Source organism: Phenylobacterium sp., from assembly GCF_016793225.1.
GTDB lineage: Bacteria > Pseudomonadota > Alphaproteobacteria > Caulobacterales > Caulobacteraceae > Phenylobacterium.
The window spans coordinates 1-55,711 of record NZ_JAEUMN010000143.1; the positions used below are offsets into that span (position 1 = coordinate 1).

Consider the following 55,711-nt stretch of genomic DNA (forward strand, 5'->3'; position numbering starts at 1 on the left):
TGGGCCCGCGGTGGAGCCGAAGCCCATCAGGCAGCGCTCGGCCACCTGGCGTCCCTCGGGCCCGTCGAAGTTGGTGCGGATCCCGGTGACCGCCTCGGCGAACCGCTTCCGCCCCTCGGCGCTGTAGGGCAGCCGGCCGTCGGCGGGCTCCACGATCCACGACGAGCGCAGCGAGCCGCCGAGGTTGCCCACCTTCGTGCCCGGGTCGATCCAGAAGGCGTTGTAGCCGCCGGGATCCTCCCCCGCCTTGGGCGCGCCCTGTCCGGGATCCGTCGGGCGCGCGTCGGCGGCGCGGAAGCCCGCGAAGCTCGTCTCGAGCGCCCTGGCCTGTTCGGGCGTGATCTCCAGGGTCTTGAACTGCGCCGGCCGCTCAAGCTGCGTCACCGAGGCGTTCGTCCAGACGCCCGAAAGGTCGGGCTGACCGAGCGCGTTGCGCGGCGCCTTCCAGGTCTGGGCGCCGGCCGCGCCGGCGCAGATCGTGAGCGCCATGGCCGCCATGAGTGCGTCCGTGCGAGCCATCTCAGTCCTCCCCGTTGAACCTCGTTGCGGGAAGTATGCGCCCTTGCGGCGGAACGAGCCACCACAGGGCCGCGACATAGACGAGGACCGCGACATACGCCGCCGCAAACGCCGCCGGCGGCAGCGGCCAGAAGATCACGCCGTTGACCCACCTCATGATGAGGGGATCCCCGGCGCCGCCTCCGGTGAGCGCATCCTGCCAGTCGGTGAGGAAGCACGCGCGGCCCATCACCGCCTGCGCGGCGACCACCAGCAGCGATCCGAGGTGCAGCGCGCGCAGCCACCGGATGCGCACGAAGCGCCAGCCGAGCGCCGCGCCGGCGGGGATCGCCACGAGCCCGATCACGTTGAAGGCGATCACGGCCACGTGGATCGCCAGCGCGAGCTGTCCCAGCAGCAGGTTCACTCCCGGAGCCTACGCCGGTCCCGCCGGGTTGTCCGCCGGCGCGCGCGGCCGCGGAACAGGGACGGGCCGTTCCGCACCTGTCCGGCCTGCGCGCGGGCCTACTGGCCCGGCAGCCGCAGGCTTGACTATGGGCCCGCAGCAGGGGACTCCAGGCCATCCCGAGGAGGACCCCCATGCGCAAGCTCATCGTGCTCACCGCTGCGGCCGCCGCCCTGCTGGTCTCCGCCTGCAACACCGTCTCCGGCCTCGGCAAGGACGCCCAGGCGGCGGGGCGCGCCGTGACCGGCGCCGCGGAAGACGCCAAGCGGTAGGAACCGCCGGCCCTCCGCCGGGTTGAGGCCCGGCAAGGAGGCCCCATGTCCACGTCCAAGCACCCTGCGCCCGGCCAGGTCCGCCCGCCCCGGGACGACCTCGAGACCGATCCGGGCATCGGCGCGTCGCGCGGCACGACGATCGCCGGCGAGGATCCCCACATCCTGCGCGAAGACGGCGAGAACACCGAAGAGGGCGACGTCGCCAACGACGCCGACGCGACCGGCGCCATCGTCCCGAACGCGCGTCATCGCAGCCATCCCTGAAAGAATTCGCCCCGGCGTGAATTCTTGCGTCGAATCGTCGGACGGACCTTTCCCCGGCGCGCCGGAGGGCGCATATCCCGCCCATGACCGAGATCGCGCATCCCCTGTTCCGCTCCATCGGCCGAGGCTTGCGCCACCGGTGCCCGGCGTGCGGGAAGGGCAATCTCTTCGGCCGCTACCTGAAGGTCGAGCCGCGCTGCGCCGCCTGCGGGCATGAGACCGCCCGATATCCCGCGGATGATGGGCCCGCGTATCTGACCATCCTGCTCATCGGGCACCTGATCGTGGCCCCGCTGCTGTTCTTCCCCATCGTGTGGGAAACCTCGCCCCTGGTGTCGCTGCCGATCATCCTGGGGTCGCTGGCCGTCGTCACCCTGCTGACGCTGCCGCGGATCAAGGGCGGCTGGATCGGTCTGATGTACGCCCTGCAGGTGACCGACCGCGACCACCGCTTCCATACGGCCGACGCCGCGGACTGAACTGCGCTTTCGGTGACGGCGCCGTCAACTTGACACTGTTCAAACGCTGTTTGGCGCTGTTCACTGTCGGCCCTTCGACGGAGGAGCAGCAATGGCGGACGGCAACCTGACGAACATCGCGGCCGCGCGGGAAGAAGCCTACGCGCTGCCCCTCGCGAAGCTGAACCCGGCCCAGCCCGAGCTGTTCGAGGCCGACGCCCACTGGCCCTACTTCGAGCGCCTGCGCGCCGAGGACCCCGTGCACTACTGCGAGGAGCACGAGTTCGGGCCCTACTGGTCGATCACCAAGTACAACGACATCATGGCGATCGACACCGATCACCATCGCTTCTCGTCCGACTTCATGAAGGGCGGCATCACCATCGCCGGCGGCCAGCAGAACATGGACCCGCTGCCGATGTTCATCGCCATGGATCCGCCCAAGCACGACATCCAGCGCAAGGCCGTGAGCCCCGCGGTGGCGCCGCCGGCGCTGGCCGCCATGGCGCCGCAGATCCGCGAGCGCGCGGGTCAGATCCTCGACGGCCTGCCGATCGGCGAGGAGTTCGACTGGGTCGACCTCGTCTCCAAGGAACTGACGGCGATGACGCTGGCGACGCTGTTCGACGCGCCGCAGGCCGATCGCCGCAAGATCACCTACTGGTCCGACGTGGTGACCGCCGCGCCGCGGCCGGGCGGCCTGGTCGAGTCCCTCGAGCAGAAGATGGCGATCTTCTCCGAGTACCACGCCTACTTCACGGGGCTGTGGAACGAGAAGGTGAACGCCCCGCCGCACGGCGACCTGATCTCGATGCTGGCCCACCACCCGGCGACCCGGAACATGGAGCCGCGCGAGTACTTCGGGAACGTGGTCCTGCTGACGGTGGGCGGCAACGACACCACCCGCAACACCATCTCGGGCTCGATCTACGCGCTGAACAAGAACCCCGACCAGTACGCCAAGCTGCGGGCCAACCCCGACCTGATCCCCTCGATGGTGTCCGAGACCATCCGCTGGCAGACCCCGCTGGCCCACATGCGCCGCACCGCCGTCGAGGACGTGGACTTCCAGGGCAAGCGCATCAAGGCCGGCGACAAGGTCGTCATGTGGTACGTCAGCGGCAATCGCGACGACGAGGTGATCGAGAACCCGAACGCCTACATCATCGACCGCGAACGGCCCCGCCAGCACATCTCGTTCGGCTTCGGCATCCACCGCTGCGTGGGCAATCGCCTCGCCGAGCTGCAGCTCACCATCATCTGGGAAGAGATCCTCAAGCGCTTCCCCACCGTCGAACTGGTGGCCGAGCCGAAGCGCAGCTTCTCGACCTTCGTGAAGGGCTACGAGACGATGCCCGTGGTGATCCCCAGGCGGAACTAGGCGCTTCGATCCTGTCCAAAGGTTCACTGGCGGACGGCGTCGGGCGGCAGCATAGCTCGACCACACCCTGCCGCCAGAAGGACCCGAACCGTGACCGACCCCGCCGCCGACGCCATCGAGGGCGAGTTCCGGGTGCTGGCCACGCGCGACCACAGGCCCTCGCCCAACACCCGCCGGATCGTGGCGCGGATCCTGTGCTGGAACCTCATCTTCGTAGGCGTCCTGGCGGGCGCGCCGCAGCTCTTCGCCTGACAGGCGGCTGAGGCGGCCCGAGGGGTCAGCCCTGCGCCGGGCCCGACGCCTTGGGGGCCAGCGCCTCGACCGGGGCCCCGTCCTTCCGCCAGGCGGTGAAGCCGCCGGCCAGGTGGCAGACGTTCTCGAGGCCCATGTCCTGCACGGTCTTGGCGGCCAGGGCCGAGCGCCAGCCGCCGGCGCAGAAGAACAGGAAACGCTTGGGCTCGGCGAAGACAGGCTTCGCGTAGGGGCTCTCCGGATCGACCCAGAACTCCAGCATGCCCCTTGGGCAGGAGAACGCGCCCGGGATGACGCCTTCCCGCTCGCGCTCGCGGGGGTCGCGCAGGTCGACGAACACCACGTCCTCGCGGCCGTGCAGGTCGCGCGCCGCGCTGACGTCCAGCGCCAGAACCTCGGCGTCCGCCTCGGCCAGGAGCTGCTTGTATCCCTTCTTCATCGCGACCTCGTTGGATTGCCTCAGCAAGGCCACCCGAAAAGGCGCGTCGTGTCACGCGAACTTCGCATCGTGGCGCCGCACGCGGACGTCCACCCCCCGGCGGCGCCCGCGTGCAGCGCCGCGGGTCAGGCCGGGAGCAGCCTGCCCGCGCCGGGCCGACGTCGCAGAAGCACGCCCGCGCCGCCGAAACCCAGGATCATCATCGTCCAGGCCGCGGGCTCGGGAACGCCCGCCACGGGGCGGTCGAAGCTCACGCTGTCGTATCCCGTGGTCCTGGCGTCGAGGCGGCCCGTGAACAGCACCTCCCCGGCGGCGCCATGGATCGTGACGTCGTACAGGTCGCGGGTCTCGCAGCAGTCGCCACGCCCGTAGATCGCCACGCTCGCCAGCGTCGTCGCCGCCGAGAAGGTGATCGTCAGGAACTCGCTCGGGCCGGCCCCCGCCGAATGGTAGACCCCGGGCACGACCGGCGTGGCGCTGTAGTCGAAATCCGCCGGATAGACGCCGTCGTTCGCCTCGCCCGGCCCGCCCTCGGGCGCCTCGCCGATCGGATAGCGGCTGAGCGCGGTGGCGACCCCGCCGTTCGAGGCGAGGGCCACGTTCTGGCCGCCGAAGTCGAACGCGAGCAGCTCGGCCACCTGCAGGTAGTCCGGCAGGGCGTTCTTCACGGTGATGCTCTTGGCCCCCACCACCGTCACGGCCTGGGCCGCGCCCGCCGTCGCCAGGGCGGCCGCGGTCCCCACGGCCATGGCCTTGCAGAATGTCAGACGTCCCATCTTCATCGAAGCAACCCCACATCACAGGTGCGGCGTCCGTTCGATGACGGCGCGCGCAGGATTTGGGTGAAGCCGGCCTCTTCGGCGGCGTCACCGCCTGTGATGTTGCGGCGACGGGGGGCAAGGGCTCCATACCCGATTGTAGGGTGCTGTTTTGGGGCGCCCCTCGGCCTGCGATCGGGCGCGCGCCTCCTCTCGACAGGCCGCCACGTGTGCGAGACCATGGGCCCCTTGCGGTCGATCCCGCCGGCCAGACGTGGGACGCTCCGCGAAGGAGGAACCCATGCACCGCGCCGCCCGGCTCGCCCTTGCCCTGATCACCTGCGCCGCCCCGCTGGCGCTCTCCACCGCGGCATACGCCGCTGACGCCCCGGCCGCGAAGGCTGCCGTCTGGAAGGCGCCCCGCAACGCCTTCGGCCAGCCCGACCTGTCGGGGAACTGGAGCAACGCCACCCTCACCCCGGTCGTCCGCCCGGCGAAGTTCGGGACCCGGGCCGTCCTGACGCCGGAGGAGGTGAAGGCCATGGAGGCCGCCGCCGAGCTCGAGGTCGAGGAGGGCAACGCCTCGACCGACCCCAACGCCGACGCCGAGCACCGGGCCAAGGTCACGAACGTGAAGCCGGAATACGCCGCGGCCGGCGGCGACACGGGCGGCTACAACCGCGGCTGGCTGGATCCCGGCAGCTCGGTGATGCGCGTCGGCGGAGAGCCGCGCACCAGCCTCTTGACCACGCCCGACGGCCAGGTTCCCAAGCGCAAGGGGGGCGCGGCGCCGATGCCGCGTCGGCCCGGCATGGGCGCCTTCGACAGCTACGAGACCCGCTCGCTGGGAGAGCGCTGCATCATGGGGTTCGGGCGCAACGCCGGTCCCCCGATGCTGCCCAACGGCTTCTACAACAACAACTACCAGTTCCTGCAGACGGCGGACACGCTGGTGATCAACGTCGAGATGATCCACGACACCCGGATCATCCGGATCGGCGGCAAGCACCGGACCGACGGGATCCGCACCTATCTGGGCGACTCGATCGGCTGGTGGGAGGGCGACACCCTGGTGGTGCAGACCACCAACTTCCTGCCCAACCAGGCCTACAACGGCGCCTGGGAGAACCTGAAGGTCACCGAGCGGTTCACCCGCGTCGGGCCGCGCCGGCTGCGCTACCAGTTCCAGGCCGAGGACCCGGGCGTGTGGGACAAGCCGTGGGGCGGCGAGTACGAGTTCTACACCCTGAACGGCCGGGTCTTCGAATACGCCTGCCACGAGGGCAACTACGCCCTCCCCGGCATCCTCGCCGGCGCCCGCTACCAGGAAGAGGAAGCCCGCAAGGCCGCGGCGGCGGGTCCCGGCGAACCGAAGACGGGCGGCGCGAAGACGGGCGGCGCCCCGTAGCCTTCCCTACTCCGCCGCCTGGCGCAGCGGCGCCGGCTGGCGGCCCCGGATCAGGCGGCCGGGGAGCGGGCCCTGGGGGGCGCCGTCGCGGTAGATGACCTGGCCGGACTTGATGGTGGCCCGATAGCCCTCGGCGTCCTGCATCAGCCGGCGCGCGCCGGTGGGCAGGTCGTAGACCATGTAGGGGACCTTCAGCCGCAGGCGGTCGAAGTCGATCACGTTCAGGTCGGCCAGGTAGCCCGGCGCGATCACCCCGCGGTCGTTCAGCCCCACGGCTTCGGCCGTGTCCAGCGTCTGGCCGCGGATGGTGCGGGCGAGGTCCAGCTTCGGCCCGCGGGTCCGGTCGCGGCACCAGTGGGTGAGCATGAAGGTGGGCAGGCTGACGTCGCAGATCGCGCCCACGTGCGCCCCGCCGTCCGACAGGCCCGACAGGCAGTTCGGGTTGGTCAGCATCGCGTGCACGTTGTCCAGGCTGCCCTCGACGTAGTTGTGCATCGGGAAGAACAGGAACGCCCGGCCCTCGTCGGCGATCAGCGCGTCGTAGACCAGCTCGTCCGGGTTGATCCCGAGCGCCTTCGCCCTGGCGCCCAGGCTGGTGGACGGATGCGGCTCGTAGTCGAGATGGTCCCCCTCGATGGCGTACATCTTGTGGTGGGCGCCCGCGAGCGAGTTGATGAAGGGGTGCCCCTTGGCCGGGGCCTCGGCGATCAGCCGCGCGCGGAACGCGGGGTCCTTCATCCGGGCCACCTTCTCCGCCAGCGGCAGGTCGGCGATCTCGGCGTAGGAGGGGCGGCTGATGAAGGGGTGCGCCGAGCCCTGCAGGCCCAGCATCAGGCCCACCGGCCGGCCCGCCACCTGGGCCTTGATCGGGTAGCCCGCCTCGACGGCGTCGTCCATGCGGGCCATCAGCTCGCGCCAGCGGTCGGGGACCACGTCGGCCTGGACCAGCGAGAAGCTCAGCGGCTGCCCGGCGATCTTCGTGAGGTCGCGGATGAGCTGGAACTCCTGGTCGATGTCGGCGAAGTCGCTCACCCACTGCAGCACGCCCGAACCGGCGTCGGCGAGGCCCTGGGCGATCGCCTCCATCTCGGCCCGCGCCGCGCCGATGGTGGGGGTCAGGTCGCCGTCGGCCGTGCGGTGGACCATGGTGCGCGTCGTGGAGAAGCCCAGCGCGCCGGCGCGGATCGCCTCGGCGGTCAGCTCGCGCATCCGCTGGTTCTCGTCCGGGGTCGCCGGCTCGCGGTTCGCGCCGCGCTCGCCCATGACGTACACGCGCAGCGCCCCGTGCGGCACCTGGACCGCCACGTCGATGTCGTGCGGCAAGGCCTCCACGGCGTCCATGTACTCGGCGAAGCTTTCCCAGCGCCACGACAGGCCCTCGTGCAGGGCCGCGCCGGGGATGTCCTCCACCCCCTCCATCAGGCGGATCAGGGTGTCCTCGTCACCCTTACGGACGGGCGCGAAGCCGACGCCGCAGTTGCCGACCACCACGGTCGTGGCGCCCAGCGTCGAGGACGGCGTCATCCGGGAATCCCAGGTGACCTGGCCGTCGTAGTGCGTGTGGATGTCGACCCAGCCCGGGGTGACCAGCATCCCGGCGGCGTCGATCTCCTCGCGGCCACGGCCCGCGACGCGGCCCACCTGCACGACGCGATCGCCCGCGATCGCCACGTCGGCGACGACGCCCGGTCCGCCCGTCCCGTCGAAGACGGTCCCGCCGCGGATCACCAGATCGAATTCGGGCATCAGGGCCTCCTTGCGCGCGCCGCATCATGCGTGGCCCGGCCCGGACCGCAAGACTGACGCGAGGGCATGAGGCCCTGTCCCAACGACACGCTCCGCCGTCATCCCCGGCTTGCGCGGAGGATCCCTTGGGCTGTGAGCGGGCGCGCGCCTGCAGACCTACGCCTTGGCGAACCGCGCCGCGTTGCGCGCCCGCGCCTTGGCGGCCTCGGTTTCGCGGTCGCGGGGCGGCGCCTGGGTTTCCAGGTCGGCCAACAGGTGCTGGGCGATGTGGGTCACCTCGGCCACGGCCCGGTCGAACGCCGCCTTGTTGGCCTTCGATGGCGTGTTGAAGCCCGAGAGCTTGCGCACGAACTGCAGGGCGGCGGCCCGGACCTCCTCGTCGGTGGCGGGCGGGTCGAAGTTGAAGAGGGTCTTGATGTTGCGGCACATGGCGTCAGGCTCTCCTGCCGATGTGGCGGTTCTCAGGCGTCCTGCGTCTGCGGGGCCGCGCGGCCCAGGCCGCCCAGCTGCCAGCCCACGGCCTTGGCCATGCGCTCGTAGAAGCTGACCTCGTAGGCTTCCTCGGGCGTCTCGCGCACCATCCGGTCCATGATGATCGCGTCCTCGCCCACCAGGATGCGCCAGCGCTCGGCCTTCACGCCATCGAGGATGATGGTGGCCGCCTGGGCCGCCGTCGTCGGCGCATCCTCGCGGAAGCGGCGCGCCTGCTCGGCCATCATCGCCTGGATCGCGGCGTCCGGCACCTGCGAGGGGTCCATGCCCATCCGCGCCATCCGCTCGCGCGCCGAAGCGAGCTCGGCCGGGGTCAGCTCGTCGCTCCAGTCGCCGCGGAACACCTTGCGCGAGTTGCCGGCGATGTCGGTGCCGATGTGGCCGGGCATCACCACCGAGCACTTGATGTGCGGGGCGTTGACCCGGAGGTCGGTGATCAGCGCCTCGGTGAAGCCCTTCACGGCGAACTTCGCCGCGGCATAGGCCGAGTGCGAGACGCCGGGGCCGAGGCTGGCCCAGAAACCGTTCACCGAGGCGGTGTTGACGATGTGGGCTTCGTCCGCCGCCAGCAGCATCGGCATGAAGGTGCGGCAGCCGTAGTAGACGCCGTACCAGCAGACATTGAACGTCCGCTCCCAGGCCTCCCGCTCCTCGGGCTTCACCATCGAGCCGCCGCCGCCGATGCCGGCGTTGTTGAAGAGCAGGTGCAGCCGTTCGGCCTCGTGCGCCGCCGCGGCCTCGTCGCGGAAGCGGCGCAGGTCCTCCTCGCTGGCCACGTCGGCGTGGTGCGCCGTGATTCTGGCGCCCTGCGGGATCCCGTCCGCCTGGCAGAGGCGGATCGTCTCGGCCATGTTGGCGTCCGAGACGTCGCACATGGCGACGCTGCAGCCTTCGGCGATCAGCTGGCGGGCCAGCTCGCGGCCCATCCCCGTGCCGCCGCCCGTGACCACCGCGAACTTGCCGGCGAAATCCTTCATGACGCTGTCCTCGAAACGCGTTTTGCCCAGCCTACGCCGGATGCGGGCCGGCGTAAGCCGTCACGCAGCGTCAAGCGGCGGCGCCGGTCAGGGCTGGGTCGCGACGCTGCTGCCGGCGGTGGAGGCGACGCGGCCGGGGTCGGCGGCGCAGGTGCGGCCGGCGGCCTCGTCGGCCAGGCGCTGGAAACGGGCGTCGAACGCCGAGACCAGCTGCGGCTCGGCGCTCCGCGCGAGGATCTCCTGGTTCATCATCCGCGAGCCGAAGTTGTAGTTCAGGCTCCCGAACCAGGCGGTGCGGCGGTCCTCGTGGTCGACGATCACGAACTTGGCGTGCATCGGCAGCCCTTCGGGATCGCAGAAGCGCATCACCTCCACGCCCGAGCGGCGCAGCTCGGCCACCACGTCGCGCGGCACGCGGCGGCGGGTGTCGTGGACGACGAGCTCCACCCGGGCGCCACGCTGGGCGGCCGCCATCAGGCGGGCGGCGACCGGCCCCTTGTCCATGTGCGAGACCGCCGCGCGGACCTCGTCGCCCGGACCCAGGCGGGCGATCCGCCGCTCCACCACGTCGGGACGCAGGCGCGGGTAGAAGTAGAAGGCGATGTCGTCGCCGATCCGCTTGGCCTTGTTCGCGCGCTTGCCGAAGCGGAAGAAGGCGCGGCCTTCCCAGATCCGCCGCGCCTGGGCGCGCAGGGCGTCGACGGCCTCCGGGTCGCGGAAGTCCACCAGCAGGTTCTCGCCCCGGTCCTGGTCGCCGATGTCCTTCAGGAGCTTGGGATCGTCGAGGCCCCCGGACGGATTGTAGGAGCCGATGAAGGCGGCCGGCTCGGGACCCCCCGAGAAGGTGTAGATCTTGGCGTGCAGGTGCTGCCCGGGAAGCCACGACCGGTGCAGGCGCAGGCCGTCCCCCAGACCCGCCTTCAGATGCTCGATCGCAGGCCGGTTGACCGACGCGCGGCGAGGGTTGCCCTCGAGCACCAGCCGGACGCGGACGCCGCGCGCCTTGGCCGCGATGAGGGCGTCGGCCAGTTCCGGATCGCGGAAGTAGTAGGTCGCCCAGGTGATCTCGCTGCCCGCCGGCGCGGCCCGCACGCGTTCGAGCAGCAGGTCGCGCAGGGCTTGCGGCGGCTGGTCGACGCCCCCGTAGTGGAGCGTGGCGCTCACCGGCTCGTTCGGCGGAGGCAGGACGGCAGGGCTGTCGAGCACGGGGCGCGGGACTCGCGGTTGGGCGGGCGGAAAGAGCAACCCAGCTTAGGCCGAAGCGCAAGTCCCGGCGACACATTCCCGCCGCTGGCCCCCTGGCTCTCCCCTGGCGCGGGGCGGGCGGCGCGCCCGTCAGCGCGGGGCGCGGCAGGGCATGATGTCGGCGGGCTTGGGCCGTTCGTCGGGGGCCTCGAAGATGGCGATGTAGCCGACGCCGCCGTCCATCACGCGGCGGCCCAGCTGCCGGTAGCCCACCGCCTCGAACTCGCAGCGCAGCAGGCGCGGGGGCGTGCCGTGGCTCTGTGTGGGCCGGTCGAGGTCGATCACGCCCACCCGGCCGCCGGGCTTCATCTGCGCGGCCAGGTTCCACAGCAGGGCGTAGGGGCTCTCGATCTCGTGGTACATGTGGACGAGGACGGCTCGGTCGATCGAGCGCGGCGGAAGGCTGGGGTCGTCGCCCTTCCCCACGATGATCCTGACGTTCTTCAGGCCCCGGCGCTCGGCCTCGCGGCGCAGGCCCGAGATGTAGGACTCCACGATGTCCTCGGCATAGACGATCCCCTCGGGGCCGACCGCCGGCGACAGGCGAAGGGTGTGGTATCCGGACCCGGCCCCGATATCGGCCACCGTCATGCCGCGCTTGATGCCCAGCGCCCGGATCAGCTGGCCCGACTCGTCGGCGGCGTCGCGGTCGGGGCCGGACGACCAGGCCGGGGCGACGATGCCCGCCACGGGCCGGTCCGGCTTCGGGAAGCCGTCCGGAAACCGTTCGACGGCCGCGGGCGCCGGCGGCGCGGCGCCCTCGCTGGGCTTCGAGCAGGCGGCGGTGGCGAGCACCGCGAAAAGGGCCAGTCCAAGTCTCATGTGGACCATTCGGCTCGGGCGCGACGGCGTCAGGTGATGGGTTGGCCGGCCTCGTGCAGGCGCTTGGCTTCCCAGTAATCGAACAGCTTGGGGTAAGGCTCGTCGGGCGAACGCAGCATGCAGCGCGAACCCGGCGGCGGCGTCTCGCCGTGCTCGATATAGGTCATCGCCCACATGGTCCGGTAGTTGACCGTCGGCTTCGACACATGCGCCAGCACGGCGTTCGAGTTCTTGATGATCGCCCAGAGCACATAGTCGTCCACGATCGAGGCCCGCGGGTCCTTGAACGCCCACGCGCCGATGGCCGCGAAGGCGGCGCGCGTGATGAAGAAGCAGTTCATGTCGCAGAAATCGGCCCCGTTCGACTGCTTGCACACCGCCATGACGCTGCCGTCCGGGCGGATCAGGTTGCGGGTGGCCGTGACGATGTGCGCCCCCGTCTCCTGCTGGCGGCGGATCAGGGTCTCGATGTGGTCGGGCTCGTACCAGTTGTCCGCGTCGAGGAAGGTGATGGCGTCGTAGCCCTGGCTGCAGGCGCTCATGGCGGCCACGGCGCGCGGGGTGTCGCCGAAGTCCCCGTGGTTCCAGGGCAGCGGGAAGTGGCGGACCGGCCAGGCGTCGATCTCGGAGTTCGGGTGGCCGTCGGCGACCATGATGTGGGTCACGTCCGGGTGGGTCTGCGCCGCCACGCTCTCGTGGCAGCCCCGCAGCTGTTCCACGGATTCCTTGAAGTAGGGGGTAATGACGGCGACACGCATCCGAGCAGCCTTACCCCGCCCGGCGTCCCGGCGAAACCGGAGATGCGCGGGCGGATGAAACGGAACGGGAACGTGCTATAGCGGCGCGATGGCCGACGCCTCCGGTCCCACCGCCGACCTCCTGCCGCCGCGCTTCGCCGACTGGTTCGCCCGCCGCGGCTGGAGCCCGCGCGCGCACCAGCTCGAGATGGTGGCCCAGGGCCGCGGCGGGCGCGACGCCCTGCTGATCGCGCCTACGGGCGGGGGCAAGACGCTGGCGGGCTTCCTGCCCAGCCTGATCGAACTCGCCGAGCGGCCCCCGGCGAACGCGCCGCGCGGCCTGCACACGCTCTACATCTCGCCCCTCAAGGCGCTCGCGGTGGACGTCGAGCGGAACCTCGGCGCGCCGATCCTGGAGATGGGCCTGCCGGTGACGGCCGAGAGCCGGACCGGGGACACCGGCCTCTCCCGTCGGCAGCGCCAGCGCGTGAAGCCGCCGGACATCCTGCTCACCACGCCCGAGCAGCTGGCGCTGCTGTGCGCCTGGGAAGGCGCGCGGCTCTACTTCGAGGACCTGCGCTGCGTGATCCTCGACGAGATCCATACGCTCCATTCGTCGAAGCGCGGGGACCTCCTGGCCCTGGACCTCGCCCGGCTGCAGGCGCTCGCCCCGAACATGCGCCGCGTGGGCCTCTCGGCCACCATCGACGACCCCGAGGTGATCAAGGCCTGGATGGCTTCGCATCGTGCGGCGCCGGGCGCCGGCGCCGAGGCCATAACGCTCGTCCGCGGGCCGCCGGGGGCCGAGCCGGTCGTGGACGTCCTGCTCAGCGAGGGCCGCGTGCCGTGGAGCGGCCATACCGCCCAGCACGCCATGGCCGAGGTCTACGAGCAGATCCGCCGCGCCCGCACCGCCCTGGTGTTCGTCAACACGCGCTTCCAGGCCGAGTTCGCCTTCCAGGAGCTGTGGAAGCTGAACGAGGACGCGCTGCCGATCGCCCTGCACCACGGCAGCCTGGCGGCCGAGCAGCGGCGCAAGGTCGAGGCCGCGATGGCCCGCGGCGAACTGCGGGCGGTGGTCTGCACTTCGACCCTCGACCTCGGGATCGACTGGGGCGACGTGGACCTCGTCATCCAGCTCGCCAGCCCCAAGGGCGCCTCGCGCATGGTCCAGCGGATCGGCCGAGCGAACCACCGGCTGGACGAGCCCAGCCACGCGCTCTTCGTGCCCGCCAACCGGTTCGAGATGCTGGAGTGCCAGGCGGCCCGGGAGGCCATCGCCGAAAACCGGCTGGACGGCGATCCGCCGCGCGTGGGCGCCCTGGACGTGCTGGCCCAGCACGTGATGGGCTGCGCGGTCTCCGAGCCGTTCGACATGCTGGAGCTGTACGACGAGGTCCGCTCCGCCGGCCCCTACCGCGACCTGCCGTGGGAGGACTTCGAGCAGGTCGTCGATTTCGTCTCCACCGGCGGCTACGCGCTCAAGACCTACGACCGTTTCCGACGCATCGTGCGGTTACCCGACGGGCGCTGGAAGGTGAGGGACCTGAACGTGGCGCAGCGGCACAGGCTGAACGTGGGGGCGATCGTGAGCCCCGCGATGCTCTCGGTGCGCATCGCCACCCGCGGCGGCAAGGGCGGCCGCAAGGTGGGCGAGGTCGAGGAAGGCATGCTCGAGATGCTGGACCCCGGCGACACCTTCGTGTTCGCAGGCCAGGTCTGGGCGCTCGTCGGCGTCACCAACCTGGACGTTCTCGTCCGCCCCGCGCCGGATCGCGACGCCAAGATGCCCTCGTGGGGCGGCTCGAAGTTCGCGCTCTCCACCTATCTCGCCAAGCGCGTGCGCCAGCTGATGTTCGTTGAGGCGCACTGGACGGTGCTCCCGGCGGACGTGCGCGAGTGGCTCGAGGTGCAGAAGGACAAGTCGCTGATCGTGGGCGAGGACGAGCTGCTGCTGGAGACCTTCCCGCACCGCAAGCGCCAGTTCCTCGTCTGCTACCCCTTCGAGGGCCGCCTGGCGCACACCACCCTGGCGATGCTGCTCACGCGCCGGCTGGAACGGTTGGGCGTGGGGCCCCTGGGCTTCGTCTGCAACGACTATGCGCTGGCGGTCTGGGCCCTGAACCCGATGTCCGGTCTCGACTTCGACGAGCTGTTCGCCCAGGACATGCTGGGCGACGACCTCGAGTCGTGGCTCGCGGAGAGCTTCATGATGAAGCGCGCCTTCAAGAGCTGCGCGATCATCGCGGGTCTGGTCGAGAAGCGCTTCACGGGCGAGCAGCAGAAGACGGGGCGGCAGATCACCTTCTCGACCGACCTGATCTACGACGTGCTGCGCCGGCACGAGCCCGACCATCTGCTGCTGCGCTGCGCCCGCGCCGATGCGGCGAGCGGCCTCATCGACGTGGCGCGTCTCTCGGACATGCTGGCGCGCATCAAGGGCCGGATTCGCCACGCGCCCCTGGACCACCTTTCGCCCTTCTCCGTGCCGATCCTGCTCGAGATCGGCAAGGAGCGTTCGCCCGGCGGGGCCGGCGAGATGATCCTGGCCGAGGCGGAAGCCGAACTGATCGCCGAGGCCACCCAGTGAACGACGTCAGCGTGACCTTCTCCTACGCCTTCGCCGGCAGCCCCTGCGGCGGGCTGCGGACGCGGGTGCGGAGCGCCGAGGTGACGATGCGGCCGTCCGGGGCGCTGTGGGTGGAGGCCGAGCGCGCGCTGGTGGTGGCCGACCTGCACCTGGAGAAGGGCTCCAGCTACGCGGCCCGCGGCCAGATGCTGCCGCCCTACGACACCCGCGAGACCCTGCGGCGCCTGGAGGCGGAGACGGCGGCGCTGTCGCCGCAGGTCGTGGTGCTCCTGGGCGACACCTTCCACGACCGCCGGGCCGAGGCGCGGCTGGCCGAGGACGACGCCGCCCGCCTGCGGACCCTCGCCGTCGGCCGCACGCTGGTGTGGGTGATCGGCAATCACGACGCCGACGGCCCGAAGGCGCTCCCCGGCGAGGCGGCCGACGAACTCGACCTCTGCGGCCTGCGCTTCCGGCACGAGCCCCAGGCGGGCGCCCAGCCGGGCGAAGTGGCGGGCCACCTGCATCCGGCGGCCAAGGTGCGCGCCCCGCGCGGCGTGATCCGCCGGCGTTGCTTCGTGACCGACGGCGAGCGGGTGATCCTGCCGGCGTTCGGCGCGTATGCGGGCGGGCTGAACATCCGCGACGCCGCCTTCGCCGGCCTGTTCGTCCGCCCCCCGCTGGCCGGAGCGCTGGGCCCGCAGGCCGTGCGGGCGATCGGATGGCGGCAGCTCACCGACGACTGACCGGAGAAGGCGACGCTCCGCGACAACCGACCGGCGTTCGCGCGCCGGCGTTACGTTTCGCGGCCGACACCTGAAATTAACGTCGTTTTTCAAGGTCTCGTTAGGGTCTCGGCCTGACCCTCCAGGTTTATGAAACGTAAACAACCGTGGCTGGAGTGGCTGAGCCGGAGCGACGCCGACATCGCCGCGGCGTGGATGGAAGCCTGGTGGATCGACGGGCGCTCGCACGCCGAGACCGACCGGATCCCGCGGCGCCTGCGCATCGAGATCGAGCAGCTGCACCTGGCGCTCATCGACATCGTCGCCAACGACCCGGCGCGAGCGCTCGAGATCGCCTTCGTCGTCGCGCGCACCGCCGAGCATCCGGGGATGGTGACCGAGATCACGGCCAGCGTGGTACGCGACGTCACGACCGCAGACGCGACCCTCTGGGACTGCGTCGCGCTGGAGGCGGCGAGCAACGTGCGGCTGCTGCACGCGGTCGGGCTGGTCTGGGGCGCGGAGACGCCGCCACAGCTGCGCGACGCGTTCCGGCGGCTCGCCCGCGGCGACGCGCAGCCCCGGCCCGAGCCGCGGACGTTCACCGATGCGCCGCCCCGCCTGGGCGGCCCCGCCGGACCGCCGCGCTCCTGACGCGGCCGGTTCTTGACACGGCCGCGGGCGGCGGCTCGCATCGCTTCCGCGTAGCCGGTCGGGGACCCGCGTGATCAGACGACTTATCCTGCTGGCGGCCGCCGCGTTCGCCGCGCCCGCCCTGGCTGCGCCGGTGCTCTACCGCGACGCCACGCTGATCGACGGCGCGGGGGGCCCGGCGAGGCCCCACATGTCGGTGCTGGTGGAAGGCGAGCGTATCGTCCGTGTCGCGCCCGACGGCGAGGCGCCGCCGCCCGGCGCCCGCGTGGTGGACCTGGCCGGCAAGTTCATGGCGCCGGGCCTGATCGACAGCCACGAGCATCTGGCGACCCCGCCCAACCGGCGGCAGGCGGAAGGCAGCCTGCGCCGCGACCTCTACGGCGGCGTGACCGCCGTGCGCGACATGGCCGACGACCTGCGCAGCGTCGCCGAACTGGCGCGCGCCAGCCGCAACGGCGAGATCCCCGCCCCCGACATCTACTACGCCGCCCTCGTGGCCGGCCGGTCGTTCTTCGACGATCCCCGCACGCGCGCCGTGTCGCTGGGCTACACGCCCGGGAGCGCGCCGTGGATGCAGGCGGTCGACGCGTCCACCGACCTGCGGGAGGCGATGACGCTGGCCCGCGGCACGGGCGCCACCGCGATCAAGATCTACGCGAACCTGCCGCCGGACCTGGTGGCGAGGATCGCGGCCGAGGCCCGTCGCCAGGGCCTGAAGGTGTGGGCGCACACGGCGGTCTATCCCACGTCCCCGGGCGAGGTGGCCGCAGCCGGGCCGCACGTGATGAGCCACGCCTGCTCCCTGGCTCACGAGGCCGCCGGCACGCCCGCGACCTATCAGGCGCGCCAGCCCATCGACCCCGCCCCGTTCCTGGCCGGCGACAACGCCGCCGTCGCCCGCGTGGTCGGCCGGATGGCGGCCGACGGCATCCTGCTGGACGCGACGGCAGGCCTCTACGGCCGCCTCTCGGCCGAGGCCGCGAAGTCGCCCGGCGCGCGCCGGCCGCTGTGCGCCGGCGAGCTGTCCGCCGCGCTCACCCGGCAGGCCTGGAAGGCGGGCGTCGAGATCAGCGCCGGAACGGACTGGGTCGCGCCCTGGGACGACCCGTGGCCCACGCTGTTCCACGAGCTTGCGGCGCTGCAGGCGCTGGGCATGCCGGCGGCGCAGGTGATCCGGGTCGCCACGCTGAACGGCGCCCGCGCGGCCGGCCAGGAGGCGGACATGGGCTCGATCGCCCCGGGCAAGCTCGCGAACCTGATCGTGCTGTCGCGCGATCCGACCGCCGACGTCGCCAACCTGAAGAGCCTGGAACTGGTCGTGAAGCGCGGCCGCGAGCATCCCCGCCGCGACTTCCGGCCGCTGTCGCGGGAAGAGATGGAGGACCGGGAATGAGCCGCCGCACCGTCGCGCCGACGGCCGCCGCCTCCGCCGGAAGGCGAAAGCTATGCGTGCGCCGCCCGGGGCGATTAAGCTCGCGTTCGATGAAGCTCTTCGCCGCCACTGCGCTCTGCGCCGCCCTCGCCGCCGCCCCAACGCTGGCCCAGCCGGTCCCGAAGACGGCGGACGGACGGCCCGACCTTTCGGGGAACTGGTCGAACGTCTCGCTCACCAAGCTGGAGCGTCCGCCCAGCCTGAAGGATCTCACCCTGCCCGAGGCTCAGGCCAAGGCCCTGGCGGCCAACGACCCCATCCTGCGGATGAAGCTGGATCGCGGGCCGATCGACCCCGAGGCCGGCCCGCCGGCCCCCGGCGGCGCCACCGGCCACGACGCCATCTTCCTCGACAACGGCGACTCGTTCGCCAGGGTGCGCGGCGAGTACCGAACGTCCTGGATCGTCGAGCCGGAGGACGGGCGCCTGCCGCTCACGCCGCTGGGCCAGCAGCGTCGCCGCGAAGCCGCCGCCATGAGCAACCGGATGGATCCCGCCGGCCCCGAGGAGCTGGCGCCCAACGACCGCTGCCTGATCGGCTCGCGCGGTTCGGGCGGGCCCGGCATGCTCAACAACATCTACAACTCGAACTACCAGTTCCTGCTGACCCGCGACGCCTTCGTGGTGATCGTGGAGATGGGCTTCGGCGTCCGCGCCATCCCGATCCTGAAGGACAAGGCCACTGCCCAGGCCGCGCATCGTCCCGCGGCCCTGCACCCGTGGATGGGCGACTCCACCGCTTGGTGGGAGGGGGGAACCCTCGTCATCGAGACGGTCAACGTGCACCCCGAACAGGGGCGCTTCGGGCCGATCTTCCTGTCGGAACAGGGCCGCGTGACCGAGCGCCTCACGCGCACGGCCGGCAACGAGATCGCCTACGAGTTCGCCGTGGAGGACCCCGTCCACTACACGCGGCCCTGGCGCGCCGAGATGGTGCTGACGGCGCTCGACGGACAGATCTACGAATACGCCTGCCACGAGGGGAACTACGCGCTGCCCGGCATCCTGGGCGGCGCCCGCGCCTCGGAAGGCCGGAGCGCGCGCTGAACCCATGCGAAAAGGGCGGGAGTCGCCTCCCGCCCTTCCAAGTCAGGTGACGTCGCGGCTCAGGCGGCCGCGAGCTTCCGGCGGCTGCGGAGCGCCGAACCCGCCGCGCCGAAGCCCAGGATCATCAGGGCCCAGGTCGTGGGCTCGGGCACGCCGCCCGTGGCGTTGTAGCGGAACACCGCCTGGCCGCCGTCGCCGTCGTAGGTGAACTGGCTGGGCGACCCGCCGAACGCCGAGAACAGGATCCGGATCGAGCTTCCGGTGAAGGAGAGCTGCGGCGTCGGAATGGCGCCGTAACTCGAGGGCGAGCCGTAGAAGTCCGGGTCGAACAACCCCATGAAGCTCACAGTGCTGAGGCTCGTGATGACCACCTCGGTGATGCCGGTGATCTCGAGGAAGCCTTCCTCGTAGTTGCCGTGCTCGACGCCGGTCAGCGTGATCGTCTGGGCCACCGTGTCGATGTCGACGCTGAAGTTGCCCACGCAGTCGTTCGGGTTGTAGTCCCCGGCCGCGATGGCCGTGCCCGTGGCGAAGGCGGCGGTCGTGGTGGCGCCGTCGCACGAGGAGAAGCCGCCCCCGCTCCCGAAGCCGTTCTGGGCGTTGAAGGTCGCGGCCTGTGCGGCCCCGGCGAAGAGAAGCGCCGCTCCGGCGGCGGCGGCAAGCTTGAACATGGACATCGGAACTCCCCAGCCCGGCGTGTGTCACGGACATTAACCAACGTTCACCGAACCTCGCCAAGTGAATTCCCTCAGCGAGCGAGTGATCGCGGACTCGGCACGATTTACGAGCGCCCCCACCGCCGGCGGTGCTACGGTTCCCGGAGACGGCGCGGCGCAAGCGCCGCGGCTCGGGAGGCGCGAATGGGGCTGAGACTGGGATCCGCGATGTTCGCGGCGGCGATCCTGATGGCGACCGCGTCGCAGGCGGCCGAGGCGTGGAAGCCGCCGCGCACCGCCGACGGACGACCGGACCTCAACGGCGTCTGGACCAACGCCTCGGTGACCCAGCTCACCCGGCCCCCCGGCGTGCCGAAGCTGGTCGTGTCCAAGCCCGAGGCCGACGCGCTGGTGAAGGCCAACCCCTTCATGAAGCTGATCGAGGCCGAGGAGGGCGCGAGCGACCTCGACGACGACCTCCTCGCCGACGGCAACTCGGACCGCGGCTACAACACCTTCTGGATCGACCCGGGCCGCAGCCTCGCCAACGTGAAGGGCGAATGGCGCACGAGCTGGATCGTCGAGCCCGCCAGCGGCCAGATGCCCTTCACCGCCGAGGGCCGCCGTCTCGCCCAGGCCGACCGCGCCGCGCGGCGGCAGAAGCTCTGGCAGGATCCCGAGGCCCTGCCGCTCGAGGAGCGCTGCATGATCGGCTTCTCGGGCGCGGGCGGCCCGGGGATGCTGAACACCATCTACAACAACAACTATCAGCTGGTGCAGACCCGGGACGCCGTGGTGATCGTGGTCGAGATGGTCCACGACGCCCGGACCATCCCGCTGTTCGAGGACGCCGCGAAGGCGCGGGCCGCCCACGGGCCGATCCCCAGGTGGCTGGGCGACTCCGTCGGCTGGTGGGAGGGCGACACCCTGGTGATCGAGACGACCAACGTCCACCCGGCGCAGGGGCGCAAGGGCCCGATCTTCCTGTCGCCGCAGGGCCGGGTGACCGAGCGGCTCACGCGCACGTCCGCCGGCCAGATCACCTACGAATTCACGGTCGACGACCCGGTCTACTACAGCCAGCCCTGGCGGGCCGAGATGAGCCTCAACGCGCGCAAGGAGCAGGTCTACGAATACGCCTGCCACGAGGGCAACTACGCCATGCGCGGCATCCTCGCCGGCGCCCGGCTGCAGGAGGCGCAGGGGATCACGCCCACCGAGGGGCCGGGCATCTTCGGCACGCCGGTGCCGGCGAAGAAGAAGGGCGGGGACTGACCGCTGCCCCTCGCGCGTCGTGACCTGATCGGGCTTGGGCTGGCCCTCGGCTTCGGAAGCGCGGTCGCCGCCGGGGCGCGTTGGCTGACCGACGACGGCGAGCGGCTGACCCTCACGCCGGTTGTGCGCGACGTCCTGTTCGACCCGGGCTCGCCGGCGAGCGGCGCCGCCCGGCCGGACGTCACGATGGTGGTCTTCACCGACTACCAGTGCGGGATCTGCAAGCGGACGGACGGCGCGATCTACCGGCGGCTGGCCGAGGATGGCCGGCTGCGGGTGATCTGGAAGGACTGGCCGATCCGCGGGCCGCTCTCGGAACATGCGGCCCGTGTGGCCCTGGCCGCGGCGCGGCAGGGACGATACGACGAGATCCATGCCGCGCTGATGGCGGCGCGGGGGACGCTCACGCCGGAGCGCGTCGATGCGATCGCCGTGGAGGCCGGCTGCGACCCGGCGCGGCTGGCCGAGGACCTCGCCGACCCCGCCAGCGGCATCGACGCCCAGATCGGCCGCCACCAGCTGCAGGCGTTCGGCCTCGGGCTCCAGGGCACGCCGGCGTATCTGGTCGGGCCCTACCTGATCCAGGGCGGTCTGGACGACGATGCGCTGCGGCGGGCCGTGGACCGGGCGCGACGGGCGGGACCGCCGCGTTGAACGTCCCTTCCCACGCCAGTGGGAAGGGGGGACCGCTCGCCGAAGAGCGAGCGGTGGGAAGGGCAAGACGCCGGCAGGGCGGATCGGCTTGCTGATCCCTGAACGCGGCGGATGAGGCTTGCCCTCTCCACCCCCCGCTCCCGCTTCGTGGGAAAGGGAGGCTTGAAACTCTCGGCTGCCAGTTTGCCTGCGGAGTCAGGCGTCTCAAGGACGACGCCGCAAGCGTCGCCGCGGCGCGGCCGCGCGGGACGCGCGGTCCTTGACACGCCTGACCCCGCAGGCTCGCATCGACCATGAGGTTCCATTGCGGAGAATGCCTCTGGCGAGGCGGCTGACGACGGCGGAGAAACGGCAGAAAAGGGCGGCTGCCTTGCAGCGTGAAGAGGTATGCGCGCAAGGCCCAGCGCGGCTGTGACCCCAATGACCGCAGGTACGATCGCGACGTACAGCAGGCCGTCAAGCGGCTGCCACCCGATGAGCTAGACCGGCTGCTGCGGGACGGTGAAGACGACGAATAGAGGCGCGCCCTCCCCTTGCGCTTCCACCCCCTTTCCGCTACTAGCCCGCCCCTTCGGAGCCGCCTGGCCCAAGGCATGCCAGGGCGGTTCATCAACACGACCAGAGGACGGAGCCTTCGGGCCCCGAGTGAAATGCCGAAACTGAAGACGAAGTCGGGCGTGAAAAAGCGCTTCAAGATGACCGCGTCTGGCAAGCTGAAGGCCGGCGTCGCCGGCAAGCGCCACCGCCTCATCAGCCACAACGGCAAGTACATCCGTCAGAACCGCGGGACGAAGGTGATGTCCGACCAGGACGCCAAGATCATCAAGTCCTGGCTCCCCTACGGCCTCTAAGCGGAAGGACACTGACAGATGGCACGCGTGAAACGGGGCGTTGTCGCCCACGCCAAGCACAAGAAGGTCCTCGAGCAAGCCAAGGGCTTCTACGGGCGCCGCAAGAACACCATCCGCACGGCCAAGGCCGCTGTGGACAAGGCCGGCCAGTACGCCTACCGCGACCGCAAGGTCCGCAAGCGGAACTTCCGCTCGCTGTGGATCCAGCGCATCAACGCCGCGGCGCGCCTGGAAGGCTTTACCTACTCGCAGTTTATCCACGGCCTTGCGAAGGCCGGGATCGAGATGGACCGCAAGGTTCTTGCCGACGTCGCCGGCGCCGATCCCGCCGCTTTCAAGGCCATCGCCGACAAGGTTCGCGCCGCGCTGGCTTAAGGTCTGGGATCGTCTCGATCCGCTAGAGCTTGAAGAGCCCTCCGGCCGAACCGCCGGGGGGCTTTTTCGTGAGCGCTCCTCCCCTGCGAAGCGGGGGAGGTGGCCCGAAGGGTCGGAGGGGGCGTGCGAGCCGCCTGTTTGCCCCCTCCGTCTCGCCGCCTCCGGCGCCGATCCACCTCCCCCGCTTCGCAGGGGAGGAGCGGGTTTCCCTCCATCACAACGTCATCTAGGACACCACCGATGACCGACATCTCGCAACTGCAGACCGACCTCGAGGGCCGGATCGCCGCGGCCGCCGACCTCGGCGCCCTGGAGGCCATCCGCGTCGAGGCCCTGGGCAAGACCGGGACCGTGTCCGAGCTCCTCAAGACCCTGGGCCGGATGACCCCGGACGAGCGCAAGGTCGAAGGCCCCAGGATCAACGGCCTGCGCGACGCCGTGGCGGCCGCTGTCGCCGCCCGGAAGGGCGCGCTGGAGACCGCCGAGCTCGACGCCAAGCTGGCGTCCGAGCGCGTGGACCTGTCGCTGCCGCCGCCGCCCCAGCGCCGGGGCCGCGTGCACCCGACCATGCAGGTGCTGGACGAGATGATCGCCGTCTTCGCCGACATGGGCTTCGCCCTCGCCGAGGGGCCCGACATCGAGGACGACTTCCACAACTTCACGGCGCTGAACTTCCCGCCCAAGCATCCGGCGCGCGAGATGCACGACACCTTCTGGCTGCCCGAGGACGAGAAGGGCGAGCGCAAGGTGCTGCGCACCCACACCAGCCCGGTGCAGATCCGCACCATGCAGCGGCTCAACGAGAAGCTGCCGGCCTGGATCGCCAATGGGCAGGAGCCCCCGATCCGCGTGATCGTGCCGGGCCGCACCTACCGCTCGGACTCGGACGCCACCCACACCCCGATGTTCCACCAGATGGAGGGGCTGGTCATCGACCGGGCCATCCACATGGGGCACCTGAAGTGGACGCTGGACCAGTTCATCGCCCGCTTCTTCGAGACGCCGGCGGTGGAATCGCGCTTCCGGCCGCACCACTTCCCCTTCACCGAGCCCAGCGCCGAGATGGACGTGCGCTGCGACCGCTCGGGCGGCGACGTGAAGATCGGCCAGGGCGACGACTGGATGGAGGTCGTGGGCTGCGGGATGGTGCACCCCAACGTCCTGCGGAACTGCGGCCTGGACCCCGACGTCTGGCAGGGCTTCGCCTTCGGCTTCGGCATCGACCGCCTGGGGATGCTGAAGTACGGCATGCCCGACCTGCGCGACATGTTCGCCAGCGACGTGCGCTGGCTGGAGCACTACGGCTTCTCGGCCTTCCAGGCGCCGAATACCTCGACGGGGCTGTCATGACCGTCGTGACCGACGACTGGCGGTCGCTGGAGACGTTCGCGTTCGGCGACAATCCCGAGATGGCCGACCGGCTGCTGGGGTTCGTGCTGGCGGGCGCCAAGACCGCCACCTGCTGGTCCATCGCCGACGGCCAGCAGACGCACGTGGGCAAGCGCATGGTCGTCAACGACGGCGCGGGCCGGCCGCGCGCGGTGATCGAGACCGTCTGGCTCGAGCAGATGCGCTTCTGCGACGTGCCGTGGTCGTTCGCCGAGGCCGAGGGCGAGGGCGACACCTGCCTCGACGACTGGCGCGACGGCCACCAGGCCTATTTCACCCGCAACGGCGGGTTCGACCCCGAGATGATGCTCTGGTGCGAACGCTTCCGCCTTCTTGAAGTGCTCGGCGAAGGAGCCGACCGATGAAGTTCACCCTCTCCTGGCTGAAGGATCACCTGGATACGACCGCGACGGTCGAGCAGGTGGTCGAGGCCATGACCATGGCCGGGCTCGAAGTCGAGCACGTGGAGAACCCCGGCGAGAAGCTCGCCAAGTTCACCGTGGCGAAGATCGTCGAGGCGGTGCAGCACCCCAACGCCGACAAGCTGCGGGTCTGCCAGGTCGAGACCAAGGACGGCCGGCTCGAGATCGTCTGCGGCGCGCCCAACGCGCGGCCGGGCCTGACCACCATCTACGCCCCCATCGGCGCCTACGTGCCCGGCAGCGGGATCACGCTGGAGGCGCGGCCGGTGCGCGGCGTGGTGTCCAACGGCATGCTCTGCTCGGCGCGCGAGCTGGAGGTGGCCGAGGAGTCCGACGGCATCGTCGAGCTGCCGGACAGCCTGGCCGTCGGGACGAGCGCCGTGGAGGCGTTCGGCCTGGAGGCGGCGATCGACTTCGAGGTCACGCCGAACCGGCCCGACTGGCTGGGCGTGCGCGGCATCGCCCGCGACCTCGCCGCGGCGGGCCTCGGGACGCTGAAGCCGGATCCGGTCGCGCCGACGCCCGGCACGTTCCCGAACCCCGTCGAGATCAAGGTGGATGGGCAGGCCTGCCCGGTCTTCGCCGGCCGCCTGATCCGGGGCGTGAAGAACGGCCCCTCGCCCGCGTGGCTGCAGCAGCGGCTGACCAGCGTGGGGCTGCGCCCCATCAACGCCCTGGTCGATGTGACCAACCTGATCTCCTACGACAACTGCCGGCCGCTGCACGTCTATGACGCCAACAAGCTGACCGGCGGCTTCATCGAGGCCCGGCTGGGCCGCGAAGGCGAGCGCGTCGAGGCCCTGGACGGCCAGACCTACGACGTGGGCCCCGACATCTGCGTCATCGCCGACGGCTCTGGCGCCATCGGGATCGGCGGCGTCATGGGCGGCGAGTCCACCAAGGTGCTGGACGACACGACCGACGTCTTCGTCGAGGCGGCCTGGTTCGACCCGATCCGCACGGCGCAGACGGGCCGCACCCTCGGCATCACCTCGGACGCCCAGTACCGCTTCGCCCGCGGCGTGGACCCCGAGAGCCCGGTCCATGGGATCGAGCAGGCGACCCAGCTGATCCTGCAGCTCTGCGGCGGCGAGCCGTCGGAGGTGCGCGTGGCCGGCCAGGCTCCGGCCCCGCCCGCCCCCTTCGCCTTCGACCGTGGCTATGTGAGGAAGCTGTCGGGCCTGGACGTCCCCGCCGCGCGGATCGACGAGATCCTCACGAAGCTCGGGTTCAAGGTGGACGGGGACACCGTCACCCCGCCCAGCTGGCGGCGCGACGTGGAAGGCAAGGCCGACCTCGTGGAGGAGGTCGCGCGGATCCAGGGCTTCGACGCCCTGCCCGTGGAGCCGCTGCCCGAGATCGCCCGCCCGCCCGGCGGCGCGCTGACCCTGCGCCAGCGTCGCATGCGCGACGCGCGACGCACCATGGCCGCCCGCGGCTACGCCGAGGCGGTGACCTGGAGCTTCATGCGCCGCGATTGGGCCGGGCTGTTCGGCGGCGACCAGCCCGAACTGGTGCTGACCAACCCGATCGCCTCGGACCTGTCGACCATGCGCCCAAGCGCGCTGGGCAACCTGATCGAGGCGGCGGCCCGCAACGCCCGCAAGGGCTTCGCCGACGCCGCGCTCTTCGAGGTGGGTCCCAACTTCCGCGGCGACCAGCCGGCCGACCAGTGGACGGCGGTGACCGCCCTGCTCGCACCCCACCCGCCCAAGCACTGGGCGAAGGCCGCGGGTGACCCGCTGTTCGCGCTGAAGGGCGACCTCATGGCGCTGCTCGAGGAACTGGGCGCCCCGGCGCTGCAGGTGGTCCAGGGTCAGAACGCCGGATGGTGGCATCCCGGCCGCTCGGCGCGGCTTCAGCTGGGGCCCAAGGTGGTGGTGGCCGAGTTCGGCGAACTGCACCCGCGGGTGCTGAAGGCGCTCGACGCCGACGGGCCCATGCTGGCCTTCGAGCTGAACCTCGACGCCCTGCCCGAGCCCAAGCGCAAGGGCGTGAAGACCAAGCCGGCGCTGGAGCTTTCCGCCCTCATGCCGCTGCGCCGCGACTTCGCGTTCCTGGTGGACGCCGCGACCCCGGCGGGCGACCTCGTCCGCCCGATCCAGGGCGCCGACAAGGCGCTGATCGACGACGTGCGCGTGTTCGACGTCTACGCCGGCCAGGGCGTGCCCGAGGGGATGAAGTCGGTCGCCGTCGAGGTGGTCGTCCAGCCCCGCGACAAGACCCTCACCGACGCCGAGATCGAGGCCCTGTCCGGCCGCATCGTGTCGGCGGCCGAAAAGGCGGTGGGCGCGAAACTGCGCGGGTGATGGTCCGCACGTCCGAGTTGTATCTGCCGCAGGCTTGACATTCCGCGTGTTCGTTCGGAAGTTACAACCTGGGGACGCAGTTGAGTATGCGTCCTACGGGGCAGATCATGAATGTGAACTGGCTTCGCCGCGCGGGCGCGCGGCTGTTCCTCGCTGGCGCGCTGCCGCTGGCGGGATGTGCGAATCTCGTCGACTTCACGGGCAAGACTCAGCAGACGCGGATTCTGACGCCGGACACCGTCCAGGGGGAGCATCCCCCCTCGTTCCTCGAGGACGTCACACGCATCAGCGAACGAAACAGCCCCGCCGATCAGGGAGCGCGCCGTTTGCGCGGAGGGCAGCGCCAGGCCCCGCGCGACTACGCTCGACACCCCGTGGACTGTAACAGCACGGCTGACCAGTACACGTTCTTCTGCACTCAGAAGGCGTCCGAGAGCATTCCCACCGATGCCGAGAAAGCCAAAACCTACCTTGCGGCCGGCCTGACGCTCTCGAACGAGGTCTGCAACGGATGGTTCAACCATCTGCTGGCCACCCAGGTGGCTCTGCGCCAGAGCTCGGACATGATCAGCACGGTGGGGTCGGTGACCCAGGCGATCATGGGCTTCAGCCAGACGCCTTCCGAGCAGATCGGACTGACCGCATCGCTCTTCGGATCGGCCAAGTCGGCGGTCGATAACCTGCAGGCCAACTACATCGTATCGACGGACCTCACGACCGTGGCCGCCGCAGTCCGCGAGTATCGGGGCGCCTACGCGCGGGAGATCGACCAGGCGCAGACGACCTGGAACTACTACACCGCACGCCGCGTGATCATGGCCTACGACAACACCTGTTCGGCCCTGTTCGTGCGGAAGTTCGTGAGCGCCCGTGTATCCGGAGAGCGGGGAGACGCCGAGACCAACCCGCTGCTCGAGGCAGCGATCAATGCGTTCGCGGCGGAGTGGAGCAAGTACTTCACCGTCGAGGTCACGCCTGCCCAGCTGGTCGACATCTATGCCTATGCCGTTCTGAAGGACGTGCCGTCGCCGGTGCGGGAAAACCTCCGGACGAGTTTGGAGAAGGAAGGCCTGGCCGACCCGGCGACGGGGCTCAAGTTCAAGGCCGGCGTGACGGCGAACGATCTGGCCAACGGTCTTGTCCGCAGCAACATCGACGCCGCGCTCAAGGTCCGCGCCACCGCGCGCGTTGACTTGATCCGCGAGCAGCTGGCGGCCGACGCCAAGGCGAAGGCCGACGCCGCCGCCGGCAAGTCGGCCACGGAGTTGCAGGCGCGCAACGATCATGTCGCGAGCGTGAAGGCGCGGCAGGAGCGGGAGGCCCTCGACATCGACGCCCAGCAGAAGCTGCTGGAAGCCCGGCAAGACGAGGCGAGGAAGCAGGCCGACCTCGTCGAAGCCAAGAAGAAGCTGGCCAAGGCGGAGGCTGAGCTGAGCCAGGCGCGCTCCGACCTCGACAAGGCGCGGCAGGCGGATGCAGCGGGATCGACCGCGGAGACCGTGGCGGCCGCGGAAGCCGCCAAGAAGAACGTCGAGACGGCCGAGGTCTCCAAGGCCCAGGAAGAGGTCGCCGTCTCGTCCGCCGACCTCGCCTACAATCAGGCCGTAGGCCGCCGCCAGGCGGCCGTTGCGACCGCCGAGAAGACCAAGACGGAATTCAGCCAGGCAAAGGCCGCAGAGGACGCCGCGCAATTGAAGCTGACACAGGCCCAGGCTGCAGCCGGCGCTGCGAAGGCCGACTCCGATGCAGCCTCGCAGAGCGCGATTGCGGCAAAGGCGCCGTCGGCTCGGCTCAACGAGCTGAGCGCGGTCACGCCCATCGGCCCGACCGGTCGGCCGTTGGACGTGCCGCCGGCGCCTTAGCGGGCCGAGCCCAGCCACGGCGCGACCTGGACCGGGGTCGTAAGACTCGGTCGGAGACGTCGTAAGACTCTGGTCGAATTGACGAATTTCGGCCCGCGAACCTGAATGGCGCTCCACGACGCCAGTCAGAGGTCGCCATGCGCACCGCCCTTCTCGCCTTCACCGCCGCCCTGGCCCTCGCGGGCGCGCCGGCCAGCGCCGCCATCGTCTGGTCGGCCCCCGTCGACAGCACCGGCAAGAGCACCGACGTGATCAACACCGGCGCCTTCGTCGACGCGATCACCTTCGGCGCCGCCACCACCGTCAACGGCGTCAGCTTCACCAGCGTCGGCCTGGGCCTGCCGAATGCGCCGAACTATGGCGTGCTGACCGGCTTCGGCCAGTTCGGCCCCGGCTGGGACCCCGAGTACCGCACCCTCGTGGAGTCGACCTCGTACTTCGTGGCGCCGACCCAGCTGCAGCTCGGCTTCGGCGTCCTGCCCATGGGCTCGTACGTCATCCAGCTCTTCATGCCGCAGTGGGACGCGAACTGGGCGACCCGCTTCTCGCTCAACGGCGTCTCCTCGGCGCCGGTGCAGGCCGGAGGCGCCATCGCGGGCGGGCCCAGCTATCCCGGGCGCGCCATGCCGCAGTGGATCTCGGTCCAATTCGACGCCGACGGCGCGACCGACTTCACGCTGCTGACCGAGAGCGAGACCCGCTACCAGCTGCTGTCGGCCCTGCAGATCCGCACGGCGGCGCCCGACACCGGCGCCGTTCCCGAGCCGGGGACCTGGCTGCTCATGATCCTGGGCTTCGGCCTGGCGGGCGCGGCCCTGCGCCGGGCTGCGCCCGCGGCGGGCCTGGCCCGGGCCGCCGCCCGCGTTTGACTTCCCCAGCGGCGGCGCCGCTCCACTCCCGCGCATGGAAGTGAACGGCGTCGCGCACACCTTCATCACGGCGGGGGACTTCGAGGCCTCGGTCGCCTTCTACCGCAAGCTGCTGCCGTTCCTCGGCATGCGCGAGGTCGCCGACAGCCCGGACACCTACTACTGCGTCGGCGGGCGCACCGGCTTCGGCGTCCGGCGGCCGGATCCCGAGCACGCGGGCGCGCGGTTCGCGCAGTTCCGCGTGGGCCTGCACCATCACTGCTGGCGGGCGCGCTCGCGCGAGGACGTGGACGAGCTCTACGCGTTCCTGCAGTCGATCGGCGCCACGATCATCCACCCGCCGCAGGACGAGCCCTGGGCGCCCGGCTACTACGCCGTGCTGTTCGAGGATCCCGACGGGATCCGCCTGGAGCTGAACCACGTCCCCGGCCGCGGCCTCTTCGACACCCCCAGCCAGCGCGTCGGCGCCAGCCTCGACGGGCGGTGATCCCCCTTCCCGCTCGCGGGAAGGGTAGAGACGGGAGCCGGTGGAGGCAGCCTTCCTTTCCCGCTTGCGGGAAAGGGGGACCGCTCGCCGAGCCCGCAGGGCGTAGAGCGAGGGGTGGAAAGGGCAAGCCTCAGGCGCTGCGGTCGAGACGCGCCCTGCCGGCCGCCCACCCTTCCCACCACCCGCTCTTCGCTCCGCTCGGCGGGCGGTCCCCCCTTCCCGCTCGCGGGAAGGGAAGGGAGCACTCAGAACGGGATGACGTTCCGCTTACGGGTATAGGCCAGGTAGCCGACGTTCGCGCCCAGGCGCAGGCCGACGCCCGCGCGGATCGGGGCCAGGGTCACGTCCTCGGCGCGCTGGTAGTTCACGCCCAGGCCGCCCACCAGGTAGGCCGAGCCCTCCACGCCGGGATAGCGCTGGAAGATCACCTCGGGGACCTGCAGGTTGTAGCAGAGCGTGAAGACGCGGCTGGCGTTGCCGCCCCAGTCCCAGCCGATCGAGGGCCCCTGCCAGAAGACCTCCATCGGCGGACGGTCCTTCATGTAGAGCAGGCCGCGGCCGTAGCGCAGGCCGAAGATGAACGAGCCCGAGCCCTCCTCGCCCGCGATGTAGGCGGTGGGCCGGCCGTTGTTGGCGAACAGCCGCTCGACGGCGGCGCCCGCGCTCTCGGCCGTCACGCCCAGGAAGTCGGAGACGTTCGTGACGATCTCGTCCTGGCTGTAGGTCTTGGCGCCGGGGGCCTCGCCGGTGGGGCCGGCCGACGGGTAGCTGGGGGTCGAGTTCGGCGGCGGCGGCGCCTCGGCCGGCGGCAGCGCCTGGGACTGCACGGTCTGGGCCCGGACCAGCGTCGGCGCGGCGGCGGCGACCAGGCTCGAGACGATTAGCTTACGACGATCCATCGGCGCGTTTCCCGCCTCCCAATGCACAAGAATCAGTCCGCCCAGCGTCCCTGCATGACCGGGCCCGCCTTAACGGCCGATTAACCACGTTGATGAGGCGCGAAAGGGGCGCGGCTATGTTGCGCCGCGAGATGTGGTAGAGGGGCGCCGCCATGACCACGCCTCTCGACAAGATCCGCAACTTCTCGATCGTCGCGCACATCGACCACGGCAAGTCGACCCTGTCCGACCGCCTGATCCAGGAGACGGGCGGCCTGACCCAGCGCGAGATGACCGAGCAGGTGCTCGACAACATGGAGATCGAGCGCGAGCGCGGGATCACCATCAAGGCCCAGACCGTGCGTCTCGACTACAAGGCCGACGACGGCGAGACCTATGTCCTCAACCTGATGGACACGCCCGGCCACGTGGACTTCGCCTACGAGGTCAGCCGCAGCCTGGCCGCCTGCGAGGGATCGATCCTGGTGGTCGACGCGAGCCAGGGCGTGGAGGCCCAGACGCTGGCCAACGTCTACCAGGCCATCGACAACAACCACGAGATCGTGCCGGTCCTGAACAAGATCGACCTGCCGGCGGCCGAGCCCGAGCGGGTGCGCCAGCAGATCGAGGACGTGATCGGCCTGGACGCCTCCGACGCCGTGGAATGCTCGGCGAAGTCGGGCGTGGGCATCCACGACGTGCTGGAAGCCATCGTCACCCGCCTGCCGCCGCCGAAGGGCGACCCCGACGCCCCCCTGAAGGCCCTGCTGGTCGACGCCTGGTACGACCAGTACCTGGGCGTGGTCGTGCTGGTGCGGGTCTTCGACGGCACGCTCAAGGTCGGCCAGAAGGTCAAGATGATGCAGACCGGGGCGACCTATCAGATCGACCGGCTGGGGGTGTTCAAGCCCAAGCAGACCGAGATGAGCGAGCTCGGCCCCGGCGAGGTCGGCTTCATCACCGCCTCGATCAAGGAGGTGGCGCACGCCGCCGTCGGCGACACCATCACCGACGAGCGCAAGCCTACCGACAAGCCCCTGGCCGGCTTCCGCGAGGTCCAGCCCGTGGTGTTCTGCGGCCTCTTCCCCGTGGACGCGGCCGAGTTCGAGGACCTGCGCGCCGCCATCGGCCGCCTGCGCCTGAACGACGCCAGCTTCACCTACGAGATGGAGACCAGCGCCGCGCTGGGCTTCGGCTTCCGCTGCGGGTTCCTGGGGCTGCTGCACCTGGAGATCATCCAGGAGCGCCTGAGCCGCGAATTCGACCTCGACCTGATCGCGACGGCCCCCTCGGTCGTCTATCGCGTGAAGATGACCAACGGCGACGAGATCGAGCTGCACAATCCGGCCGACCTGCCCGACCCGGTCAAGATCGACTCGATCAGCGAGCCCTGGATCAAGGCCACCATCTTCACGCCCGACGACTACCTCGGCTCGATCATCAAGCTGTGCCAGGACCGCCGGGGCCAGCAGCGCGAGCTCAGCTACGTCGGCACGCGCGCCATGGTGGTCTACGACCTGCCCCTGAACGAGGTGGTGTTCGACTTCTACGACCGGCTGAAGTCCATCTCGAAGGGCTACGCCAGCTTCGACTACCAGATCGAGGGCTACCGCGAGGGCGACCTCGTGAAGATGTCGATCCTCGTCAACGCCGAGCCGGTGGACGCGCTCTCCATGCTGGTCCACCGCGACCGCGCCGAGGCCCGCGGCCGCGGCATGGTCGAGAAGATGAAGGACCTGATCCCGCCGCACATGTTCCAGATTCCGATCCAGGCGGCGATCGGCGGCCGGATCATCGCCCGCGAGACCGTGCGCGCGCTGCGCAAGGACGTGACGGCCAAGTGCTACGGCGGCGACGCCACCCGCAAGCGCAAGCTCCTCGACAAGCAGAAGGAGGGGAAGAAGCGCATGCGCCAGTTCGGCAAGGTGGAGATCCCGCAGGAGGCCTTCATCGCCGCCCTGAAGATGGACGCCGACTGACCTGCGGCATCCGGGCTTGACAGTCAGGGAATGTTCCCTTTCTGTTCCGCAAGACCGGAGGGATGGCGTTGTCCGATAACTTTCTGCAGTTCGTGCCCGCGGATGCCAACTGGCAGCCTTCCGCCGAGGCCGCCGACCGCGCCTGCAGGGTCGCCCGGGAGCTGTACCCCGACGCCGACGAGATCAATGCCGAGTTCTTCGACTGCCCGCAGGTGTTCGTACCCCTGGGGTTCTGGGACGGCCCACGCTGCCCGGCGTGCGGAGCGGACATCGAGGCCTGGTGGTACGACGTGGCAGGCGCCGCTTCGGAGCACGACTTCACGGACCTTTCCGTCGTGACGCCATGCTGCGGGACGACGACGACGCTCGACGCGTGCAGCGACGACCACAAGCCGCGTTTCGGACGGTTCGTGCTCAGCCTCATGAACCCCGGCTTCGACGACCCGCCGGACGTCGAGGCTGCGATCGCGGAAGCGCTCGGGGCGCCGGTGAACCACGTCTGGTTCCATCTCTAGAGCGCGTTCCGAAAAGGGGGAACCGGTTTTCGGATCGAAACGCGCTCAAGCTTTTGATTTAGAGCCTCATTCTCCCGTTCAGACGGTTCCGTCTGAACGGGTGAGGCTCTAGGGTTCAGGCTCGACAGCGGTTTCAACGGCTTCCGACCGTCCCGGCGAATGCCGGGACCCAGATCCACGTGCGGGATCGTGACGGGAAGGGCTCCGAACCCACGGAACCCGCATCTGAGCTATTCCATCTGGATCCCGGCCTTCGCCGGGAGGATCGGGTGTTGCGTCCCGACCCTGGAGCCGCCTCCGTCAGCGGACGCGGCTTCAGCGCCGGCCGGCCAGCCAGGCGGTGACGGCGTCCGCGACGCGGGTCGGCTGTTCCAGGTGCAGGAAGTGCCCGGCGTCCGGGACGACCTGGACGGTGCGGCCGGCGGTGAAGATCTCGGGCGGCAGGGCGCGCTCGAAGGCGGTCGGGAGCACGCAGGTGTCCAGGGCTCCCGCGAGGCCCAGGGCCGGACAGGGGATCGCCCGGCCGAGCAGCGCCAGCGCCTCGGCGAAGCGCGGATGGTCGTCCGCGAAGGCGCGCCGGTAGTACGCCAGGGCGCTGTCGAGGACCCCCGGCTCCGCGAAGGCCGCCCGCATGGCCGCGAGGGGCCCGGGGTCGGGCTCCCAGCCCGGCGACCACCGCCGCCACAGCCACTCCAGGAACCGCCCGTCGGCGGCCACGGCCTCGGCCGCCCCCGGCGCCTGCAGGAACTGGATGTACCAGGTGCGCTCGAGCTGCGCGAAGTCGGCGGGCAGCAGGGCCGCGAAGGCCGCGGGGTGGGCGACCGCCAGCAGGGTCAACGAGACGACGCGCTGCGGGGCCTTGGCGGCGGCGAGCTGCACCAGGCTGGAGCCCCAGTCGTGGCCGATGAGGTGCGCCGACGGGGCGTCGAGGGCGTCGAGCCAGCCGAGCACGTCGTCCACCAGCTCCATGAGGCCGAAGTCTGCGTCGGCAGGCCGGGAGGAGGGTTCGTACCCGCGACAGGTGACGGCGACCGCCCGGAAGCCGCGCGCCGCGACCCGCGGCAGCAGCGGCCGCCAGGTGGCCGGCGTGTCGGGAAAGCCGTGCACGAAGAGGACGAGCGGCCCCTGGCCCATCTCCCAGGCCGTGAACGCCAGGTCCCCGCGACGCAGGATGCGCCGCGCGGCGCCGGGGATCAGTCCGTCCACGGGCGGACCAGGATCTTGGCGTGCTGCTCGGGATCGCTGAGGTCGGCGAACGCCTGGGTGACCCCGTCGAGGCCCACCTCGCCCGTCAGCATGGCGCGCCAGGCGACGCGCCCCCCGGCGATCAGCTGCAGGGCTTCGGCGAACTCCTCGGCCGTGTAGTAGATGACGAACTGGAGCTGCAGCTCCTTGGTGATCGCAACCATCGGCAGCAGGCTCTCGTCGCCGGCGGCGATGCCCGTGACCACGATCCGGCTGTCCTTGGGCGCTTCCAGCACGAGGCGGTGCAGCATCCCGGCCGCGCCGGTGTTCTCGAACACCACCACGGGCCGGCCGGCCGCCTGGTCGGCGGCCAGCGCCAGCACGCTGTCGCGCCGCGGATCGACGGCCACGGTCGCGCCCAGGGCCAGGGCCAGCTCGCGGCGCCGGGGCGACAGGTCGGCGGCCAGGATCGCCTCGAACCCCCGCGCCCGCAGCACGCCCGCCACCGCCAGGCCGATGGGGCCGCAGCCCACGACGACGCAGGTCTCGTCGCCCCGCAGAGCCGCCTTGTTGACCGCGTGGACGGCGATGCCGAAGGGCTCGACCAGGGCCGCGGCCTCGTCCGGGACGCTGTCCGGCGCCGGCAGCAGCAGCGCCTCGGTGAGCTCCATGTACTCCGCGTAGGCGCCCGGCGTCTCGGGACTGGAGCCCACCAGCACGGGCGCGCCGTCGCGCAGCACGAACGGCATGGAAACGACGCGCGTCCCGGCCGGGAGGGCGCGGGTGGCGCCGGGGCCGAAGTCGACGATCTCGCAGACGAACTCGTGCCCCAGGACCGGCCCCTCGCGCAGCGTCCGCTCCATGGCCGAGGTGTCGGCGCCGAGTCCCTTCGCCCGGGCGATGATCTCGGGCGCATGGTGGAAGTAGTGCAGGTCCGACCCGCAGATGCCGCAGGCCCGCACGCGCGCCAGCACATTGCCCGGGCCGGGCTTCGGGATCGGACGGGGCTCCACCTCGAAGCGGCCTTCCCGCATCACGGCCGCCCGCATGCTCATTCGCCGACCACGATCAGCTTCGAGCGGTCCAGCCCCATGGCGTCGCAGTATCCGCGATAGAGGTCGAGCGCGGCGCGGGCGTCGATCACCGAGGTGATCTGGCCCTGCTCGTCGAGATTGAGATTGGCGCCGTAGATGGCGAACCACGTCACCATCCGGCCCGGCATGTCGGCAGGGGTGCAAAGGGTGTGGCGCGAGCCCGCGGGCTCGAAGAGGTAGGAGCCGGGCCGGTTCACCGCCTCGGGCGTCTCGCGGTAGTACCAGGCGCCCTCCAGGGTCACCGCGAACACCAGGCCGGTGTGGTAGTGCGTCGGAACCTGATAGCCGGGCGGCAGCCGCGTCTTGGAGATCCAGAGGCCCTGGTTGAGATCGACGTGCAGCAGCTGCAGCGCCGATCCGTCGCCCGCCTCCATCCAGGGCATGTCGTCGTCGCCCAGGTGCAGGGTGGGCAGAAGGCCGTCGGCCGGCACCATGGGCCGGGCGGCCAGGGCTTGCGCGAATTCGGCGAGGCGCGCGTCGCGGGCGGCGGCGTCATCCATCGGGCGGCTCCGGTCTATTGAACGCTGACGGCGCGCGCCGAGAACTCGGCGCGGGCGGCGGAGAACCCGTCGGGCAGACGCACCCGGCCGGGATCGTACCAGGGCATGAAGGTGCCCAGCAGGCGTGGCAGGTAGTCGCGCTGGTAGGCGGCGGCGCGCCGCTTGCGGACCCTCGCCCATTCCGGCGTGTCGTACCGCGCCATCGTCTCGGGGTCGGCGGCGATCATCTCGCGGGCGAAGCGGCCGCACCAGGCGAAGTAGTGGCGCTGGAACCAGAGGCTCATGCGCGAGCGATAGAGATAGTCGCCCACCACCGCCTCGTAGACCTCGAAGCAGACGGACCTGTGCTCGATCTCCTCGAGGATGTGCCAGTACATCAGGCTGCGGATCGGCTCCTTCATCCAGCCGAACATGCCCAGCTGGATCTGCGTCCGCGCGCCGGCGCAGGTCATGGACTCGAAGCCCTCGCCGTAGGCCAGGTTGAACTTCAGCGGCTTCTCGGCGCTCCAGGCGGCGAACTCGGCCTCGACCGCCTTCTCGAGCTCGGCGAGCTTCGGCCCGGACGGGTGCACGCGGCGGACCACCTCGTTCAGGCGCGCGTGCTGGCGGAAGTGCTGGCCCTCCTGGGCGCAGAAGCGGGTCATGCGGGCGCGGAGGTCCGCATCCTCGATCAGCGGCGTGGCGGCCTGGATCGTGCGGATGAGGAAGGGCTCCAGGTAGGGCAGCATCATCCATGCCCCCACGAAGAAGTAGGACAGCCCCGGGTCGCCCTCGATGAACACGAGATCGACGTCGTCGGAGAACTCGAAGTCCATCCGGCGGATGGGAATCGCTTCGGCGGCGTCCAAGGCGCGCTCCTCCTGCCTAGGACCGAAAGAGAACCACTGAACATTTGATTAGTCTACCCTCTTTGCGTACGGTATCCGCCTGTTCAGCGACGCAAGATCGCGGGGAGACGCAGGGATGGCGACGGGCGAGCCGGCGATGGTTCAGGGCGCGGCGACCGCGCCGACCGGCCCGGCCGTCAGTTCCGGCGCCTGGTGGGCCCTCGCGGTCCTGACCGCCGTCTCGTTCTTCAACTACATGGACCGCATGGTCCTGGCGGTGCTGCTGGAGCCGATCAAGGCCGAGCTCGGCCTGTCGGACAGCCAGCTCGGCCTGCTCTCGGGCCTCGCCTTCGCCGCCTTCTACGCCACGCTCGGCATTCCGCTGGCCCGGCTGGCGGACCGCACCTCGCGGGTTCGGCTGCTGGCGGTCTGCGTCGCGACCTGGAGCCTGATGACCGCCGCCACCGGCCTCGCGCGCAGTTTCGGCGGCCTGTTCCTGGCCCGCGTGGGCGTCGGCGTCGGCGAGGCCGGCTGCGTGCCCGCCGCCCACTCCCTGATCGGCGACTACATGCCCGGGCCCCGGCGCGCGCTGGGCATCTCCGTCTTCCAGGCGGGGGGGCTTGCGGGGCTCAGCGGGGGCCTGATCCTGACCGGGCTCCTCGCGGACCAGCTGGGCTGGCGCGCCGCCCTGTTCGCCGTGGGGCTGGCCGGCGTCCCCCTCGCCCTCATCATCGCCTTGACCCTGCGCGAGCCGGCGCGTCAGGGCCACGACGCGCCCGCGTCCACCGAGCCCGCCGGCGCGGCCCTGCGGGCCCTCCTCGGCCGTCCGGCCCTGCGCCACCTGGTCCTCGCCCTCTCGGTCGGCGCGTTCGCCACCTACGGCCTGACGCAGTGGATCCCGGCCTTCTTCATCCGCGTCCATGGCCTCTCCCTGACGCAGATCGGCCTGTGGTCCGGCACGGCCAGCGGCGTGGGCGGGATCCTCGGGGTCATGCTCGGCGGATGGCTGGCCACGCGCCTGATCCCACGCGACCCGCGCTGGGAGCTCTGGCTGCCGGCCATCGCCTACGGCGGCTCCGCGCCGCTCTACGCCGCCGTGTTCCTGGCCCCGTCGCCGTTCCTGGCCATCGGCATCAAGCTGGCGGCGACCTTCCTGGCGGCCTCGGGCGGCGGCGTCGCCCTGTCGGCCATTCAGTCCTTCGCCGAACCGCACCGGCGCGCCACGGCCGTCTCGCTGACCCTCTTCCTGTCCTCCCTGCTGGGCCTGGGTCTCGGCCCCTGGCTGGTGGGCGTGGCCAGCGACGCCCTCGCGCCCGCCCTTGGCCGGGAGAGCCTGCGCTACGCCCTGCTGATCTCGACCGCCGCCCTGCTGTGGGCGGGACTGCACTTCCTCCTGTCGGCGCGAAGGGCCCTTCGCGACCGACTGCCCTGAAATCCTGCCCTGACCTCCTGCCCTGACATCGGAGCCGATCGCCATGGCCTACGACCTGCCTGTCCAGACCGAAGCCGAAGTCCGCCGGGACCTCGCGGCCGTCTACCGCCTCGTGGCGCTGGAAGGCTGGGACGACCTGATCTTCACCCACATCTCGGCGCGGGTCCCCGGCCCCGAGCACCACTTCCTGATCAACCCCTTCGGCCTGCGCTTCGATGAGGTGACGGCGTCGAACCTCGTGAAGGTGGACATCGAGGGCAATCCGGTGGGCCCGTCGGCGCACCTGGTGAACCCGGCCGGCTTCGTGATCCACTCGGCCCTGCACATGGCGCGCGAGGACGCCCAATGCGTGATCCACCTGCACACCGACGACGGGGTCGCCGTGGCGGCGCAGGAGGACGGGCTCCTGCCCCTGTCGCAGCACGCCATGATGGTGCGCGACGAAGTCGCCTATCATGACTACGAGGGCATCGCCTTCGACCTCGACGAGCGCGAGCGGCTGGCCGCCGACCTGGGCGACCGGCGCCTGATGCTCCTGCGCAACCACGGCACGCTGTCGGTGGGGCCGAGCTGCGCCTCGGCGTGGCTGGCGATCTACTTCCTGGAGCGGGCCTGCACCATGCAGGTGCGCGCCCAGTCCACCGGCGCCCGGCTGGTCCAGCCCCGCCAGGGCGTGCCCGAGAAGGTGACGGACCAGTCGCGCTCGCTGTTCGACGGCTCGGCCGGCGCCTTCACCTGGCCGGCCCTGCTGCGGAAGCTCGACGCGGAGTCGCCGGGCTACGCGGACTAGGTCCGAGGCCCGCCATTTCAGCTTCCGACCGTCCCGGCGAATGCCGGGACCCAGATCCACGTGCGGGATCCTGGTTGGAGGGGCTCCCGACCGCTAGCCCAGCTTCTCCTGCTGGACCGAGAAGATCGAGCTGTACTCGCCCGCGCCCCAGTCGGGCGGCATCGGACAGGGATCCGCGTCGAAGCGGGCGTAGGCCGGGGGGCCGCCCCGCACGATCACATTGGCGAACTTCACCGGGTCCATGATGCGCGTCAGGGGGATGGCGTCGCAGGGCGCGTAGGTGTGCAGCAGCAGCGGCCGCATCCGCGGCGACAGGTTGGCCCGCGACCCGTGGACGACGCGGCAGTTGTGGACGGTCACGGTCCCGCGGGGACCGGCCAGCCAGCGCAGCGCCGACGCATCCAGGCGCGCGGCCTCGGCGTCGGACAGCGCGCCCGTCCATGCGCCCTGGTCGTCCCGCAGCCGGCTGAGCGGGCCGCGGTGGCTGCCGGCGAAGACGCCCATGGGCGCCATGTCGTCGTCGACGTCGGTGAGATAGACGCCGATGGTCAGCGGCCCGTAGTTCGAATGCGGCCAGAACTGGATGTCCTGGTGCCAGCGGATCTCCTCGCCGCCGCCGGCCGACTTGAAGTTCAGCTTCGAGTGATGGAAGCGCACGTCGGGGCCCAGGAGGTCCTCGGCGAGGTCGACGATAGGTCCGGTCAGGCCGAACGCCTCGAACACCGGATGGAAGGCGACCGTCTGCGGGATCCGCCGCAGCATCGGATGCTCCGGGGTATGGCCGGGCCCGAGCAGGATATCCGCCGTGCTCTGCGACAGGGTCCGGCTGCGCTCGACGAAGGCGTCGGCCACCGCCGCGAGCCGGTCGACCCAGTCCGGATCCAGCCAGCCTTCCAGGCAAAGATAGCCCTCGCGGGCGTAGCGCGCCTTCTCGTCGGGCGTGAGACGTCGCATCCTGGGCCTCCGCTTATCGACTAAACATTTGCTCAGTCCGCGTCCGTCGTCTAGCCTCGCGGACCAGGAAATTGGGAGAGAGACGCGCGTGGCCCTCGTTGAACTGACCCGCGACGGACACGTCGCGACCGTGACCATCAACCGCGCCGAGCGCCGCAACGCCGTGACGCTGGAGATGATGCAGGATCTCGAGCGGATCAGCCGCGAGTTCCTCCACGACGAGGCGACCCGCGTCGTGATCGTGCGCGCCGAGGGCCGGGACTTCTCGGTCGGCGCGGACCTCTCCAACCCGCCCAGCCAGCGGGCCCAGGCCTCGATCCTGATGCGCCGCCGCGGGGCCGAGTTCGGCGCGCAGCTCATGCGCTCGATGCAGGAGATCCCGCAGCCGACGATCTGCGCGGTCCAGGGCATCGCCACGGGCGCGGGGGCCTGCATCACCTCGGCCTGCGACTTCCGCATCGGCGCCGACAACGCCCGGATCGGCTACGGCGAGGTCAAGCTCGGCATCAACCTGATGTGGAACGCCGTGCCGATCTGCCTGCACCTCATCGGGCCGGCGCGGGCCAAGCAGATGATCATGACGGGCAAGCTGTTCGAGGCCGCGACGCTCGAACGGTGGGGCTTCCTCGACGAGGTCGTGCCGCTCGCCGACCTCGACGCCGCCGCCCGCGAGATGGCCGAGACCTACGCGGCCCTGCCGCCGAACTCGGTGCAGATGATCAAGAAGAGCATCAACAGCCTCTCGGGCGCGCTGGACCGGGCGGTGATGCACATGGACGCGGACCAGTGGCTGCTGTCCAGCCTCACCGAGGACTACAAGGAGGCGGTCGGCGCCTTCTTCGAGAAGCGCAAGCCGAGCTTCACCGGCAACTAGCCGCCCAGGCGGCGCAGGACCTCGTCGGTGTGCTCCCCCAGGCGGGGCGGCGGGGTCGGCTCGGGCAGCCGGGACCGGTCGAACCGCCAGAACCGGCCGGGATGCTTCGCCCGTCCCTGGCCGTCGGTGTCCAGCGTGATGAACCACCCGCGCGCCTCGAGCTGCGGCTCCTCGAGGGCCTGAAGCGTGGACAGGACAGGCGTGCGGCGCTCGCCCACGGCCACCTGCCAGGCGTCGACGCCGGACGCCGCCTCCATGCGGGCGGCCGGCTCGGGCCACGCCACTGTTGCGCATCCCCGGGCCTCCAGGCTGCGGGCGAGCAGGGCGTCGCCGATGTAGCCGCAGGCGGCCTCCAGCATCGAGCCCTCGACGTGCCCGCCCTCGTCGGTCGCGAGGCTCCGGTAGAGCGCCACCAGCGTGCAGCCCGCCATCTGGAGCCCGCAGATGGGATCGGCCGGGTAGCCGCCCATCAGCGTCGGCCGGCCGCGGTGGTCCAGGTTGAGCGCGTCCCAGCCCGCGAGGCCCTCGATCGAGGAGCCGTTGGCCTTGAAATCGGCGTGGGGCCCCTCGGCGCCGAAGCCGCTGAACGACGTCACCACGAGCCGGGGATTCTCCGTGCGCAGCCGCGCGGGCTCCAGGCCCAGGCGCGCGAGGACCCGGGGCGTGAAGTTCTCGATGACGACATCCGAGCCGCGCGCGAGGCGGAGCAGATCGCGGGCGCCCTCGGGCGATCCCAGGTCGAGGGTCAGGCCGAGCTTGTTGCGGTTGGCGGCGTTGAAGTAGCAGCTGGTGTCCAGCGGACGCGGTCCGGCGGGTTCGGCCTGTCCCAGATGCCGCCAGATGTCCGGGCGCGCGGGCCCCTCCACCTTGATCACCTCGGCGCCCAGGTCGGCCAGCATGATCCCGCAGATCGGCCCGATCCAGGCCTGGGTCAGGTCCAGCACCCGCAGGCCTTCGAGCGGCGCCGGCCCGCCCGCATCGCCCGCCCGGTCGCTGCGCGGCGCCCACGCGGGCGGGGCCTCGCGGGCCGCCGGGGCCGGCGGCGCCGCGCCGTCGAGGCGCGCCGGCGACAGCGGGATCCGCCCCTCTCCCAGCGCCGTCGCCTGGGGCGAGAAGGCGCGCAGGTCCTCCAGCTGGCGGTCGGCGAGGACGTCGTCGAGGGACTGGACCTTGCCGCAGACCACGCCGCGAACCTGAAGCCCCAGGAACACCTCCTCCATGGAAAGCCGCGAGGCGTAGGGCGCCAGGGCCGCGGCCACCCGGTCGACCCCCGCACCGAGCACCCGCGCCTCCGGAATCTCGATCACAACGTCGTCGGGCACACACAGAACCTCGCGGTAGGCCTCGAGGTGGACGCCGATCGCCGGGGCGACGGCGACATGGCCGTCCCGGCACGGAAGCAGCCGCGCGCCCTCGGGCGTGCCGCCGTTGCGGACCGTGGCGTGGCCCTGCTGCTGCTCGCGCACGAAGGGGACGAGGCCGGCGATCGTCTCCAGTCCCGAGACCTCCACGAGCTCCCCGCACCCCCAACGCCTCTGGCGGATGAGGCCGCCCATCGCGCCCACGAAGGCGTTGGCGCCGATCGCGTAGTCGAGCAGCCGCGCCGGCGCGGGAAGCGGGGGTCCGTCCGCCGGACCGTTGAGGCTGAGGTAGCCGCTCAGCGCCTCCAGCTCGGCGATGCACGCGTCCTGCCCCGCTCGCGGCCCCGAGAGGCCGAAGGGCGAGATGGACACGAAGACCACGCCAGGCCGCCGCGCGGCGAGGTCGTCCCATCCGGCCGCGCCGGGCGGCTCGAAGCCGCCGATCACGACGTCGGCGGCGTCCAGGAGACCGCGCCCGCTGTCGGTGAGCCGGCGCTTGCCGGTCTGGAGGTAGGCTTCCGCGGCCGAGGCGGCGCGTCCGTCGCGCCGGATCGTCGGCCCCGCCGCCGCCACGACCGCGGCCTGCTCGGCCGATACGGCCACCTCGGCGCCCCAGAGCGCGAGCTGCCGGCCGCAGAAGGCTGCGGACAGGCCGCCGCCGAGCTCCAGGACCCGGACCCCCGCAAGTGGAAGCCGGTCCATCCGTCAGGCCCCGACCGAGACCAGGAAGCGCAGCAGCAGCCGTTCATGGCCCGGCGCATCCTCGAAGGCGGTGCGGGCGTGCAGCAGCGCGTGGTTGTTGAGGATCTGGATGTCCCCCGCCTCCAGCCTGAACTTCAGCCCGACACCGGGCTCCTCGGCGAGGGCATCGTACGTGTCCAGCAGGTCGCGATCCACGGCCACGCCGTGCCGCTCCACGCTGCGGAAGTAGTCCGAGATGTAGAACGTGTAGAGCCGGTCGCCGTCGAAGGTGCAGGGAGTCATCTCGGCGAAGGGCGCAGCGTCGGCGGCCTGTTCGTTGCGCAGGTCGAACGGCATCGGCCGGAACAGCTTCGCCGCCAGATCCGGGCGGCGACGGCGCAGCTCGTTGTAGACCGTGGACGAGCTTGCGATGCGGCTGTCGCCGCCGGTCATGGCCGGGCGCACGCACAACAGGCCTACGAGATCAGCGGCGTCGCAGTGGAACCTGAACTCGCCCGATGTGGCGTACAGGCGCGCGTGCGGATCGCGGCTGGCGGCGCCGGTGTCGCGCACCTCCCCGATCACGTCGCCCTGCGGATTGTTGAACCCCAGCCGCCCGAACTGCAGACCCAGGACGCGCATGAAGAGCTTCTGCTCGGCGAGGTCCCAGCGCTCCACAGGCGCGCCGCGCAGGACGAGGAAGCCGCGCCCGCTCGCAAGCGTCTCGCGCCAGCGCGCCACCGTCGCGGCCTGGCCTTCCAGCCCCACGTCGGCCGGTCCCAGGGCATCGAGGTCTCGCCCCCTCACCCGGGCCATCGCCGCATCCACGGCGGCGACAAGTTCGGGACTGAGCCGTTCGCTCCAGTCTTCGGCGCCGCCGAGGTCGGGCGCGCACCAGGCCGCGGCGCCTGTGACGGGACCCGGCGGCGGACCGCCCTGCGGCCGGTTCAGGAAGTGAGCCGACTGCTCGGCGATGGTCATCAGACGCGACTGGGACACGTTCGCTTCCGCCTTACGCACGGGAGGACTGGGACATGGGGCGGTCACGGCCCCCGCAGGACCGCAACCGCCAGTCAGGGCCGGAGGACGCCCTAGAAACTGATCCCGAGCTGCACGCCGTAACGCCGCGGATAGAGGATCTGCACGGCCGTCGAGCCGATCGCCACCGGGTCCTTGTCGTCGAGGCCGTTGAGCATGAAGCCCTCGAGCCGCCAGTTGTCCTTCTCGACGCCGAGCCGGACCGTGAGGTCGTTGAGCTCGCCGGCCCGGAGGTTCTTGGTGGTGGCGTCGATCACGTTGTCGCGGAAGGCGTAGCCCAGGTAGAACGTGCCCGTGACCCCGCCCAGGGCCGCCAGCTCGCGGCGATAGTCGGCCGACAGCGTCAGGCTCATGTCGGGCACGTTCGGCACCTTGCCGCCCTTCACGATCGCCGTGCCCACCGACAGCGCGCCCGTCACCCGCTTGAACCGGGCGTCCTGGATGTTGCCGGTGGCGGCCAGCGTCAGGCCCTGCGCCCAGTCGGGACGGTAGTTCAGACCGAAGTCGGCGCCCTCGATCTTTGCATCGCCGCCGTTGGCCAGCGAGATCACCGCGGCGGTCGCGAACTGGACGAGGACGTTGTCCCAGTCGGTGCGATAGACAGAGCCTTCGACCAGCAGTTGGCCGCTGGCCAGTTCCCAGCGCGTGCCGAGTTCGTAGGTCCAGAGCTTGTCGGGCTGAACGCTGGTCTGGATCGTCCCCGCCGGGAGCCCGAGCGTCACGTTGGCCGCGGCCGCCTGCGCCGGCGTCTGCAACGCGCCCGAACGGAAGCCCTTGGCCGCGTTGAAGTAGATCGTGCCGTTGTCCGCGGGCTTGTACTTGAGGTTGAAGCGCGGGTTCCAGCTGTCGAACTTGAGCTGCCCGACGCGCGGCGCGCCCGTGGCCCGATCGATGCCGTTCGTGCTGCGGTCGTCCTTGAAGTAGGACAGGCCGAAGAGGGGCGTGAGGCGACCGTCGAGCAGCGGGGCCGACACCTCGCCGAACACCGAGTAGCTGTCGGTGTCGATCGTGCCGAGGGTGTTGATGATCCCGGTCCGCGCGGCGGTGGGCGTGAGCTGCGAATAGTAGAAGATGTCGGAGCGGATCTTGGCGTTGCGGGTGTAGCCGCCGACGATCCAGGTGACGGGGCTGTCCGCCTTGGACGAGAGCCGCACTTCGTTGGTGTACGACTTGGTGTGGAACGTGGAGTCGTTGACGAGGATCGTCAGGAGCGGCGCCAGGAAGTCGAGTTCGTGGTCGACGTACGAGGTGTTGGCCACGAGGTCCGCGAACCCGACGTCCCAGTTCACCGTCGCCGAGTAGATGTCGGCGTCGACGTCGGTGTAGCCGCGCCGGCCGCCGGTCCCCACGATGCCCGGGAGGTTGAACGGCGTCGGCGCCAGGAGCCGCGTGGTCGCGTTGTTCGGCGTCAGGCTGTTCGAGAAGTCCTGCTTGTTGCGGATCGTCCAGACGAAGCCGGTGACCGTCACGTCGTCCGAGGGCGTCCAGCCCAGCGTCAGGCGCGCGTTCGTGCCCTTGAAGCCGTTCACGTTGCGCTCGCGCAGCTCGGGCGCCTCGGCGAAGCCGCTGAGCTTCTCGTAGCCGGCCGAAATGCGGGCCGCGAGCTTGCCGGCCACCAGCGGCAGGTTGACCACCGCGTCGACGTTGTAGTTGGTCCCGCCGCCCTCGGTCGTGGAGAGCTCGCTCTGGGCCTTGCCGGAGAAGGCGCTGGAGTCGGGCTTGGCGGTGATCAGCTTGATGGTGCCGCCCATCGAGCCCTGGCCGTAGAGCGTGCCCGAGGGGCCGCGGATGACCTCGACGCGCTCCAGATCCAGGAGCCGCGCCGGCGGCGTGAGCTGCAGGTTCGGAACGCCGAAGGGCGTGTCGTCGATGTAGTAGCCGACGAGCCCGTCGCCGGTCGTGCCGCTGGACACGCCGCGGATCTGCACCGTCTCGAAGCCGGGCGTCGTGCTGGAGACCACGCTGGCCCCGGGGATCAGCTTGGTGAGGTCCGACACCTTGACCGCGCCGCTGCGCGCGACGTCCTCGCCGCTCAGCGCCTGAACGGCGAGGGGGACGTCCACGAGGCGCTCCTCACGCTTCTGGGCGGTCACCACCAGTTCGGAGACCGTGGCGTCGTCGTCTGCGGCGAAGGCCGGAACGCCGATGGCGGCGCAGACGGTCGCGAGCAGAATTGTACGGGTGTTCATGTCGCGTGAATCTCCCCCTCGTGGCCCGACTGGACCGTTTTGCATTTCGTTACAGCGGCACGAGACTCACATCGTCCAGGCTCACTGGTGGAGAAGAGACTAAACACTTGTACAGCCGTTCCGCAAGCGTCATTGTCAGGACGGCGGCGGTGGAGCCGCAGACGCGTCAACTGAGGACCTGAATGAACAAGCGTGCGGCCCAGCCGATGGCCGGCCTACGTCGCCTGGACGACCTGCTCGACCATGCATGCGAGTTGGCCCACGACCGTGTCGCCGCCATGGAGGAGGGCCGAAGCCTCACCTATGCGGGTCTGCGCAGCGCGGTGGACGCCTACGCCTGCGCGCTGCTGGCGGCCGGCGTGAAGCGCGGAGACCGGGTCGCCATGCTCGCCGCGCCTTCCGTGGACTTCTGGATCGCCTTCCACGCCGCCGCGGGCATCGGGGCGATCTGGCTCGGGATCAACCCGCGCTACCAGCGGCGCGAGTTCGAGCACGTCCTCGCCGATTCCGACCCGGCGCTGGTGGTGGCCATGTCGCCGTTCGAAGGCCGAGACTACTGCGCCGAGCTCGCGGCGCTCGCGCCGGCCGCCCCGATGGTTTGCCATGGCGAGCCCAGCGCCGGCGCAGCGTCGCTGGAGACCTTCCTTGCCCGCGGCGCCTCCGTGAGCCGGGCCGAGCTGGCGGCCGCACGCGACGCGGTCGATCCCGAAGACCCCGCGCTGATCGTCTACACGTCGGGCACGACCGGCCGGCCCAAGGGCGCCATGCTCTCGCACAGAGCCATCGTGGCCTCGGCCCTGGCGAACCGGGAGTGGATGGGCGCGGCGAACCTCGAGAGCTCGGTCTGCGCGGCTCCGGTCAACCACGTCGGCGCCATCAACAACCTCTGCATGCCGGTCCTGGCCGCCTGCGGACGCCTCATCTTCCATCCGCGGGTCGACCTTCCCGTGCTGGCCGAGATCAGTCGGCGGGAACGGCCCAGCTACCTGGTCTCGTCGCCGACCGGCTTCGCGATGATGCTGCAGCAGCCGCAGGGCGCGGCCGACCGACTGGCCTACACGCGGCTCATCGTGTTCGGCGGCGCTGTCACCCCGAAGCCGATCCTGGAGCAGATCGCCCGGCCGGGCCTCGAGCTCGCCAACGTGTACGGCCAGACCGAGACCTGCGGCATCATCACCCGCACGCTCCCCGGCGCCTCGCTGGAGGTGATGTCCCAGACGATCGGCCAGGTGCTTCCGGGCGCCGAGATGCGGATCGGGCAGCCGGACGGGTCCGGTCCTGCGCCCGACGGCGTCGCAGGCGAGATCCAGGTCCGCGGCCCGTATGTGATGAGCGGCTATTTCCGCAACCCTGAGGCCACGCGCGACGCCTTCACCGAAGACGGCTTCCTGCGGACCGGCGACCTGGGCGTCCGGCGCGCCGACGGGAACGTGGTCTTCGCCGGGAGGCTGAAGGAGATGTTCAAGTCCGGCGGCTACAACGTCTATCCGGTCGAGGTGGAGCAGGCGATCTGCGAGCACCCGGCCGCGCAGCTGGCCGCCGTCGTGTCGGTCTCCCATCCGACGTTCCAGGAGGTGGGCCACGCCTTCGTCGAGACGGCGCCCGGCCAGGACGTCGACGCCGAGACGCTGCGAGCGTTCCTGCGCGACCGGATCGCCAACTACAAGATCCCCAAGGGCTTCACGATCGCCGCCGAGCTGCCGAAGCTGCCGAACGGCAAGCTCGACAAGCTGGCGCTGAAGCAGGCGGCTGCGGGTTAGGCTAGAGGCCCGCGCGCTTGGGCGAGGAGCCGCGGCGGATGAGCGTCATGTAGGCCCGGTGGCGGCGCTGCCAGAGGTCGCGCTCGTAGCCCGAGCGCCCGAGGACCCGCTTCACATAGGGGTCGAACACCATCGTCCCCAGCTCGAGGTACATCATCAGGAACGGCAGCCACAGACGATCCACGTCCGGCGCGAGTTGTCCGGCCGCGTCCATGCGCATCACCGAACTCTGGACGAAGCCGTAAAAGCGCTGGAAGACCGAGAAGCCCCAGTCGCTCTCTTCCAGCAACGCCCGGCGGAAGTAGGCGACGATGGTCGGCCAGTCCTTCTCATGCCGGGCGATCCAGCCGTCGATGATCTTGGCGTGATCCTCGGGCGTCGTGGCTTCGGGATGCGCCGCCGCCCCCGTGATGGCGTCTTCGAACTGGGCGATGAAGAACTCGTCCACCGCCTCCCGCAGGCCGTCCTTCGACCCGAAGTGGTGATTGATCAGCCCGACGCTGACGCCGGACGCGGCCGCGATATCGCGCACCGTGACGCTGTCGAACCCCTTCTCGGCGAACAGAACGAAAGCCTCGCGGACCAGCCTGTCTCGGCCGACAGGCGCCTCCCGGGGTGTGGCTTGGGTCAATTGCGGCTCTCCATTCGCCCCTTCTCGCGCCTCGTTCAGCCCGACGCCAGATTTTTCCCGCAGTGAGCGCCGGCGTGTTCAGCCACAGAGCAGAAAAAGTGACCGCCAAGGTCCGGCTGCCTTGAAAAGCGACGCTGCACTGAACTATTGTTCAGTCTCAACCGCCCCGCGACCGGGGCGATCTGCTTCCACCGCCGGCCCGGCTGCGCGCACCGTCTTGGGGCGACCGCGCTCCGACGCCCAATCGAGAACAGGGACATCCAGGATGAGCATTCGCTTCGACGGCCGCGTCGCCATCGTCACGGGAGCGGGCGCCGGCCTCGGCCGCGCCCATGCCCTGGGTCTCGCGGCGCGGGGCGCGCGGGTGGTGGTGAACGACTTCGGTGGCGGGATCGACGGTTCCGGCGCCTCGTCGGCGCCCGCGGACGCCGTCGCCGCGGAGATCCGGGCCGCGGGCGGCGAAGCCATCTCCCACGGCGCGGACGTCACCAACGCGGAACAGGTCGCCGACATGGTCGGCCAGGCGCTGAAGACGTGGGGGACGGTCGACATCCTGATCAACAACGCCGGCATCCTGCGCGACGCCAGCTTCGCCAAGATGTCGATCGCCGACTTCCGCAAGGTGGTCGAAGTGCACCTGATGGGGTCGGTGGTCTGCAGTCACGCCGTGTGGCCGCACATGCGGGCCGCAGGCTATGGCCGCATCCTCATGACCACCTCGTCGTCAGGCCTCTACGGCAACTTCGGCCAGTCCAACTACGGGGCGGCCAAGACGGCTCTCATCGGACTGATGAACGTCCTGCAGATCGAGGGCGAGAAGAACGACATCCGCGTGAACACGCTGGGCCCCGGCGCCGCGACCCGGATGACCGAAAGCCTGATCGCGCCCGACATCCTGAAGCTGATGACGCCGCAGTCGGTGACCCCGACGGCCCTGTTCCTCGTCAGCGAGGACGCTCCACGGCGGACCATCCTCAATGCGACGGCGGGCGGCGTTTCACGCACGTACATCCACGAGACCGAGGGGGTCTACCTGCCGCCCGAAGACAACACGCCCGAGCGGATCGCGGAGTTGTTCGACGAAATCTCAGACGTACGGGGCCAGCACCTCTACGCCGCCGGCGGCGCCCAGGTGATGAAGTTCGTGGGCAAGGCCGCCCAGGCTATGGGAGTCAGGCTGGGGTGACGAAGGCGGCGCCATGCGGCGCCGGCCGCATCCGCGTGGAGCCGGTCAGGCCCCGCGCTGCGGGTAGGTGAAGACGACGCGCCCTTCCGCGTTCCGGAGGAGGTAGCCCACCACGCGCGCGCCAGGGTCGAGCGCCGCGAACCTGAACGCCGCCTTGAGCTTGGCGGCGTCGTCGTCCGCCGCCTCGATGGCCTCGCGAGGCGCCCCGCCCCCCGGCGACCAGAAGTATTCCAATTCGTAGCCGGGCACGCTCAGCCTCTGGCCGCCATGGAACGAGGGGCGACGCCGGGCGGGTCGTGACGGTCGGCGCCCCGACGACGCCGAACCGGAGTCGTCATGAGTGAGTCCTATCGGCTACCGATGAGGCTCCCGCAGCCTTCTCCCAACAGGCGAAGACTTCAAGCAAAAGGCGAGTGGCCGGGCCGTCGGCGCATCTCAGTCCCCGCCTGGCGCGGCCTGCGCCGCCTCGATGCGTCGGGACCAGACCAGAAGGCGTGCGACCCTCACGAGAAGCTGTTGGGGCGTGTACGGCTTCAGCAGGTAGTCGTTCGCGCCCAGCGCGGTCGCGCGGGAGAAGTCGTCGGTTTGGGAGCGTCCGGTGAGCACCAGGGTGGGAACGTGCTTCCCGCCCCGGTCGCGCATCTCCTGCAGCACGCGAAAGCCATCGAGCCCGGGCAGCCCAAGGTCGAGCACCATGGCGTTGGGCTGGAACGTGTCGATCGCCTGCAGGGTGGCGACCCCGTCCACGCAGGCGCGGACGTCGCAACCGACGAGCTTCAGATGGCCGACGACCAACTCGCGAGCGTCGGCGTCGTCTTCGACCACGAGCACCCGTCGCGCGGGGTTCATCTGCGGCATCGCCGGCCTCCTTCCAGGCCGAATCCGGCCCGCGCAGGTCCGCTCTGGCTGCTCATCCTCGCACGCATCACTCGCCTCGGCGCCCAACGTCGGGCCGCCATGGTGGACGAAGGACGTTAACGGGCCGCATGGCCGCGGGGCGAGACACGACGCCGCACCGCCCAAGCCCCTCCAGCTCCACTAGAACCGCGGCCCGGGCGAGGCGTTTAGGGCCGCACGCTCCAGCCCGAGGCCCCGTGACCGACCCCGATCCCCCGTCCCTGCGAACGGCCCTCGCGCCGTTCCAGCGGCCAGACACGGCCCGCGCGCTCGCGGAGCTCGCCTATACGCTTGTCCCCCTGCTGGCGTTGTGGGGCGCAATCTATCTCTGCGTCGCGCGGGGCTGGTGGCTGGGTCTGGCGCTGACTCCACTGGCAGCCATCTTCCTGGTCCGCCTCTTCATGATCCAGCATGACTGCGGCCACCAGGCCTTCCTGCCCGGCTCACGCGCCAACGCCTGGATCGGCCGCCTGATCGGCGTGCTCACGATGACGCCCTACGACTACTGGCGGCGGACCCACGCGATCCACCACGCCACGTCGGCCGACCTCGACCGGCGCGGCCTCGGGGCGATCGAGACGCTCACCGTCGGCGAGTATCGCGCGCTGGGACCGATCAGGCGTCTGGGCTACCGGCTCTATCGCCATCCGCTGGTGATGCTGGGCTTCGGACCGCCCTACATGTTCCTGCTGCAGCATCGCCTGCCCATCGGGGTCATGCGCGAGGGGTGGGCGTGGCGCAGCGTGCTGGGCAACAACCTGGGCCTCCTCCTGCTGGCCGCGGCGCTCATCCCCGTCGTGGGCCTGGAGGCGATGCTGCTCGCGCATCTTCCCGTGGTCGCGTTCGCCGCCGCCATCGGCGTGGCGCTCTTCTATGTGCAGCATCAGTTCGAGGGCGTTCGCTGGAAGCGCCATGACACGTGGGAGCCGGCCGCCGCGGCGATCGAGGGAAGCTCGCACCTTGTGCTTCCGCAGCCGCTTCGCTGGCTGACGGCGAACATCGGCGCTCATCACGTGCATCACGCATCCAGCCGCATACCCTTCTACCGCCTGCCGGAGGCCCTCGACTCGCACGCCGCGCTGGCCGGCGCGCGCCGGCTCCGGGGCCGAGACCTCCTGCCGGCGCTGAGGCTCGCGCTATGGGACGAGGCCGCCGGGCGCCTGGTGACGTTCCGCGAGGCGCGGCCGGGCTGATCCGGCGCCTGTCGTTCGAGTGCGCGGGCCGCCCTTCGTAAGGCCTTCTCTATCAGGAAGCAGAACCCCGGTTCACGTTATGGCGGAACTGGCGCATAGTGCCGGAAAGAGGCCGGGTCATCCGGTCCGCCATAGGGGGCTTCGCGCATGAACGGGTACGGCACGCCGAACGTCGGCTACATCAGCGGCTGGCGGGATCGCACCGACGACACGCGGCCGATGTGGGCGCTCAATCTGATGCGCTATCGGCCCGTCGCGCAGTACGCGGACGGCCGCGCGACCACCATCACCGGCCAGGAGGCCGACGATCTCTATCGTCCGGAGGCCGAGCTGGCGGCCGTGGGCGCCGCGGGCGTGCTGCTGGCGCCCGTGGTGCATCAGCTGGTCGGTGACGGCGGCCGCTGGGACCGGGTGGCGATCGCAAAGTACCCGAGCCGCGTCTCCCAGCTCGACATGCAGCTGCTGCCCGAGTTCCAGGCTCGCGTGATCCACAAGCGGGCGGGCATGGAGTTCACGATCGTGCTGGCCACCTTCCTCCCGGACGATGCGCCGCCCGCGCCGGCCGAGGTGGGCTCTGCACCGCTCCTGCTGGTGCAGGTGGTGTCGGATCCGAAAGCTCCCGACGTCGCGGCCGGGATCGACGCCACGCCGGTGGCGGTCTTCGACGTCGAGGACACCATCATCGGCGACGAGCGCAAGTACGCCCAGGCGCGATGGCACATCGTGTCGGAGGCGGCGGGCGAAATCCTGCGCCAGCGGCCGCGGGTGGAGCACCCCGTGGACTATGCGCTGCTGATACGTCCCGAGCGCAATCGCCTGTCCGAGGCGTTCGCCCGATGAGCCTGCGCAAGCCCCTGGTCGTCGCGGCGGCGGTGCTGGCCGTCATCGGCGCGCTGGGCGTGGTCGCGGCCGCGAACTTCCGCGAGATCATCCTGTTCGTGGTGGGCAACCGCGGAAAGGAGATCCCGGGGCCGAACATCGAGGTTGCGTGGCGGCAGGGGCCGCCTCAGCCCGCGGCCGGCGACCGGCCGCCCAACATCGTGTTCATCCTGGCCGACGACCTGGGCATCAACGACATCTCGACCTACGGAGGGGGTGTGGCGCAGGGCCGCGTGCCCACCCCCAACATCGACGCCCTGGCGGCGAGCGGCGCGGTCATGCCGTGGGCCTATTCCGGAACGGCGGCCTGCGCGCCGTCGCGGGCGATGCTGATGACCGGGCGATACCCCACGCGGCACGGGTTCGAGTTCACGCCGACGCCGCCCGGCATGCAGCGCATGATGACCCTGTTCTACAACGACGGCACGCGCCCGCACCGGCTGATCCACGACGCGGAAGCCGAAAAGGCGCTTCCGCCGCAGGACCGGCAGGGGCTCCCCGGCTCCGAGGTGACCGTCGCCGAGGTGCTGAAGACGCGCGGCTACCACACGGTCCACATCGGCAAGTGGCACCTGGGCGAAGGCAAGGAATTCGGCGCGAACGCCCAGGGCTTCGATGAGAGCCTGTTGATGGCGAGCGGCATGTACCTACCGCCGGACGATCCGCAGGTGGTGAACGCCAAGCAGCCGTTCGACCCGATCGACCGATTCCTCTGGGCGCGGATGACGCACGCGGCCCAGTTCAACGGCGGGCCCCTGTTCGCGCCGCGCGGCTATCTCACCGACTACTACACCGACGAAGCGGTGAAGGTGATCCGGGCGAACCGCAACCGGCCCTTCTTCCTCTACCTGGCGCACTGGGGCGTCCACAGCCCGCTGCAGGCCTCGAAGGCCGACTACGACGCCCTGCCCCAGATCAAGGACCACCGCCTGCGCGTCTACGCGGCCATGGTGCGGGCGCTTGATCGGAGCGTCGGACGCGTGATGCAGGAGCTGCGCGACCAGGGCCTCGCCGAGAACACCGTGGTGATCTTCACCTCCGACAACGGCGGCGCCGGCTACATCGGTCTCCCGGAGGTCAACAAGCCCTACCGGGGCTGGAAGCTGACCTTCTTCGAGGGTGGCATCCGGGTGCCCTACTTCGTGTCCTGGCCCGGAAAGATCGCGCCGGGCACGCGGTTGCCGGATCCGGTGAGCCACCTGGACCTCCTGCCCACCGTGGCCGCCGCCGCGGGCGCTGCGCCGCCAGCCGACCGGCCGATCGACGGCGCGAACCTCTTGCCCTACGTCACCGGCGGGCCGCGGCCGGCGAGCCCGCCGCACCAAGCGATCTTCTGGCAGGACGGGCACTACCAGGCGGTGCTGAAGGACGGCTGGAAGCTGCAGACCTCGCAGGACCCGAAGAAGGACTGGCTGTTCCACCTCACCGTCGATCCCACCGAGCAGCGGAACCTGGCCGCGACGAATCCGGCCAAGGTCGCGGAGTTGAAGGCGGCGATCGCCGAGCACCGTCGCGGCGCCCGCGGCGCGCTCTATCCGGCCGCCGGGCAGATGCCCGTGGTGATCGACAAGACGCTCGAGCAGAAGGCGACCAAGGACGATGAGTACATCTACTGGCCCGGCTGAGGACGACGGCGTGGAACGCGGGACGACGGACGACGGCGTGCCGTTCGCGCGGTCGCCGGACGCGGCCTTCGCTGGACTGCCGGACTATCCCTGGGGGCCCAGCTACGTCACGTTCGAGGGGCTGCGGATGCACTGTGTGGACGCCGGGCCCGCCGACGGGCCGGTGGCGCTGTTGCTCCACGGCATGCCCACGTGGAGCTACCTGAACCGGCGCATCATCGCCGGGCTGGTCGCCGCCGGATGGCGGTGCGTCGCGCCGGACCACATCGGTTTCGGGCGCTCGGACAAGGTCACCGATGACGGATGGTACTCCATCGCCCGCCACACCCGGGCCATGGCCCACCTCATCGCCGAGCTGAACCTGAAGGACGTGACCCTCTTCTGCCAGGACTGGGGCGGGCCCATCGGGCTGGCCCAGGCGGCCGAGACGCCCGAGCGCTTCGCCCGGCTGGTGATCATGAACACCTGGCTGCATACGCCGGAGTACGACTACGCCCAGCCGCTGCGCCGGTGGAACGAGGGCTGGAAGCCCGACGGCCTCTTCGGCGCGAACGTGCCCGACCGCATGTCGATCGGCTGGTTCATGATGCTGGCGACGCGGCGCATCGAGCGTCCGCACTTCTTCGCCGTGGTCCAGGGGCAGGAAACGCCGGAGCTGTCCGCCGCCGACGCCGAGGTGAGGCGGGCGTACGACGCCCCGTTCGCCGGCCTGGGGTACGCGGGCCACGCGGGCCCGCGGCGTTTCCCCCTCAGCCTGCCCTTCGACAATCCCGCAGGCGGCGCGGCCGAGGCGCAGACCCGCCACTTCCGGACCCTGCTGGACTGGAAGAAACCCATCCACTTCATCTGGGGCGGGGCCGACGACGTCTTCACCACCGACCGCGGCCAAGCCTGGGCGGCCCGCTACCCGCACGCAACCTTCGACCTCCTGCCCGACGCCGCGCACTTCCTGCAGGACACGCATGGCGACCGGATCGCCGAGCTGTTCCTCGCCCACGCCGCCACGTGACCCGCCGAGCCGCGACGCATTCGAACTTGACCGGAACCGGGATTTCGGTTCGCTACCTTTGGACTGAGCAGAGGCCCCGAACATGACCGCCACCACGACCGACGGACGCGTCCTCCTGAACGGCGTGCCCGGCTCGCCCTATACCCGCAAGATGCTGGCGCTGCTGCGCTACCGGCGGATCCCCTACAAGCTCGTGCTGGCCTCTCATGGCGCGGCGGGACTGCCCACCGCCAAGGTCAACCTGCTGCCCACCTTCTACTTCCCGGACGAAACCGGCGCCCTGGTGGCCGTCAACGACTCCACGCCCATCCTGCGCCGGCTTGAGCGCGAGCACGCCGGCCGTTCGGCGCGTCCGTCCAACCCCGCCCTGGCGTTCATCGACTCGCTGATCGAGGACTACGGAGACGAGTGGCTGACCAAGGCCATGTTCCACTACCGCTG

The 55,711-nt window shown here is 70.7% G+C and carries 56 protein-coding genes (1 of these 56 cut by a window edge); 33 read left to right on the top strand and 23 right to left on the bottom strand.

Features of this window, described 5'->3' with window-relative positions; all coding sequences use genetic code 11:
• A partial coding sequence (locus JNK30_RS16280) for a hypothetical protein (protein ID WP_293483736.1) occupies positions 1-519 on the bottom strand: 519 nt, incomplete at its 3' end.
• Between the two features lies 1 nt (position 520).
• A complete protein-coding gene (locus JNK30_RS16285) occupies positions 521-925 on the bottom strand; it encodes a DUF2784 domain-containing protein (RefSeq protein WP_293483737.1) in 405 nt (134 codons plus the stop codon).
• A 173-nt stretch (positions 926-1,098) separates the two neighbouring features.
• Between JNK30_RS16285 and JNK30_RS16290 the strand changes: the two genes are divergently transcribed.
• The 5 genes from JNK30_RS16290 (at position 1,099) to JNK30_RS16310 (ending at position 3,594) form a co-directional block, all read left to right on the top strand.
• The gene (locus JNK30_RS16290; RefSeq protein ID WP_293483738.1) at positions 1,099-1,236 is read left to right on the top strand and encodes an entericidin A/B family lipoprotein; all 138 of its coding nucleotides are present in this window, start codon (positions 1,099-1,101) and stop codon (positions 1,234-1,236) included.
• A gap of 45 nt (positions 1,237-1,281) precedes the next feature.
• Positions 1,282-1,503, top strand: coding sequence for a hypothetical protein (locus JNK30_RS16295; protein WP_293483740.1), 222 nt, complete (start codon positions 1,282-1,284; stop codon positions 1,501-1,503).
• An 83-nt stretch (positions 1,504-1,586) separates the two neighbouring features.
• Positions 1,587-1,982 carry a DUF983 domain-containing protein gene (locus tag JNK30_RS16300; RefSeq protein ID WP_293483741.1) on the top strand — a complete coding sequence of 132 codons (396 nt, stop codon included), beginning with the start codon at positions 1,587-1,589 and terminating at the stop codon, positions 1,980-1,982.
• 91 nt (positions 1,983-2,073) lie between these two features.
• Positions 2,074-3,342 carry a cytochrome P450 gene (locus tag JNK30_RS16305; protein WP_293483743.1) on the top strand — a complete coding sequence of 423 codons (1,269 nt, stop codon included), beginning with the start codon at positions 2,074-2,076 and terminating at the stop codon, positions 3,340-3,342.
• 90 nt (positions 3,343-3,432) lie between these two features.
• Positions 3,433-3,594, top strand: coding sequence for a hypothetical protein (locus JNK30_RS16310; protein ID WP_293483744.1), 162 nt, complete (start codon positions 3,433-3,435; stop codon positions 3,592-3,594).
• Between the two features lie 25 nt (positions 3,595-3,619).
• On the opposite strand, the gene JNK30_RS16315 is transcribed toward JNK30_RS16310, so the two are convergent.
• Both JNK30_RS16315 and JNK30_RS16320 read right to left on the bottom strand, forming a co-directional pair.
• A complete protein-coding gene (locus tag JNK30_RS16315) occupies positions 3,620-4,033 on the bottom strand; it encodes a rhodanese-like domain-containing protein (RefSeq protein WP_293483745.1) in 414 nt (137 codons plus the stop codon).
• A gap of 125 nt (positions 4,034-4,158) precedes the next feature.
• On the bottom strand, positions 4,159-4,809 hold the full coding sequence (locus JNK30_RS16320; protein WP_293483747.1) for a PEPxxWA-CTERM sorting domain-containing protein: 651 nt from the start codon (positions 4,807-4,809) through the stop codon (positions 4,159-4,161).
• Between the two features lie 283 nt (positions 4,810-5,092).
• Here JNK30_RS16320 and JNK30_RS16325 point away from each other — a divergent pair, with 283 nt between their 5' ends.
• Positions 5,093-6,199 carry a hypothetical protein gene (locus tag JNK30_RS16325; RefSeq protein ID WP_293483748.1) on the top strand — a complete coding sequence of 369 codons (1,107 nt, stop codon included), beginning with the start codon at positions 5,093-5,095 and terminating at the stop codon, positions 6,197-6,199.
• A gap of 6 nt (positions 6,200-6,205) precedes the next feature.
• On the opposite strand, the gene JNK30_RS16330 is transcribed toward JNK30_RS16325, so the two are convergent.
• From JNK30_RS16330 to JNK30_RS16355, 6 genes are all read right to left on the bottom strand, one after another.
• Positions 6,206-7,945 (bottom strand): amidohydrolase family protein, encoded by a 1,740-nt coding sequence (locus JNK30_RS16330; protein WP_293483750.1) that lies wholly within the window; start codon positions 7,943-7,945, stop codon positions 6,206-6,208.
• Between the two features lie 156 nt (positions 7,946-8,101).
• Positions 8,102-8,374 (bottom strand): DUF2277 domain-containing protein, encoded by a 273-nt coding sequence (locus JNK30_RS16335; RefSeq protein ID WP_293483751.1) that lies wholly within the window; start codon positions 8,372-8,374, stop codon positions 8,102-8,104.
• 32 nt (positions 8,375-8,406) lie between these two features.
• Positions 8,407-9,414, bottom strand: coding sequence for an SDR family oxidoreductase (locus tag JNK30_RS16340; protein WP_293483753.1), 1,008 nt, complete (start codon positions 9,412-9,414; stop codon positions 8,407-8,409).
• 87 nt (positions 9,415-9,501) lie between these two features.
• Entirely contained in the window at positions 9,502-10,578 is a 1,077-nt protein-coding gene (locus JNK30_RS16345; RefSeq protein WP_293483754.1) for a phosphatidylserine/phosphatidylglycerophosphate/cardiolipin synthase family protein, read from the bottom strand.
• Between the two features lie 171 nt (positions 10,579-10,749).
• Positions 10,750-11,481 carry a methyltransferase domain-containing protein gene (locus JNK30_RS16350; RefSeq protein WP_293483756.1) on the bottom strand — a complete coding sequence of 244 codons (732 nt, stop codon included), beginning with the start codon at positions 11,479-11,481 and terminating at the stop codon, positions 10,750-10,752.
• 29 nt (positions 11,482-11,510) lie between these two features.
• The gene (locus tag JNK30_RS16355) at positions 11,511-12,239 is read right to left on the bottom strand and encodes a glycosyltransferase (RefSeq protein WP_293483757.1); all 729 of its coding nucleotides are present in this window, start codon (positions 12,237-12,239) and stop codon (positions 11,511-11,513) included.
• A gap of 88 nt (positions 12,240-12,327) precedes the next feature.
• Here JNK30_RS16355 and JNK30_RS16360 point away from each other — a divergent pair, with 88 nt between their 5' ends.
• From JNK30_RS16360 to JNK30_RS16380, 5 genes are all read left to right on the top strand, one after another.
• Positions 12,328-14,808 (top strand): ligase-associated DNA damage response DEXH box helicase, encoded by a 2,481-nt coding sequence (locus tag JNK30_RS16360; protein WP_293483759.1) that lies wholly within the window; start codon positions 12,328-12,330, stop codon positions 14,806-14,808.
• A complete protein-coding gene (gene pdeM / locus JNK30_RS16365) occupies positions 14,805-15,533 on the top strand; it encodes a ligase-associated DNA damage response endonuclease PdeM (RefSeq protein WP_293483761.1) in 729 nt (242 codons plus the stop codon). Before JNK30_RS16360 ends, pdeM begins: the two co-directional genes overlap by 4 nt.
• 129 nt (positions 15,534-15,662) lie before the next feature.
• Positions 15,663-16,166, top strand: coding sequence for a hypothetical protein (locus JNK30_RS16370; RefSeq protein WP_293483763.1), 504 nt, complete (start codon positions 15,663-15,665; stop codon positions 16,164-16,166).
• Positions 16,167-16,236: 70 nt separating this feature from the next.
• Positions 16,237-17,559 carry an amidohydrolase family protein gene (locus JNK30_RS16375; RefSeq protein WP_293483764.1) on the top strand — a complete coding sequence of 441 codons (1,323 nt, stop codon included), beginning with the start codon at positions 16,237-16,239 and terminating at the stop codon, positions 17,557-17,559.
• An 89-nt stretch (positions 17,560-17,648) separates the two neighbouring features.
• Entirely contained in the window at positions 17,649-18,644 is a 996-nt protein-coding gene (locus JNK30_RS16380; protein WP_293483766.1) for a hypothetical protein, read from the top strand.
• 59 nt (positions 18,645-18,703) lie between these two features.
• Here JNK30_RS16380 and JNK30_RS16385 read toward each other — a convergent pair whose 3' ends face one another.
• Positions 18,704-19,315 carry a PEPxxWA-CTERM sorting domain-containing protein gene (locus JNK30_RS16385; protein ID WP_293483767.1) on the bottom strand — a complete coding sequence of 204 codons (612 nt, stop codon included), beginning with the start codon at positions 19,313-19,315 and terminating at the stop codon, positions 18,704-18,706.
• A gap of 189 nt (positions 19,316-19,504) precedes the next feature.
• Between JNK30_RS16385 and JNK30_RS16390 the strand changes: the two genes are divergently transcribed.
• The 10 genes from JNK30_RS16390 (at position 19,505) to JNK30_RS16435 (ending at position 29,793) form a co-directional block, all read left to right on the top strand.
• The gene (locus tag JNK30_RS16390; RefSeq protein ID WP_293483768.1) at positions 19,505-20,575 is read left to right on the top strand and encodes a hypothetical protein; all 1,071 of its coding nucleotides are present in this window, start codon (positions 19,505-19,507) and stop codon (positions 20,573-20,575) included.
• Between the two features lie 123 nt (positions 20,576-20,698).
• On the top strand, positions 20,699-21,229 hold the full coding sequence (locus JNK30_RS16395; protein WP_293483770.1) for a DsbA family protein: 531 nt from the start codon (positions 20,699-20,701) through the stop codon (positions 21,227-21,229).
• Between the two features lie 650 nt (positions 21,230-21,879).
• A complete protein-coding gene (gene rpmI / locus JNK30_RS16400; RefSeq protein ID WP_293483771.1) occupies positions 21,880-22,080 on the top strand; it encodes a 50S ribosomal protein L35 in 201 nt (66 codons plus the stop codon).
• Between the two features lie 18 nt (positions 22,081-22,098).
• On the top strand, positions 22,099-22,455 hold the full coding sequence (gene rplT, locus JNK30_RS16405; RefSeq protein WP_293483773.1) for a 50S ribosomal protein L20: 357 nt from the start codon (positions 22,099-22,101) through the stop codon (positions 22,453-22,455).
• Positions 22,456-22,695: 240 nt separating this feature from the next.
• On the top strand, positions 22,696-23,805 hold the full coding sequence (pheS, locus tag JNK30_RS16410) for a phenylalanine--tRNA ligase subunit alpha (protein ID WP_293483775.1): 1,110 nt from the start codon (positions 22,696-22,698) through the stop codon (positions 23,803-23,805).
• A complete protein-coding gene (locus tag JNK30_RS16415; RefSeq protein ID WP_293483777.1) occupies positions 23,802-24,209 on the top strand; it encodes an ASCH domain-containing protein in 408 nt (135 codons plus the stop codon). Before pheS ends, JNK30_RS16415 begins: the two co-directional genes overlap by 4 nt.
• Complete coding sequence (gene pheT, locus JNK30_RS16420) at positions 24,206-26,575, top strand: phenylalanine--tRNA ligase subunit beta (protein WP_293483779.1); 2,370 nt, start codon at positions 24,206-24,208, stop codon at positions 26,573-26,575. The genes JNK30_RS16415 and pheT overlap by 4 nt, the downstream gene beginning before the upstream one ends.
• Positions 26,576-26,682: 107 nt before the next feature.
• Positions 26,683-28,437, top strand: a complete 1,755-nt coding sequence (locus JNK30_RS16425) for a hypothetical protein (protein ID WP_293483781.1) — start codon at positions 26,683-26,685, stop codon at positions 28,435-28,437.
• A gap of 137 nt (positions 28,438-28,574) precedes the next feature.
• Complete coding sequence (locus tag JNK30_RS16430; protein ID WP_293483783.1) at positions 28,575-29,306, top strand: PEPxxWA-CTERM sorting domain-containing protein; 732 nt, start codon at positions 28,575-28,577, stop codon at positions 29,304-29,306.
• 34 nt (positions 29,307-29,340) lie between these two features.
• Positions 29,341-29,793 (top strand): VOC family protein, encoded by a 453-nt coding sequence (locus JNK30_RS16435; RefSeq protein ID WP_293483785.1) that lies wholly within the window; start codon positions 29,341-29,343, stop codon positions 29,791-29,793.
• A 245-nt stretch (positions 29,794-30,038) separates the two neighbouring features.
• Here JNK30_RS16435 and JNK30_RS16440 read toward each other — a convergent pair whose 3' ends face one another.
• On the bottom strand, positions 30,039-30,692 hold the full coding sequence (locus tag JNK30_RS16440) for a DUF1134 domain-containing protein (protein WP_293483787.1): 654 nt from the start codon (positions 30,690-30,692) through the stop codon (positions 30,039-30,041).
• Between the two features lie 152 nt (positions 30,693-30,844).
• Between JNK30_RS16440 and lepA the strand changes: the two genes are divergently transcribed.
• Positions 30,845-32,650, top strand: coding sequence for a translation elongation factor 4 (gene lepA, locus JNK30_RS16445; protein WP_293483789.1), 1,806 nt, complete (start codon positions 30,845-30,847; stop codon positions 32,648-32,650).
• Positions 32,651-32,712: 62 nt separating this feature from the next.
• A complete protein-coding gene (locus tag JNK30_RS16450) occupies positions 32,713-33,165 on the top strand; it encodes a hypothetical protein (protein ID WP_293483791.1) in 453 nt (150 codons plus the stop codon).
• Between the two features lie 315 nt (positions 33,166-33,480).
• Here the strand turns inward: JNK30_RS16450 and JNK30_RS16455 are convergent, their stop codons facing one another.
• From JNK30_RS16455 to JNK30_RS16470, 4 genes are read right to left on the bottom strand one after another with little or no spacing between them, the layout of a single operon-like run.
• Complete coding sequence (locus tag JNK30_RS16455) at positions 33,481-34,371, bottom strand: alpha/beta hydrolase (protein WP_293483792.1); 891 nt, start codon at positions 34,369-34,371, stop codon at positions 33,481-33,483.
• The gene (locus JNK30_RS16460; protein ID WP_293483793.1) at positions 34,359-35,405 is read right to left on the bottom strand and encodes a zinc-binding dehydrogenase; all 1,047 of its coding nucleotides are present in this window, start codon (positions 35,403-35,405) and stop codon (positions 34,359-34,361) included. Before JNK30_RS16460 ends, JNK30_RS16455 begins: the two co-directional genes overlap by 13 nt.
• A complete protein-coding gene (locus tag JNK30_RS16465; protein WP_293483795.1) occupies positions 35,402-35,944 on the bottom strand; it encodes a 2,4'-dihydroxyacetophenone dioxygenase family protein in 543 nt (180 codons plus the stop codon). The genes JNK30_RS16460 and JNK30_RS16465 overlap by 4 nt, the downstream gene beginning before the upstream one ends.
• A 14-nt stretch (positions 35,945-35,958) precedes the next feature.
• Positions 35,959-36,792, bottom strand: coding sequence for a metal-dependent hydrolase (locus JNK30_RS16470; RefSeq protein WP_293483796.1), 834 nt, complete (start codon positions 36,790-36,792; stop codon positions 35,959-35,961).
• A 115-nt stretch (positions 36,793-36,907) separates the two neighbouring features.
• Between JNK30_RS16470 and JNK30_RS16475 the strand changes: the two genes are divergently transcribed.
• Positions 36,908-38,203, top strand: a complete 1,296-nt coding sequence (locus JNK30_RS16475) for an MFS transporter (protein ID WP_293483798.1) — start codon at positions 36,908-36,910, stop codon at positions 38,201-38,203.
• Between the two features lie 43 nt (positions 38,204-38,246).
• Positions 38,247-38,993 carry a class II aldolase/adducin family protein gene (locus JNK30_RS16480; RefSeq protein WP_293483800.1) on the top strand — a complete coding sequence of 249 codons (747 nt, stop codon included), beginning with the start codon at positions 38,247-38,249 and terminating at the stop codon, positions 38,991-38,993.
• Positions 38,994-39,086: 93 nt separating this feature from the next.
• Here JNK30_RS16480 and JNK30_RS16485 read toward each other — a convergent pair whose 3' ends face one another.
• Positions 39,087-39,947 (bottom strand): phytanoyl-CoA dioxygenase family protein, encoded by an 861-nt coding sequence (locus JNK30_RS16485; protein ID WP_293483802.1) that lies wholly within the window; start codon positions 39,945-39,947, stop codon positions 39,087-39,089.
• Between the two features lie 88 nt (positions 39,948-40,035).
• On the opposite strand from JNK30_RS16485, the gene JNK30_RS16490 reads away from it, so the two are divergent.
• Entirely contained in the window at positions 40,036-40,821 is a 786-nt protein-coding gene (locus JNK30_RS16490; protein ID WP_293483804.1) for an enoyl-CoA hydratase/isomerase family protein, read from the top strand.
• On the opposite strand, the gene JNK30_RS16495 is transcribed toward JNK30_RS16490, so the two are convergent.
• From JNK30_RS16495 to JNK30_RS16505, 3 genes are all read right to left on the bottom strand, one after another.
• Entirely contained in the window at positions 40,818-42,884 is a 2,067-nt protein-coding gene (locus tag JNK30_RS16495) for a CoA transferase (protein WP_293483806.1), read from the bottom strand. The two genes, JNK30_RS16490 and JNK30_RS16495, sit on opposite strands and share 4 nt — an antisense overlap.
• A gap of 3 nt (positions 42,885-42,887) precedes the next feature.
• Positions 42,888-43,862 (bottom strand): TauD/TfdA family dioxygenase, encoded by a 975-nt coding sequence (locus JNK30_RS16500; RefSeq protein ID WP_293483808.1) that lies wholly within the window; start codon positions 43,860-43,862, stop codon positions 42,888-42,890.
• Positions 43,863-43,954: 92 nt separating this feature from the next.
• The gene (locus tag JNK30_RS16505; RefSeq protein ID WP_293483810.1) at positions 43,955-46,090 is read right to left on the bottom strand and encodes a TonB-dependent receptor; all 2,136 of its coding nucleotides are present in this window, start codon (positions 46,088-46,090) and stop codon (positions 43,955-43,957) included.
• Between the two features lie 182 nt (positions 46,091-46,272).
• Between JNK30_RS16505 and JNK30_RS16510 the strand changes: the two genes are divergently transcribed.
• Positions 46,273-47,850 (top strand): class I adenylate-forming enzyme family protein, encoded by a 1,578-nt coding sequence (locus JNK30_RS16510; protein WP_293483812.1) that lies wholly within the window; start codon positions 46,273-46,275, stop codon positions 47,848-47,850.
• A gap of 1 nt (position 47,851) precedes the next feature.
• On the opposite strand, the gene JNK30_RS16515 is transcribed toward JNK30_RS16510, so the two are convergent.
• Positions 47,852-48,481 carry a TetR/AcrR family transcriptional regulator gene (locus JNK30_RS16515; RefSeq protein WP_293483814.1) on the bottom strand — a complete coding sequence of 210 codons (630 nt, stop codon included), beginning with the start codon at positions 48,479-48,481 and terminating at the stop codon, positions 47,852-47,854.
• Positions 48,482-48,746: 265 nt separating this feature from the next.
• Here JNK30_RS16515 and JNK30_RS16520 point away from each other — a divergent pair, with 265 nt between their 5' ends.
• On the top strand, positions 48,747-49,667 hold the full coding sequence (locus tag JNK30_RS16520) for an SDR family NAD(P)-dependent oxidoreductase (RefSeq protein WP_293483816.1): 921 nt from the start codon (positions 48,747-48,749) through the stop codon (positions 49,665-49,667).
• A 45-nt stretch (positions 49,668-49,712) separates the two neighbouring features.
• Here the strand turns inward: JNK30_RS16520 and JNK30_RS16525 are convergent, their stop codons facing one another.
• The gene (locus JNK30_RS16525; RefSeq protein WP_293483818.1) at positions 49,713-49,916 is read right to left on the bottom strand and encodes a hypothetical protein; all 204 of its coding nucleotides are present in this window, start codon (positions 49,914-49,916) and stop codon (positions 49,713-49,715) included.
• A gap of 186 nt (positions 49,917-50,102) precedes the next feature.
• Positions 50,103-50,525, bottom strand: a complete 423-nt coding sequence (locus JNK30_RS16530) for a response regulator transcription factor (RefSeq protein ID WP_293483820.1) — start codon at positions 50,523-50,525, stop codon at positions 50,103-50,105.
• 236 nt (positions 50,526-50,761) lie between these two features.
• On the opposite strand from JNK30_RS16530, the gene JNK30_RS16535 reads away from it, so the two are divergent.
• The 5 genes from JNK30_RS16535 to JNK30_RS16555 all read left to right on the top strand — a co-directional run.
• A complete protein-coding gene (locus JNK30_RS16535; protein WP_293483822.1) occupies positions 50,762-51,757 on the top strand; it encodes a fatty acid desaturase in 996 nt (331 codons plus the stop codon).
• 147 nt (positions 51,758-51,904) lie between these two features.
• Positions 51,905-52,597 (top strand): hypothetical protein, encoded by a 693-nt coding sequence (locus JNK30_RS16540; RefSeq protein ID WP_293483824.1) that lies wholly within the window; start codon positions 51,905-51,907, stop codon positions 52,595-52,597.
• A complete protein-coding gene (locus JNK30_RS16545) occupies positions 52,594-54,261 on the top strand; it encodes a sulfatase-like hydrolase/transferase (RefSeq protein ID WP_293483826.1) in 1,668 nt (555 codons plus the stop codon). The genes JNK30_RS16540 and JNK30_RS16545 overlap by 4 nt, the downstream gene beginning before the upstream one ends.
• Positions 54,236-55,270: an alpha/beta fold hydrolase gene (locus tag JNK30_RS16550; RefSeq protein WP_293483828.1), complete on the top strand. Its 1,035-nt coding sequence runs from the start codon at positions 54,236-54,238 to the stop codon at positions 55,268-55,270. The genes JNK30_RS16545 and JNK30_RS16550 overlap by 26 nt, the downstream gene beginning before the upstream one ends.
• A gap of 82 nt (positions 55,271-55,352) precedes the next feature.
• Positions 55,353-55,711, top strand: the 5' end (the start) of a protein-coding gene (locus tag JNK30_RS16555) for a glutathione S-transferase family protein (RefSeq protein ID WP_293483829.1). Its footprint extends 682 nt past the window's final position; the window shows 359 of its 1,041 coding nt (coding positions 1-359); it begins with the start codon at positions 55,353-55,355; its stop codon lies beyond the right edge, outside the window.

Coding starts and splice junctions, on each gene's coding strand:
- JNK30_RS16430 (WP_293483783.1), top strand. CDS start 28,575: ATGCGCACCGCCCTTCTCGCCTTCACCGCCGCCCTGGCCCTCGCGGGC.
- JNK30_RS16545 (WP_293483826.1), top strand. CDS start 52,594: ATGAGCCTGCGCAAGCCCCTGGTCGTCGCGGCGGCGGTGCTGGCCGTC.
- JNK30_RS16480 (WP_293483800.1), top strand. CDS start 38,247: ATGGCCTACGACCTGCCTGTCCAGACCGAAGCCGAAGTCCGCCGGGAC.
- JNK30_RS16370 (WP_293483763.1), top strand. CDS start 15,663: ATGAAACGTAAACAACCGTGGCTGGAGTGGCTGAGCCGGAGCGACGCC.
- JNK30_RS16495 (WP_293483806.1), bottom strand. CDS start 42,884: ATGGACCGGCTTCCACTTGCGGGGGTCCGGGTCCTGGAGCTCGGCGGC.
- rplT (WP_293483773.1), top strand. CDS start 22,099: ATGGCACGCGTGAAACGGGGCGTTGTCGCCCACGCCAAGCACAAGAAG.
- JNK30_RS16530 (WP_293483820.1), bottom strand. CDS start 50,525: ATGCCGCAGATGAACCCCGCGCGACGGGTGCTCGTGGTCGAAGACGAC.
- JNK30_RS16440 (WP_293483787.1), bottom strand. CDS start 30,692: ATGGATCGTCGTAAGCTAATCGTCTCGAGCCTGGTCGCCGCCGCCGCG.
- JNK30_RS16325 (WP_293483748.1), top strand. CDS start 5,093: ATGCACCGCGCCGCCCGGCTCGCCCTTGCCCTGATCACCTGCGCCGCC.
- pheT (WP_293483779.1), top strand. CDS start 24,206: ATGAAGTTCACCCTCTCCTGGCTGAAGGATCACCTGGATACGACCGCG.
- JNK30_RS16315 (WP_293483745.1), bottom strand. CDS start 4,033: ATGAAGAAGGGATACAAGCAGCTCCTGGCCGAGGCGGACGCCGAGGTT.
- JNK30_RS16340 (WP_293483753.1), bottom strand. CDS start 9,414: ATGAAGGATTTCGCCGGCAAGTTCGCGGTGGTCACGGGCGGCGGCACG.
- JNK30_RS16415 (WP_293483777.1), top strand. CDS start 23,802: ATGACCGTCGTGACCGACGACTGGCGGTCGCTGGAGACGTTCGCGTTC.
- JNK30_RS16485 (WP_293483802.1), bottom strand. CDS start 39,947: ATGCGACGTCTCACGCCCGACGAGAAGGCGCGCTACGCCCGCGAGGGC.
- JNK30_RS16540 (WP_293483824.1), top strand. CDS start 51,905: ATGAACGGGTACGGCACGCCGAACGTCGGCTACATCAGCGGCTGGCGG.
- JNK30_RS16425 (WP_293483781.1), top strand. CDS start 26,683: ATGAATGTGAACTGGCTTCGCCGCGCGGGCGCGCGGCTGTTCCTCGCT.
- JNK30_RS16320 (WP_293483747.1), bottom strand. CDS start 4,809: ATGGGACGTCTGACATTCTGCAAGGCCATGGCCGTGGGGACCGCGGCC.
- JNK30_RS16355 (WP_293483757.1), bottom strand. CDS start 12,239: ATGCGTGTCGCCGTCATTACCCCCTACTTCAAGGAATCCGTGGAACAG.
- JNK30_RS16390 (WP_293483768.1), top strand. CDS start 19,505: ATGGGGCTGAGACTGGGATCCGCGATGTTCGCGGCGGCGATCCTGATG.
- JNK30_RS16290 (WP_293483738.1), top strand. CDS start 1,099: ATGCGCAAGCTCATCGTGCTCACCGCTGCGGCCGCCGCCCTGCTGGTC.
- JNK30_RS16305 (WP_293483743.1), top strand. CDS start 2,074: ATGGCGGACGGCAACCTGACGAACATCGCGGCCGCGCGGGAAGAAGCC.
- JNK30_RS16385 (WP_293483767.1), bottom strand. CDS start 19,315: ATGTTCAAGCTTGCCGCCGCCGCCGGAGCGGCGCTTCTCTTCGCCGGG.
- JNK30_RS16435 (WP_293483785.1), top strand. CDS start 29,341: ATGGAAGTGAACGGCGTCGCGCACACCTTCATCACGGCGGGGGACTTC.
- JNK30_RS16450 (WP_293483791.1), top strand. CDS start 32,713: ATGGCGTTGTCCGATAACTTTCTGCAGTTCGTGCCCGCGGATGCCAAC.
- JNK30_RS16380 (WP_293483766.1), top strand. CDS start 17,649: ATGAAGCTCTTCGCCGCCACTGCGCTCTGCGCCGCCCTCGCCGCCGCC.
- JNK30_RS16465 (WP_293483795.1), bottom strand. CDS start 35,944: ATGGATGACGCCGCCGCCCGCGACGCGCGCCTCGCCGAATTCGCGCAA.
- JNK30_RS16335 (WP_293483751.1), bottom strand. CDS start 8,374: ATGTGCCGCAACATCAAGACCCTCTTCAACTTCGACCCGCCCGCCACC.
- JNK30_RS16330 (WP_293483750.1), bottom strand. CDS start 7,945: ATGCCCGAATTCGATCTGGTGATCCGCGGCGGGACCGTCTTCGACGGG.
- JNK30_RS16505 (WP_293483810.1), bottom strand. CDS start 46,090: ATGAACACCCGTACAATTCTGCTCGCGACCGTCTGCGCCGCCATCGGC.
- JNK30_RS16520 (WP_293483816.1), top strand. CDS start 48,747: ATGAGCATTCGCTTCGACGGCCGCGTCGCCATCGTCACGGGAGCGGGC.
- JNK30_RS16460 (WP_293483793.1), bottom strand. CDS start 35,405: ATGAGCATGCGGGCGGCCGTGATGCGGGAAGGCCGCTTCGAGGTGGAG.
- JNK30_RS16360 (WP_293483759.1), top strand. CDS start 12,328: ATGGCCGACGCCTCCGGTCCCACCGCCGACCTCCTGCCGCCGCGCTTC.
- rpmI (WP_293483771.1), top strand. CDS start 21,880: ATGCCGAAACTGAAGACGAAGTCGGGCGTGAAAAAGCGCTTCAAGATG.
- pheS (WP_293483775.1), top strand. CDS start 22,696: ATGACCGACATCTCGCAACTGCAGACCGACCTCGAGGGCCGGATCGCC.
- JNK30_RS16300 (WP_293483741.1), top strand. CDS start 1,587: ATGACCGAGATCGCGCATCCCCTGTTCCGCTCCATCGGCCGAGGCTTG.
- JNK30_RS16510 (WP_293483812.1), top strand. CDS start 46,273: ATGAACAAGCGTGCGGCCCAGCCGATGGCCGGCCTACGTCGCCTGGAC.
- JNK30_RS16550 (WP_293483828.1), top strand. CDS start 54,236: ATGAGTACATCTACTGGCCCGGCTGAGGACGACGGCGTGGAACGCGGG.
- JNK30_RS16295 (WP_293483740.1), top strand. CDS start 1,282: ATGTCCACGTCCAAGCACCCTGCGCCCGGCCAGGTCCGCCCGCCCCGG.
- lepA (WP_293483789.1), top strand. CDS start 30,845: ATGACCACGCCTCTCGACAAGATCCGCAACTTCTCGATCGTCGCGCAC.
- JNK30_RS16475 (WP_293483798.1), top strand. CDS start 36,908: ATGGCGACGGGCGAGCCGGCGATGGTTCAGGGCGCGGCGACCGCGCCG.
- JNK30_RS16350 (WP_293483756.1), bottom strand. CDS start 11,481: ATGAGACTTGGACTGGCCCTTTTCGCGGTGCTCGCCACCGCCGCCTGC.